We start from the raw sequence: 43,391 nt of genomic DNA on the forward strand, positions 1-43,391 counted from the left end.
GAGTTCGAGAAGTTAGCGGTCACTGAGCAGAATGGAGCGTTCAAGGCAGAGCTGTTAAAGCAAGCCTCGGCATACCGGCAGAGATGCGTGCGGCGAAATATGGTTTGCCGAAACCAAGCCCTCCAGAAATCAAGTGAGACTACCTACGCTGGAGCCCATTAAAAAGGCCGGAAACGACGAAGCCGCCGACCATGCTGCGCTCGCCATAAAGGCGCTTCGCAAGGCAGCGACCGGACAGCCTGCCGTGCAGCTTGCGCGCCAGCTTTTTCGCGGCCTGCCTCGTAACGCCGCAAGACTTCGCCAGCGCCTTCAGGACCCCGGCTCTTGCTCCCGAAGACCCGGGGCATATTCTCGATCAGTTTGGAGCGGTCCCGGCCGGCACCTCGCTGGGGCCGTTTCGCTTCGGGGAACAAGCAGCAGTCCAACGACGTTGAGTAGCCACGTGGGACTACTTGCCGGCCTCAGCAGTCTAAGCTGGGGCCTTTTTTGTCAGGGGACGGTTTTCGCGAGTTGTAAACAGCTTCGCCAAAATCTCAGCCTGCTCTTTTGTCAGCTTCTCGGCGAACGCGCCGTTCTTTTCTATCTGAGCCGGCCCTTTGAGTTCGCTATCGTAGACCATCCAGCCGTTGCCACCCTGCCGAACGAGGAAACGTCCCCGCATCGGGCGTCCAATAAATTCCATCTGCAACCACCATCTGCGAAATACGAGCTTCGTCGATTAGCTCGAAGGATGGAGCGTCGGCATTGAACTATGTGAATCGTGACGATCAACTTTAGACAAGCACCACCTGGCTTCCGCGGCGAACTGAAAACGGCCCCAACCAGGGGGCCGCCAACCCGAGCGATACGGGTTTTTCCTCTGGCAGTCGGGGGGCGCCTGAACAAGCTGGGCGGTGAGCCGACTCGGTGCCAAGCCCGTTCCTATCAACGAGGACCAGGATCATCGGAGATACGAGCATAAAATTGGACAGACGGCCAAAATCGAATCTGCAATCATCTTTGGCATCTGATGAGGAAATGATTCGGAGAAGCCATGCCGGTATGGTCGCACGAGGACGAGCTGAGGTTATTGCAGTTGGCGCGAGAAACCGATCTGACGCAGCGCGAGATTGGTCAGAAGCTCGGGCGTTCGGAGTCGGCCGTAAACCTACGTCTAGCCATGCTAAGGAAGCGTGCCGCCGGGAATAAATAGGGCAACGTGAAACGGGAACCAGGCGGCCAACTGTGGGTTTTGGCGTGCAGGTAATCATGGCAACTCGCATCGGCGCGCGCCTCACTGCGCTGCTGCAAATGATTCGATGACGGACGTCACGCATTTGACTCCAGGTGGCTTCTATTGGGTCCTTGTGCGCTCAAGCACGAAGCATCCCGAGTGGCAGCCGGCGCGTTGCGCTACTTGCCAAGGCGACGGCGTGAAGTGGGACTTCATCGGCTTCAATAGCGACGTCGGTCATCATTTCGTCGAGGTCGTCGACATCGGCCCAGAACTATCATCCTAAACGCTCGTGTTAAAATGCCCAGGAAGACTAGCGACAGCCCTGCTATCGATCCGCTGCGCGGATTCCCCATTTCTGTACAACCGCTGCGGCCCTGTCCCTTCTGCGGCGGTTCGGAAGTTTGGATCCACAGCGACATTGACCCAAAATTTGTAGTCTGCAAGGAATGTTCAGCTTTCGGTCCCAATGCGCCGACCGTTAGGCAGGCGGCCGAGCGTTGGAACAAACGAACCACCCCCTAAAGCCGAAGAACGGCGGAAGCGATTACTCGCTGGGACCGTTCGGGAACAAAGTTGCAACCGCGGCGTTTCGCGACCGCTTGGTTTGAGTGGTTTCCTTGGCCCCAGCTTGTATCCCTCGCTGGGGCCTCTTTGCGCGCATAAGACAGGCCGTCCGAAATAGGAGTGGCCCCGACAACCTTGGGGGCCTGCGGAGGCCGATGTCGGGGCCACTTGCCAGTCCCGCGTCGGGATTTGGCCTCAGAATGATTCTACAAGTTTCTAGACCTCGCAAGCAGGATCCCCGCTGTCTCTGCGAAGAGGTCTTTGCTTGGCTGCAGCATCGTCACGAAAGTTCAGCTTTCGCGGTACCCAAGGTGCTGGGGCCTTTTCTATACGGCGTAGGAACGAACGTGGCCGAGTCTTGTTTATCGGACGCTCAGATGCCGCCACTGCCCCCCGACTGCATCTGGGCATCAGTAGTGGCCCTAGCCAGTCCCCTCGCTGGGGCCGTCTCTTTAGAGGAGCAAGGTCGACAACTGAAGCGGCCTTACTCCCCATTTTCTCGATGTGCCTTGATTTCTGCGCGCGCGCTGGCGCTGTCCTGGATGGATTTCCGCAGATCTGCCAGCTGCGCGTCCCGCTGATCGGCGAGCGTTTTTCGTTGTATGCGCAACGCTTGACTTTCGGCGATAGCAAGCTGGGAGCGCGCGAACAGTGGATCGATCATCGGCAAGCTGTACTACAGCGCCTAAGTTCCGGCCCTGTCTTAGGATACGTCCGATTTTCTATCGTTGATCCCGTATCTGCTTTCCTCTTGGGGAAAGGGCTCATGGGATTTTCGGCCCGCAAACGTATCCGGCACTGGATCATTGAGGAGTTTGAGCGAGTGCTCGATTAGCTCGCGTGCCTGACCGGCGAGCTTTTCAAACCACCTTTGGTCAGGACGATAGTTGCGCTGTTCGGCCATAGCCGCGCTCCCTGTTGTGCAGGCGGGAGCGCTATCGGTCTCTCAGCCACCGACGCCTACGGGCAGAGCCTCGGCCGGTGATGAGGGTAAACTACCTCAGGACGTAACGGTTCAATATTGAACTTAATGCTTGGGTCGAAACGACAAATGCCGCGCGTTTGTAGGCGGCCTTACCTCAGTTGGTCCGCTTACTTAAGCGCACAGCGCGGCCAAGCGGTATAAGACTAGGTGTTCAGTCCCGAGGTCAAGTGGATGGGATCGATCCTGAAGCGGTTTGGTTCGTCGGCCCATGCTTTGCAGATAGCTTCATAGGGTGTGAGACCACGCAGGGTCTTAAGGCGTCTGGCGAAGTTGTAAGCATCAAGGAAGGCAGCGAGGTGATCTTCCAATTGCCGTGGGTCTCGTAGTGGTATCGCCGGACGGTTGCCTCCTTGAGCGTGCGGTTCATTCTCTCGACCTGACCGTTAGTCCAAGGATGATTGGGCTTGGTCAGGCGATGCTCGATGCGGTGTCCCAGGCAGGCCCGGTCGAAGGGATGGCCGCGCCAGCTTGCAGTGGCGCCATCACGATTCTTAGGCAGGTCGGCGAACTGGATACCGTTGTCGGTCAGTACAGTGTGGATCCGGAAAGGGACGGCCGCCACCAGTTCTTCGAGGAAGGCCCTGGCTGCTGCACCCGTGGCCTTCTTCACCAGCCGGGCGAAGGCGTATTTGGCGGTCCGGTCCACCGCCACGAAGAGATAGAGTTTGCCTTCCTCGGTGCGGACCTCAGCGATATCGATGTGGAAGTAGCCAATGGCGTAGCGCTTGAAGGGTTGCCTGGCGGGCTTGTCGCCGGCGATCTCGGGTAAGCGGCTGATCCCGTGACGTTGCAGGCAGCGGTGCAAGGACGAGCGCGTGAGATGCGGGATCGTCGCCTACAGCGCATAGAGACAGTCATCCAAAGGCAGGAGCGTGTGCTTGCGGAAGGCGAAGACCATCGCCTCTTCCTCGGCAGAAAGCACGGTCGAGCGCACGGTCTTTGGCCCCATCGGCGCATCGTGGACAAAGGTGCGCTTACGCCACTTGGCGACCGTCTTTTGGTTGAGCCCGTGCTGGGCGGCTAGCTCTTTGAGCGGAGCCTTCGATCGCTGTATTGCCGCTCGGATCGCGTGCGTGGTCGTGGCGCTGCCATGGAGTATCTGGCCCATAGGTCCTCCCGGAATGAAGGACCAGTTTGGCTGATTCCCCCACACTCCGGGACCAGACACCTAGGCCGCGCACGTACATTTGAGGCGCGGCCCTAGTGCGCAATGAGAGCGGTCAGCAACAGCACTGCAATAAGCAAGGAACCGCCGAAAATCGCGATAGCGAAACAGACACGCGCCGGGATCGAATAGGGATCGAAATGGGGCTGTTCAAGCATGGCGCTCCTTAAGCCTGCAGGCGGGAGCGCGATCGGTCTCTCAGCCACCGGCGCCTACGGGCAGAGCCTTGGCCGGTGATGTTTAGACAATGCTCCGGATAGCTAGAGGTTGCAAGGAACCTCTCAGCCTACTTGCGCAGCAGCACAACCGAACTCAGGCGAACAGGTCTTTGCCCGGCTGCAGCATCCTCACGAACGTCCCGCTCCTTGGCGTACTGCAAGCCGGCCCAGTACTCGGCCGGCGTCGCCTTTGTCCTGGTAGATCATCGGATAGTTGATCGTCTCAATGTAGATCCGGTCGTCCTGGATCGGTTCAAAGGCGCGGGCGTGCTCCATGATCCGGCGGGCAGCCTTTCTCCGGGTCCGCCCAGCGCCGGTCTTCCTTCATCTTCATCGTCGAATTCCATCCCGCCTTTGTGCAGCATAGATGTGAGGGGTGTGAATCTGGCTTTCGGCGGGACGGTGGCTATCAAACGTCGCGCCGCAGGGACAGCGCATCAGCGACGACGGCAGTTGAGAAGGCAGCTTTTCGCCGCGGTCCCACATGGCCTGCTTGCGCGCGATCCAATCGCGATGATCGCGCCAGGCCTGGAAATTCGCTTTGGTTATCTTCACAGCCACCGCTGTCGTTGCACAGCCCGTCACAGGCTCGCTGCTTGTGCTGCACGTCGGTTACTCCTTCTGGGAAGGATGGATCGTGGTCGATGGTGCTGTATCTCTCGTCTCACCGAATCTGCTGGCTGTGGTTTGCCTTCGGCATTCCAGTGTTCATGGCGGTGGCCGCTATACTCTGGCTGATGATAGCTAAACCTTAACTTGAGGTGTTTTGAAGCGTGATGGCAGTGCCGCCAGGATGCTCCGCTCGCGGTGGCATGCCAGCTTGCAGTAGTTGCCGGGGAGCGCGCAGGCCTCCGGGATGGTCGAGCGGATAGGAGGGGATACCTGTTAGGCCGCCAATCATCTTCAAAAGCGCCTGTTGCTCAGGCGCGCCTCCGTTATTGGCCAAGAACTCTGCGTGCGAGATGAATATACGCAATCGCTCTGGATGAATGTCCCGGTGGTCGAAGTTGCTAGCCTGTCGGGATCCGACCGGGCGGACGTGGTCGTGGTCGGTTCTGGCATTGCCGGGCTGCCGGTGGCGTAGAGCTTGTAAGCCGTGGGCGCTCCGTGATCGTGCTGGATCGACACCGGCATGACGGCGCGCACGACCGCGCATCTCGCCACAGCGCTGGACGACTATTCCAAGGTGCTCGTGGGCGCGCGCGGCGAGGAATGTGCGCCTTACTACCAAAGCGTCATGACCGCGATTGACCGCTGCCTGGAACTCGAAAACGTCGGCTGCGATTTCTGCCGGGTCGACGGAATCTGGGTGCATTGCCGAATCCCAGACCGGGCGGCCAACCGCCAGCGGCAGCAAAAGGGGAAAGGAGCCGCCTCGCAACGGCTCCGTCCTTCCGCTATTTCTTGCCCTCGCCGACCGTAGGCGCGGGCTTCTTGTCGAGATCCTGCGCCATCTCAAGATGATGCTTAAGCGCCGGCAGGGTTTTGCCGGCCCAATTCTTCAGATCCGCGTTATCGCCGCCCTTGGCATAGCGCTCGAACAGGTCGACGGCATCCTTATGAGCGCTGACCTGCATCGAATTGAACTCCGAGCTGAAGTCGTTACCGTTGGCACCCTTCAGCTTGTCGAGCTTGCTTTGGTGCGATGAATCGAGAGCGCTGGGCAATTCGGCTTTCACCTTGCCACTGGTGACAAGTCCCTTCAGCTCGGTGCTGGTTTTGGTGTGGTCCGTTACCATCTGGGAAGCGAAAGTCTTCTCCGCTGCATTTCCCTTCTGCTGTGCGAGCTTGTTAGACTCGATTTCAAACATGTCCGATATCGCGACCTGCTTGACAAAATCCACCGTCGAGGGGCTGACCCCGAGCACGGAATTGACCCCGGTCTTTTCGCTGACGGATTGCGCCATGACCGGTGTCGCCAGCAAAATGCACGCGATTGCTATTATAGTGCGTCTCATGTGTATCTCCATCAGTTTGCGGTCTTGCAATTGACGCCCTTGCGAGGCGTTAGTTGAGCTTAGTCGCCGTCTGCTCGTCGAATTTGGCGGCGAGGGATCGAACGATATCGTGTGGCTGAGCTTTCCATCCAGGCGATCAAGACGTCGTAGTGGCGACCGGCCGCAACAGGAGACCCGCCAGATAGCAGCGGCCTCAAGTAACCGGTCTTGCGGCATCTTCGACCGCTCGGGCGGTGGAACGATCCCGTGACCAAACGAGCCTGTTGCGGGTGTAGACCTCCTTGCGGTTGAGGTGGAACTGGACGCAGTAGCCGCCGCATTTGCGCTTTTCGCTGATTCCCGCCCCGTTCTTGGCCAAGCTATCGTCAAAGGCGAGGTGGTGGTTGGCCTACGCACTGCCCTGAAGTTTTAAGCCGAGTGCCGGTAAACGTGGCGGAGGTATACGCGTCACTACGCAGTGACCTGTACATCGGCTCCATTACTTCTTTTTCTTGGGGACTTTCTTGCCTTTTTTGCGGGCCTTGGAAAGTCCGATCGCGATCGCCTGCTTCTTGCTTTTTACCTTGCCGCCCTTTCCGCCACGGCCACTTTTGGCCGTCCCCTTCTTGTACCGTCGCATCTCGCTCTTGACGTCCGAGCCCGAGCTCTTCGAGTAGCGATGCTTCTTCTTGGCTTTTTTTGCCATGGGTTCTTCTCTTTCCACTAAAAGACACTGCTAGTTGAACTGCCAGAAGCATGACTTCCGCGCTGTCGGCTTTCCCATCCACCGCATCGACAATCTAGATGGCGCTGGCAAGTTCCGACGCACCAGTCCGAGCATCCGTTAGTGGATATACGGAATGCGGTGTCCTCATAGGAACGCTGCCAGATGTTTCACGCTTGATAGGTTGGAGAACCTCGATCGATGCGCCGCACCAGAATTCGGCTCAAGCACCAGCCATCCGACCAAGCCGGCCGACGCGGTTGGCGGCTTAGCACCGAGGAAGATGAAGAAGGTATCGAGGATTGGATGGTCGGCGGAGGCGACAGCCCGTCAGCTTGAACGGCAAATAGTCCCGGAAATTGTTGCTGCATCAACCAAGGGATCAGGGTAGCCACACGATGGTTCCTCCCAAGGGTTCACCTCCTATTTCGAGCCCGATTCAGCGGGCCAGCCGTTTGATGGTCTTGGCCGCACGGCTGGGACCATGCCAGCCGAGAAACTTCAGCTCCTTGTTCTCCAGCGCATTCGTTGCTCGAAAGAACTGTTCGAGGTCATCGCGTGCATGGGTGGGAAGATCGCGGATATCCTTGAGATCAGTTTCGAGCGGTGATCTATCAGGCACCGCAAACACCCGATCGTTGCGCTCCGTCTCGCCCTTTTTCTTCTGTTCGACTTCGAGAATGCCGATGGGACGGCAGCGCAGCACGACGCCCGGATAGGTCTGCGCGTCATGCAAGATCAGCACATCCAGCGGATCGCCATCCTCGGCCTTGGTCGAGGGAATGAACCCCCAGTCATAGGGATAGGTCAGGCCGGCCATCAGTGGCTTCGCCAAGGCAAAAACGCCAAGCTTCGGATCGAAATCGAGCTTGCATGAACTGCCGCGCGGCGTCTCGACCACGGCGAAGATGTTCTTATCGTCGGCCCAACTCGGCAGTTTTGTCAGATTGGTCATGGCGGACGACTCGGGCCTCGAAAGGAGCAGCGGGCCCGACGGAAATCGATCCGCCGAGCCCCGCCGGGAATCAGGCGGAGGTGGAGGCCTTCTTGTTGACACCCTTGCGCAACGCAACCGTATTGAGCTTGGCGTTCGCGGCCTTCTCTTCGTTTAGGTTCGTGGTAAGGAAGCGCACGATATCGTCGTGGCCGAGCTCCTCCGCCCAGGCGATCAAGGTGCCGTAGCGGCATATCTCGTAGTGCTCGACGGCCTGCGCGTTGGCGACGAGCGCCGCATCCAGCACCGTCTTGTCCTCGATCTCGCCGGCCGTCTCGTCGGCTTCCTTGATGATCCCGTCGATGGCTGGGCATTGCGTGCCGCTTGGCGATTGGCCGAGTTTCTCGAACACCTTTTCGAGACGCTCGATCTGCTTGTTGGTCTCCTCGAGATGGTTCTTGAGGCCCGTGGCCAGATCCCGGTTGGTGGCTTTGTCGATCATCTTCGGCAGGGCCTTGGTGATCTGCTCCTCGGCATAATAGATGTCCTGCAAGCCATGCAGCAGCAGATCATCCATCGTCTTGATGTCTTTGGTGAATAGTCCCATGACGCCGCTCCTCGCTCCTAAAGCGGGGGGAACGCATGCTCGCCGTGCTGGTTCCTGGGCGTGAACGCCACAGCCGGCCGGGAAGATTATGATGGTGGGGCGTCTCGTGCGTCCGCAGGAACTCGCGCAAACAGGCCGCGTTTTGCCTCTTTGGGTGGAGTTCAACATGGTCAGCACCTCGCTCTGGATGGAGACCGAAATCCTGCCGGAGGCGGGTGCCCTCAAAGGCGATGTGCAATGCGATGTCGCCGTGGTTGGTTCGGGCATCGCCGGACTGTCGACGGCGTACGAATTGATGAAGCGCGGCCGCTCGGTCATCGTCATCGACCGCAAGGGTATCGCAAGCGGCATGACGGCGCGCACCTCGGCGCATCTTGCGCCGCTTTGCGATGATTTGATGAGCGAATTCAGGAAGCTGCGCCGCGCCGAGGTCGCCAAGCTGTTCTACGAAAGTCAGGCCGCCGCCGTGGATCGCATCGAGGAAATCCAGACAAGCGAGAAAATTGCCTGCGACTTTCTCCGTCTTGACGGTTACCTTTTTCAAGGCAATGGCATGCCGGCCGACATATTCGATGAGGAGCTGGAAGCGGTGCGCGAGGTCGGCGCACCGGTGCACCGGTTGGTCGGCGTGCCGCTCAAGGGCTGCGAGAGCCGGCACGTCTTGCGCTATCCGCGCCAGGCAAAATTCCATCCCCTCAAATATCTCGCCGGACTTGCCGCCGCTTGCGCAAGCGGCAGCGTCCGTTTCTTTGCCAACAGCCCGGTCGAGGAAGTCGCCGAACATGACGGCGGCGTCACGCTGCGAACCTCACAGGGGCAGATCACGGCCGTGCATGCTGTCATCGCGACCAACGCATCAATCGCCGACCGCTTTCAACTGCATACCAAGGTTTCTCCTTACCGCACTTACGTGCTCGCCTTTGCCATCGCGCGGGGCGAACTGCCCGACGCGCTCTATTGGGACACCGAAGATCCCTACCATTATGTGCGGCTGCAAACGGGCCCCGAGGAGGATGATTTCGTGCTGGTCGGCGGCGAAGACCATAAAAGCGGTGAGGCCAACGATGCCGACCAGCGCTTTGCTCGGCTGGAGAACTGGGCGCGTGAATTGATCCCGGCTTTGGACCGCATAACCCATCGCTGGTCGGGTCAGGTTCTCGACACGATCGACTATGCCGGCTTCATCGGCCGCGAGCCCGGCAGCGAGCGCATTTACCTTGCGATGGGCGATTCAGGCCAGGGTCTGACCCATGGTGTGATGGGCGCGATGCTGAACACAGCCCTCATTCTGGGCGAAGATCATCCGTGGAAGTCCGTCTATGCGCCGGATCGCAAGCCGCTCGCTGCGGCGCGGAATTTCCTGCGCGAGAACATGACGATCCTGCAAAACCTCGCGGAATATGTGGCGCCGGGTGAAATCGCTTCGCTCGAAGAGCTTCAGCCCGGTGAGGGCGCCATTCTGCGGCGGGGACTCGAAAAGATCGCAGCCTACAAGGACAAGGCTGGCGAACTGCATCTTCATTCGGCCAGTTGCACGCATATTGGCTGTCATCTGCACTGGAACAGCTTCGAGAGCTGCTGGGATTGTCCGTGCCACGGTTCGATCTTTGCGCCCAACGGACGGCCGATCAATGCTCCGGCCGTGTCGGCTTTGCGCCCGGTAAAGGTCTAGCGAGATCCGGTCAAGGCTTAGGGAGCGTTCCATCTTCAAGGACGAGGACATCGAGCAGGGCGATCTGCGTAGCCCGCGCACACCGTGGGCCGTCCTACGGCCGCTGCCAATTGAGCCGATCGTTGACAGCTTTCGGTGCAAGGTGCTGATCGTCGGTGCCGGCATCACCGGTGCGCTGATGGCCGAGCGCCTGACACGGCAAGGCCGCCAGGTGGTCATCATCGATCGCGAGCTTCCCAGTCTCGGCAGCACGGTGGCCAGCACCGCCATGCTGCTCTGGGAAATCGACCGGCCGCTGTTCGAACTTGCGCAGCTCTATGGTTTCGAGAAGGCGGTGCGCTGCTATCGGGCCAGCCACCATGCCGCGCAGGGCCTGCCGTCCCTGGTTTGGCAGCATGGAATTGCCTGCCAGATGCGACGGCGTCTCTCGCTCTATCTCGTCGTCGATGACAGTCCGAACCTTGTTCAGGATGAATGTGCGCTGAGGGGCCGCGCCGATCTGCCGTCCCTCTATCTCGATCACGCCGCGCTGCTGAAGCGCTTCGGCATCGCGCGGGCGGGCGCCCTTTTGTCAAGGGACGCGGCCGATGCCGATCCTGTGCTGCTCACACATGGCCTGCTTGATATCTCCCTGCAACGCGGTGCCCGCCTTCTCAAGGCCAACGCGGTTGCCTATGACAGCACGGCCCAGAGCGTCACCGTCGGCCTTGAGAACGGACTTTCGATCGAGGCGCGCCAGGTTGTGCTCGCGACCGGCTATGTGATGCCGGATATTGTGCGGCCCACGGCGCAGCAGCCAGCTTCCAGCTGGGCCATCGCGAGCCGGCGGCAGCCAGGCCATCTGTGGCCCGAACAGGCGCTCATCTGGGAAGCGAGCCGGAACTATCACTATGCGCGGACCACCACTGATGGCCGCATCATCCTTGGTGGCGAAGATGACCGTGCGCTCATCGAGCCTCACGCTCGTGCCACGCCTGCCAAGGTGAGGGCGCTCAAAGATTATCTGAAGGCGCTTTGGCCGCATGCATCGGAAGATGTGGCGTTCGGCTGGTCGGGCGCCTTCGATACCACACATGACGGATTGCCGTTGATCGGCAGGGTGCCCGGCTCCAAGAATATCTTCGCCGCCTTTGGCTATGGCGGCAACGGCATTACCTTCAGCTTCCTCGCGGTGGAACTTATGGCGGCGATGTTTGCCGGAGGTTCTTCGCCCCTGTTCGATGATCTTGCGATTGATCGCGATATTCCCGGCTAAGACGCGCGATCAGGCTGCCCAGCATGAAGGCGACGAGCAGCGAGGGCAGCGGAGCCTCTCGCACCACATCACGCAGAAACGCGAGCGCCTGGCCCGGCGGCTGCCCTTCTTCCAGCTTTCGTGCTGTGATTGCGCTTCATCGCTCCGCGCCGCACCTGATCCGCCATTCCCTGCTCCTTCAATCTGGGCAATAGACCGGCGGCGGAACCGTTCCTACTGCGAACGCTGTGGCCGTACCCGGTGCTTTAGCAACGAAGGGGACCCGAGGCCATTCTGAAAGGACCGACAACGATCGATCAAGGATGGTCATGGCTCAAGATCCGCCGGAGCCTAAACGAGACGGCAAAGGGGCCACATCTCGGGCTCTCGCAAGCCTGCACGGGAAGTTCAGGAGCCCTTCACCATCCGCCCGCCGGAAACCGATCACGGCTCAATGCCCAATCTGAAATGGTCGTTCGCTGCTGAACCAATGGCTTCCACGCGCGCTTGTCGAAGCGCATTTGAAAGTCACGGGTGACGTCCTGGCGCGGCTCCTGACCACCAAAGCGGCGGTGATCGCACGATGGTATTCCCGCGACCAATCATCGAGCAGGAGGTCGAAATGCCGCCGCGTGGCGTCCGTATGGAGGCGATGGAGGCACGTTCTGTCGATGCCATTCCAGTCGGAAAGGAGTGGCAATATGAACCCAAATGGGACGGATTTCGTTGCCTGCTGGCGCGGGACCGGGACGCGGTGTCCATGCGCTCGAAGTCCGGCCAGAATCTTGCCCGATACTTCCCGGAGATCGTCGCCGCAGCCCGCGATTTGCGCGAACGGAGGTTTGTGCTTGACGGCGAGCTCGTCGTCGAGGTTGGCGGGCAATTTTCGTTCGATGACCTCCTGCAGCGCATCCATCCGGCCGCTAGCCGCGTTCAGAAGCTGTCCCGGGACACGCCGGCCCTGTTTCTCGCTTTCGATCTGCTGGAGCTGGGCGACAAAAAGTTGGCCGACCAACCGTTGTCCCGACGGCGACCTCAGTTGGAAAAGCTTGCTGGCCGCAATTTTTCGCGCGCGCCGCTATTTCGGCTATCGCCGGCCAGCACGAAGTTCGGGGATGCCGAGCGGTGGCTGCAATCGGCAGGCGGCGGAAGTGACGGCGTGGTCGCCAAGCGGCTCGATCTTCCGTACCAGACCGGGAAGCGCGAGGGCATGCAGAAGATCAAGCGATATCGCAGCGCTGATTGCGTCATTGGAGGCTTTCGCTACGGCGAGAAGCTGCAGGCCGGCCGCAAAGCTGTCGCCTCATTGCTGCTGGGGCTTTACGATGCAGACGGCCTCCTGCACCACGTCGGCTTTTCGTCAGCCATCAAGGCAAAGGACAAACCGGCGCTGACCGAAAGACTCGAGATGATTGCGGCGACCAAAAGCTTCACTGGCAACGCGCCAGGCGGACCAAGCCGATGGTCGACGAGACGATCGTCCGAATGGCAGGCGGTGAAGCCGAAATACGTTGTCGAAGTGTCCTACGATCACTTCACCGGTGGCCGCTTTCGGCACGGTACGACCATCCTTAGATGGAGGTCCGACAAGAAGGCGGACCAGTGCACCATGGAACAGATGAAGCAAAAGATCGCGCGGGACCTCATGAGGGCGATCGAGCCAGCCTGACGGATACTTGGGGTCTATCGCATGTCCCGGATCTCGCAGGCCAACACGCCCCGATCGCGTTCGCGCCAACGACAACCCAGTCTTGGCGCAGCAGGTCGTAGACGACCTACAACGTAGGCCCAAGGGTGAGGGCTGCGAGCATCCCAAGCGAGAGGTCGCCCGTCGATCCACGCGGCCAAGCCTTCCTCAACTGAGGGATGTAAGACAGCGATGCGAGAAAGGCCGCGATGCCGCCAATAGAGGATGCGAATTTACCTATCACACTCTATGGCCACTCCTCGCCTGCCGACGGTGCAGATCCTCGGAGCGAGCCGGTTGCTCGGACTGCCGGCCAGCATTCGCGTCGTATCCCCTGTCAATGAATGCCGCACGGCAAACGGTGAGGAATAAGAACCGTTCCTAACGTCCTGCGATCGTCACGCGAGCCACTGGCCATCAGCGTTTCCGTCGTCACTCGACCTGCTCGCCGAACCGGTTCAAGTAGACCGCCATCATGGCGTCGTGAGTCTCGTCCGCGGAACTGCAGAACGCGTCGGTCACCAGGACGACGCGAAAAGCCCAATCGATCGCGCCGAGCGCGGTAGCGAGCACGCAAACCTCCGTCTCGCCTCCCGTAACGACGATCGTACCGACCAGCTTCTCGCGCCGGCGAAGATGCAGGTCGGATCCGGTCCACGGAGAGTAAACGTGCTTGTCGTAAATCGTGGCCGGGGGAACGAAGTAGGCGAGCTCCGGAACGAGATCGACTATATCTGGGCCAAGACGATCGATTGTCATCGAGCTCCGTCGCTCGTAGTACCGTCGCCACATCCCCGCACCTTGGCCTGAGGACCGGGCTGGGATGAAGCGGGTAAAAGTCGCCCGCTCGGGATGCCTTGCCGTGATGGCGACGATACTAGGAATCACCCGATCGAACCACGGCGTCCTCCATTCGGTGTCCTCTGCGAACATCCGTTGCATGTCGACGCAGATGTGAATCGTGTTGGCGCCGGATGGCCCCAGCCGTAGCACATCTCTCTTGGCCATCCTTCGGTCGTCTCAAGGACTTTGCCGTATCGGACGCAACAAGGGTGTTCCTTCATGGTTCCTTCGTTAACGCGCCCCGGGCGACTCGACCGGATGCCCTCGGGAACCACGAGATGCAGCCGGGCTTTTACCTCTCGATGTTCGAGAAAGCCGATAGAAGTGAAGAACTGACTTCCGCGATGGCCGACGGTTTCGTCCGCGTCCGCGGAGCGCGGGAGCATAACCTCCGGAACGTTTCGCTCGACATCCCACGCAAATGAGCTCGTGGTCTTCACAGGCGTGTCCGGATCCGGCAAGTCCTCCTTAGCGTTTGGGACGTTATACGCGGAGGCTCAACGTCGTTATCTCGAATCCGTATCACCTTACGCACGTCGGCTATTCCATCAGATGCAGGTGCCCGACGTCGACGCAGTTGAAGGATTGCCGCCAGCCGTCGCCCTTCAGCAGCAGCACGGGTCGCCGACAACCAGGTCGTCGGTGGGAAGGCGTCACGACGCTCTCCAACCTCTTGCGCATACTGTATTCGCGGGCGGGCACATATCTGCGCGGGCAGGCCTTGCTTTACGCGGAGTCCTTCTCGCCTAACACGCCGGAAGGCGCCTGTCCGAACTGTCACGGCATCGGGCGAATTCATCAGGTCGTCGAACGAAGTCTGGTACCCGACGACACTTTGACGATCCGTGATCGCGCCATTGCGGCTTGGCCTTCGGCTTGGCAGGGCCAGAATCTCCGGGACATTCTCGTCACCTTGGGGTATGACGTCGATAGGCCGTGGCGCGAGCTTTCGAAGAAAGATCGTGACTGGATTCTCTTCACGGACGAGCAGCCAACCGTACCGGTGTATGCGGGATACACGCCAGCCGAGACGCGAAAAGCCCTGAAGCGCAAGGAGGAGCCCAGCTATATGGGCACCTTCACCGGCGCCCGCCGGTACGTGCTTCAGACATATGCCACCACGCAGAGCATCATGATGAAGCGGCGTGTAGCGCAGTTTCTGTCGAGCGATGATTGCCCGGTCTGCGATGGAAAGCGGCTAAAAGCGGAAGCGCTTTCGGTCAAATTCGCAGGAATGGACATTGCCGAGATGTCTCGCCTGCCGTTGGGCAAGCTCGACGAGCTTATCAAACCGTACATTGATGGAAGCAAGAAAGACGGTACCGACGATCATCCCGAAAAGGCGCTTGTCGTTCAGAGAATCGTCGAGGATCTCGTCGGGCGTCTCGAAGTTCTGCTTGAGCTAGGCCTCGGTTATCTCACCTTAGAGCGCAGCACGCCGACGTTATCGCCGGGCGAACTGCAGCGTCTCCGGCTCGCGACGCAGGTCCGATCGAACCTGTTCGGGGTCGTCTACGTACTGGACGAGCCCTCCGCTGGCCTGCACCCGGCAGACATTGAGGCGCTCTTGCGGGCACTCGGGCGCCTGAAGGCATCGGGAAATTCGCTCTTTGTCGTTGAACACGAGCTCGATGTGGTGCGCGAGGCCGACTGGATCGTCGACGTTGGGCCCGCTGCCGGGGACCAGGGCGGTCGGATACTCTACAGCGGGCGCCTTGCCGGTTTGGCCAAAGTCGAAGCGTCCCAAACACGAAGGTATCTGTTCGAAGATGCCGCGAGGGCACCACGCAAGATCCGTCGGCCGAGCAGCTGGCTGAAGCTGCGGAACGTGACGCGGAATAACCTGAGCCGTCTCGATGCCGACCTCCCTCTCGGCGTCCTTACATGTGTGACCGGCGTGTCCGGCTCGGGCAAATCCACTCTCATCAGCCAGTTTCTCGTCGAGGCGATCGCGGAGAAGCTAGGTCAGCGCCGCAAATCCGATCTGGACGAAGCTGAGCTGCAGGAGACCGTGCGTACGCTGAGTGGGAAGATTACGGAAGGGTTGGATCGCGTTAAACGTCTCGTTGTGGTCGATCAGAAGCCGATCGGGCGGACCCCGCGGTCCAATTTGGCGACTTACACCGGCTTGCTCGATCACGTGCGTAAACTTTTCGCCGGGACGAAGCAGGCGCGTGCCAGGCGCTACGACGCGGGCAGATTTTCGTTCAATGTGGCCAAGGGCCGTTGCGAAACCTGCGAGGGCGAAGGCTATGTATGCGTAGAGCTGCTATTCCTTCCGAGCGTCTATACTCCGTGTCCGACGTGCCGGGGCGCTCGCTATAACCCGAAAACTCGAGATCAAGATACGGGACAAGTCGATCGCCGATGTGCTGGCGATGACCGTCGACGCGGCTTTCGAGTTCTTTAAAGACGATGACGTTCTTTCGCGCTCTTTGGGCGTTCTGCGCGAGGTCGGGCTCGGTTACATTAGACTTGGCCAGTCGGCCACCGAACTTTCAGGAGGAGAGGCGCAACGCGTCAAACTCGCCACCGAGCTCCAGCGCGCCCATCGTGGCGGCACATTATACGTTCTCGACGAGCCGACGACGGGACTGCATCCGTCCGATGTCACAAAGCTCGGCAATCAGCTGCAAGGGCTCGTCGAGGCTGGCAACACCGTCGTTCTGGTCGAGCATGATATGTCTGTTGCAGCGGAGAGCGACTGGATCGTAGAAGTCGGCCCTGGCGCTGGAAACGAAGGAGGTCGCATCGTGGCGTCCGGACGACCGGATCAAGTTGCTGCCTCCGGGAGCCGGACAGCAGAATATTTGAAGCGAGCGCTCTAACGAGTTCATCGAAGGCCGCCAGCCCCCATAGGAACACCGGGGGACGCAGTTGGTTGTTTGCCATCGCCTGCCCGAAAGAGACACGCATGGAAAGCATCCTCGTCGCCGAATTCGATACTAGCCGCGCGGCAGAGCTCGCGGTCGAGCACGTTGTGCAGGAGTGCGGAGTCCAGAGAACCGACGTGGTGCAGCCGATGGGCGCCGACAATACATCCGGCGATCGACCCGCGCTCGCCGACGTGAAGGTAAAGCCGAAGCCGGGCGAGAAGCTTGGGGGCCCGATCGAAGTATCCGTCGACTTCCATGGCGACGATCCGAAGCGCGTCGCGGACGCGCTGAAATCCGTTGGTGCTAAGGCCGTCCGGATGAAGTAAAGGACAGAATCATGCCCGAATATCCCAAACCGCCGTTTCCCAGCCAGCGACAACCCATGCCAGGCTCGACGGGGAAGATGGACCCGCGCCCGGATCATGGCGAGACAAGCTATAAGGGCTCGGGACGGCTTCAAGGCAAGTGCGCCATTATTACTGGCGGCGACAGCGGCATCGGGCGCGCGGTCGCCATAGCCTTCGCCCGCGAGGGCGCCGACGTCCTGATCGCCTACCTTGACGAAAGCGACGATGCGAAAGAAGTCGCGGCGATGATCGAGAAGGAAGGGCGCAGGGCTGTCCTCGTCGAGGGCGACCTTCGCTCGGCCGACCATTGCCGCACCGTGGTCGACCGCGCCGTGCAGGAACTTGGCGGCGTCGACATTCTCGTCAATAATGCCGCGCATCAGGCGACCTTCGCCGACATCGGCGACATCAGCGACGAAGAATGGCGCATGACCTTCGAGGTGAACATCCATGCGATGTTTTACCTCGCCAAGGCCGCGGTCCCGCATATGAAGCCTGGAGGCGCCATCATTAACACGGCATCGGTAAATTCCGACATGCCGAACCCGATACTGCTCGCCTACGCGACGACGAAGGGAGCGATCCAGAACTTTACGGGCGGTCTGGCCCAGATGCTGGCGGAGAACGGCATCCGGGTGAATGCCGTTGCGCCGGGTCCAATTTGGACCCCGCTCATTCCCTCGACGATGCCAGAGGAAACCGTAAAGAACTTTGGCAAGCAAGTGCCGCTGAAGCGGGCTGGCCAGCCGGCTGAACTCGCCACAGCCTACGTGATGCTCGCCGACCCGCTATCCAGCTACACTTCGGGCACGACCGTCGCGGTGACCGGAGGCAAACCCTTCATCTGAGAGGTGGCCGGCATAAAGCATCCCGTGACGCCCGATGGCCGCTACTTCGTCGTAAATGGGAAGCTTGGGTCTCAGCAATGCGGACGTTGAGCAAGTCGGATCGTAGCCATGTCGTTCTGTGAGCCAAGGAGTTGCCAGACATATTTGTCTTCCTAAGACCGCTTGGCCTCCGACTTGTGAGCCAAGGAGTTGCCAGACATATTTGTCTTCCTAAGACCGCTTGGCCTCCGCCTTGCGGTGCCGATCACCGCGCGCGTGCCCTCTTTAGTGATGCGCTCGAGGAGCTCTTGCGCACGCGTCAATGTTCGTCTTCGGAAAGCTGACTGAGATAGGCCAATCCGAAACTTGCGAGGTCTTCGGCATCGCCTTCGCGGCGATCCCATCTCCCATAGAGGTGACGCTCAAGCAGGCAACGACGCCTATCTGATGTATCAATCCCGGAGTGAGTGGCGCAGAAAACGCTCCAAGCGATATCGATCGCCGTCCGCAATGTGATTGCATTTGCCATTTCAGCTCCGCGACACCGGCATCATTGCCGTGCAATCCCTTTCCACGGCGAAGGTTGCATCTTTTTCCCAACCTTAAAGCTGGCACCGGGCGTATCGTAGGAACCTTGCTCTCCCGAAGACATTTGCCGTTAAGATCTTAAACGGAGGATGTTATGGCACTCGAAGCGAAGGAATCCGGCAACTTGATCGGCAGCGACAAGGTTGAAGGCACGACAGTTTACGGTGCAGACAGTCAGAAGATCGGCAGTATCGAGCGGGTGATGATCGACAAAAAGAGCGGAAAGGTCTCCTACGCGGTCCTGAGCTTCGGCGGCCTTCTTGGCATCGGCGACGATCACTATCCGCTGCCTTGGCAATCGTTGAAGTACGACACCAATCTTGGCGGGTACGTCACAGGCGTGACAGAAAGCCAACTGCAGGGCGCGCCCAAATATCGTGATGAGACGGCATGGAATTGGAATGATCCGGCGGCCGGTCGATCGGTAAATGACTATTACCGAGTACCAATCTGATTGCCCTCGAAATGCGGCGTGCTCGTCATCAAAGTGCACTGCATTCGCGAAAAGCGTGTGGGAGCATCGTCGAATAGCCGGTCGGCCGCAAATTGGGTCTTGAAAGCGAGTTCTAGGAAGCGCTCGCGCGAGCAAGCCTAGCGCAGGTACTCGCCCGCGCCGCGGGAACCTTATCTCCTCAGACGAAGCGATATAGCGCGCCTCTACCACGAGGCCCTGCGAAAAATGTGGAGGCCCGGCACGCGCGCGGCTGAACGCTTAGTGCGCTCGGCCAGTCAGGGCCACTGGTCACGAGTTAGTTGGACTGCGATATGTCGGACATCTGAGTCCATGTATCTCAAGCGCGCGGGTTCACGGCCAAGGCCGGGATTAGGAACGCGGTGCGGGTCCGCGATCCGGGGCTGGGGAAGCGGATCTAATTGCTGTCCAGGAACTGTCGCATTAGCGGCAAGCACGCCGCACGGCCTTGCAAGCCAGCGCCGCGATTATCGCGACGCTTAGTAGCGTGATGCCGAAACGTTCCCATCCCGAACCGATTTGACGAATCGCTCAAACGTTCCGGCGCTGCGACATCCTGTCAAAACGCTTGATGAGCCATGCGCCTCACTCCTTGTCGCCCGATTAACTTGGTGGACGCCCGCGACGGGGCAGCTTCGGGCGAGTGATCCGGTCTGCCGCGACGCGAAGGGCGCCGGCATGTTTCATCGCTTCAACGCGAGCCGGCTCAGGCGGCAAAGCGCGCGCATCATACAGCGCCTGTATCGCTTCCGCATCGAGGTCAGGTGCCGACTGCCGATCGACCGTTCTCTTCATGCGACGCGCACGACCTTATGCCTGCCGAACTAGGGCGCAAAATAGCTTGTTTCGGCGCTAGGAAAGAAGCGGCAATTGGAAGTTACGATTCACGCATGTTATTTTTGAAGTCGAACCACGAAAGTGTGTCGCGCTCGCAACGTCGCAATAGTTCCGCCGAACATCGGACCCGTTTGGACTTCACGGCGATACGGATCCACTGTTTAATAGTCATGGACCATTGAAGACGATTTTATTTGCAAGATGTTCATTTCAGATCGGGTCCAGGAGGTCGTTGTCCAGCGCCAGCGGCCTCCTCGTTTTGCTTTCTCGAACTGCAAGGGAATCGTGTAATGCCAGTGCAGGTATGGGCCGTTGCCGCTTCGATTGGGTGGACAGCTGTTGTCGGAACGATGCTGCTGTATATGATTTTCGGCCCTAACTGATCGTATCCCTGTTCTCCCAACCATCGGGTCCCGGCGGGTTCAAGGCGGAGAGTCCTTGTAGTTCGCGCCAGGCGATCGCCCTCAATCGATTGTTGAATAAAACGCCGGCTATATCGCTGCAGCCGGCGCATCCCAGCCCTGTCAAATGATTTAAATGCACTGTCTGGTTAAGGCGGCTCTTCGCAACTGGAAGTGCGTTTAGGAACGCCGATCTCCCCGGTGTGTTGCTCGCACTGACAAACGGAAAGGAAGCGTTCAAATGAAAGTTGCAAGGATCGCGCTGGCAGCGGCGTTCATTCTCGGTTCGATAGCTGCCGCGAGCGCTCAAGGTGGCGGCGGAGGCGGTGCGGGTGGAGGCGGTGCAGGCGGAGGCGGTGCGGGCGGTGGAGCGGGTGCGGGTGCCGGTGCAGGCGGCGCAGGCGGTTCCGGAAGTGGTGCGGGTGCCGGCGGTGGCGGTGGTGACTCTCCGGCCGCGGCTAGCGGTCAAGGTGCCTCAAGTAGCCCCAGACACGGGAACCCGGGGGCGACCATGAACGATACGAAGGAACGCCGAGATCGCTAACTAGGCCATGTACCCATAAACCTGGCGGCGTGATACGGCTAAAGCAATTTTTGCCCCTATAGCGACCGACTTCGTGCGTCAGCGCAGTATGTCGCGATAGGCCAAAGCGGAAACGCCGGTCTGGAGACAAGTGTCGCGGTGTGCTAGTGCTGGCGACATTGCACAACCTGACCGGTTACTGACATTGACAGAGCACGACCAGATCATCAGGGAACTCGCGTTGCCGTACGAGGCGCCTAACGCCTATCGGGCACTGCTCGATCTCGGGATACGAGGGCTTCCTGCAGTGCGCGCCGGGCTGCGGCACGACAATCCTGATGTCCGCTTGCATTGTTGCCGGTTTCTCGACCGGTATCTGTCAGCCGATACTCTTACCGATTTGATGGGAATGCTGAACGATGGCGATGGGCGCGTCAGATGCTCCTCGTTGCACACGTTGGCGTGTGACCGGTGCAAGGAAGGGACCTGCAGGCCCCGGGGAAGCTGTAGTACTTCCGAAGGCGATGAGCCTGCTTCAGTGCGATCCCGACGCGCATGTTCGAGCAATGGCGATTGAAGTGGTCGGACAGTTCGTCCACAGCACTGCTCTTGCTGCTGCGGCGATCTCTGCCGCCCAGCAAAGTGATGAAAATCCAACGGTGCGAAAAAAAGCCGGATGGTACGTGCCGGGAGGCCCAATCCACAGGCGGACCAAGCCGAGGCTTTGATGTCGCCGGTGGGATGGGAAGCACTCGGACAGTGGGGTGAGGACGTAGCTCGCATCGAACCACTCGCTGGCGGGGTTGCCAACGACGTGTGGAGCGTGCGTGTCCAGGGGCAACTCGCGGTTGGGCGTCTCGGCACCAGGGGCGACGCTGATCTCGCGTGGGAAACCGAGCTTCTCCAACACCTTGACTGCGAAGGTCTCACAGTGCCGGTGCCAATCCCGACGACAGATGGCAGACTGTTCGCGGACGGTCTGGTGCTGATGACATACGTGGAGGGCGGGCCGCCAGAGACGGAGGCCGACTGGCGTCGCGTGGCCGATACGCTCCGGCGGCTGCATCAGTTGACGCGGGGCTGGCCGCAACGTCCGGGCTGGCGATCGTCGATCGATCTCCTGCACGCCGAGACCGGGACACGGATCGACCTCCGCAAGATGCCGCCTGAGGGCGTTGCTCGATGCCGAGCCGCATGGGCTCGGCTTGCTGGAAATCAGACTTCGGTCGTCCACGGCGACCTTAACCCGCGCAACATTCGCATGACCGCAGGTCGCGTCGCGCTGATCGACTGGGACGAGGCGCATGTTGACGTTCCCGACCTCGACCTAGCACTGCCCCATAACGCCGCTGGTCTCGACAGCTTCACGCATGACATAGCGGCGCAAGCGTCGGCCGCGTGGCAAGCTGCTGTTTGCTGGGATGATGAGTACTCGATCAAGCGGCTTGCCGAAGTTCGACCAGTCTGAGCAAGCGAGCGGGGCTCGGCGACCGCTTTCGGTCATTTTCGCCGCATTTGGCAGAGATTGAGGGCTGGTTGATGTCCGCTCCTGTCCCTAAGCGCCGTACCAGGAGCGTTGCGTTTGGCCGGACTGCCGTGATTCAAACTCCCGAACTGGGGGCTCGAATCATGCGCTACGAACTCGCCGACCATGAATGGACCGCCATCAAGCCGATGCTGCCGAACAAACCGCGTGGCGTTCCTCGGGTGAACGACAGACGGGTCCTGAATGGCATCTTCTGGGTCCTTCGATCAGGAGCACCCTGGCGTGATCTGCCGACGGCCTTTGGCCGATACACCATTTGCTACAATCGCTTCGTCAGGTGGCGGCGGGCCGATGTTTAGGGCCGCATCATAGAAGCGCTTTCCACTGCCCACGATGCCGCTGTCCAGATGATCGACACCCCATTGTCCGCGTGCATCAGCATGGAGCCTGCATCACAAGGAACCAGCGCCAATCGATGGGAAGGTCCCGCGGCGGCTTGACGAGCAAAATCCATGCGCTGGTCGATGGCAATGGTTTGCCGGTACGGCTGGCGCTGAGCCCCGGTGAGGCCCATGACGTTAGGCTTGCCGGAAAACTACTGTCTCGTCTGAAATCTGGGTCAATGCTGCTTGCCGACAGTGGCTATGACGCGGACTGGATCAGGGAGCTTGCGCAGCGATCCGATCTGCTTCAGCCCCTATCTCTATCGTGCTCGCAACCAGGTCGGGCGGTTCTTCAACAGGATCAAACAGTGTCGTCGGGTGGCGACGCGCTGCGATAGGCTCGCCACCAACTACCTCGCATTCGTTCAACTCGCGTCAATCAGGCTATGGCTGCGCCTCAATGAGTCCGCGTCCTAGATTCGGCCATCCCGGATGGGCTCATAAGGCGGGGGCGGCCTCCAAGAGCCTTTGCAGGCCGCCGTCTCGGAGGCTGAGTAGGTGACTTCGCCGCCTCGATCTCCAGCATGTCGCTCATGGCAGCTTCCTTGACGAAGTCTTCGGTCTTTGGCGCGACGCCAAGCATGGAGTTGACGCCGCTCTTCTCGCCGCCCACCGCCCGACTGGGCCAGCGCACTGGAACTCAACGTGGCAGTAATCACAATTGCCATAATGGTTCGTTTCATTGCAGGTCCCTTAGGCAGCTTCGGCGTTGATGGCGCTGCTGGCGAGCTTGGTGAGCGCTTCATCCGTCTTCTTCTCCTCGGCCAAGGTCTGGTCGATGAGTTTGACGGCGTCCTTCATGCTCAGCTTGGATGCCAAGGCTTTCAGCGTGCCGTAACGGGAAATTTCGTAGTGCTCGACAGCCTGAGCCGCGGCGAGCAGTCCAGGATCGAGAGCGGGCGAGTCACCGTACTCTTCAATTATCTCCTTTCCTTCATCGATGATACCCTCGATAGCATCGCACTTTTTGCCGCGCGCCGGCTTACCTCAGCTCGAAGATCTGCTCGAGCCGCTCGATTTGGCTTTCGGTCTCGTCGTAGTGCTTTTCGAACGCGGCGCGCAATTGATCTGAGGAGGCCGCCTTGGCCACCTTCGGCAGTGCCTTGTAGATCTGCTTTTCGGCTAGTAGATGTCCTTCAGAGTATCAAGGAAGAGGGCACTGAGATCTTTCTCGGCCATGCGTCGCACCAGGATTGCAGGTTGCTTTGCAGCCCACAACGAGAGCATCACAACCAGGCTCCTATTTTCCGACCCTCATCTCTAGCGGTCCTTGCGGCGCACGTTTCGACTGGTGCCGGGTTTTTGACGGATGGTCGAGGAGCGACGCCCTCGTTCGGTCATGTGTGCGGTTGAGCTCGTCGGAACAAGGTTCAATCCGCCAGGGAGGCCTAGCCGCTAATTGCATCCGGATGGCTGAAGACCTCGAATGCGCTTCCACGCGCAACAGCAATTAACGTAATTCCGCACGCCTGGGCCGCACGGACCGCGAGCGCCGTCGGAGCCGACATCGCGACGAGCATGGGACAGCTGATCGCGGCAGCCTTTTGTACAAGCTCGATCGAGACGCGACTTGTCAGGACGATCGCGCCTTCGGTGGCGGAGACGTTGTTGGCGGCGAGCGCGCCAGCGAGCTTATCCAAGGCATTGTGGCGACCGACATCCTCGCGAATCGCGACCAGTTCTTGATCGGGATGGAAGAAGCCGGCCGCATGCGTGGCGCGCGTCGCGCGGTTGAGCGTCTGGGCGTCCGACAATGCGAGCAGGGCGCTCTCGACTTGCCGAGCCCGGATAATGATAGACCTCGTCAAGTGCGACGCCGGACGCGCGGCGTCAGCGAGGCTTTCTATGCCACAAAGGCCGCAGCCGGTCGGACCGACCAAGCGCCGCTGGCGCCGCTTGAAACGCTGTTCGCTAGTGCCGGCAAGCCACATGCGCAGCTCAATGCCTGACGGCCCTGGAATGATGTCAAGGGACTTCAGGTCAGCGACATTTTCGATGGTCCCTTCGGTCAGGCTGAAACCCAGCGCAAGATCCTGGAAGTCAGCGGGAGTCGCCATAACAACGGCGGCCGTGGTGCCATTGTATACCAAAGCGACGGGACACTCCTCTGCGAGAGTTCGCTGCGCTTCCAAGCCATCTTGATCTCTCCGCAGCGTCTCGGCGGTGGGGTCTGGCAGGAGATGAAGGCTGTCGTTGGAGATCGGCGATCTCTGCATGAGCGCTCCTTGCCAGCACGACGCTCGGGACACGCCAAGGTTCCTCTCGCGCGAGGAACCTCCGCTTCAACGGTCGGTTCTGTCGGTACTTGTCGAGCGAGATCAGTGATCAGCCATGAAGCCAAAAGTGACAGTGAAGCCATACGCCGGACCGGCCGGCGGTTGGGGGTCTGTGAAGGCCGTCGCGGGTATTCTGACCCAAGAGGAGGTAGCGATCCTCGGCAGCGAAATCCTGCTGAAACAGAACAAGTCCGACGGATACATGTGCGTCAGCTGCTCCTGGGCGAAGCCGGCAAAGCCTCGTCCGTTTGAGTTCTGCGAAAACGGCGCCAAGGCCACCGCTTGGGAGGTGACGAACAAGACGGTCGAGGCCGAATTCTTTGCAAAGCACGCGCTTACAGAGTTGCGGGGCTGGTCCGATCACGCACTCGAGGAGCAGGGGCGCCTGACCGCGCCGATGCGCTATGATGTGGCGCTGGACAAATATGTTCCGGTGAGCTGGTCGGAGGCGTTCCAGGAGATCGGCCGAGAGCTGAAGGGGCTCGATCCGCGTTCGGTGGTGCTGTACACCTCCGGCCGCGCCTCACTCGAGGCAAGCTACATGTATCAGCTATTTGGCCGGATGTATGGCACCAACAATTTTCCTGGTAGCTCGAACATGTGCCACGAGAGCACGTCGGTGGCATTACCCCCAGTGATCGGCGTACCGGTCGGGACTGTACGGCTGCCGGATTTCGAGCAGACAGACTGCATCCTGTTCTTTGGTCACAATACGACGACCAATGCTCCACGGATGCTGCATCCCTTGCAAGAAGCGGCGCAACGGGGCGTCCCGATCATCACCTTCAATCCGTTGCGGGAGCGTGGTCTGGAGCGCTTCACCAACCCGCAGGACCCGATCCAGATGGTGGCGGGCGGCACCCGGATCAGTTCGCAATACCATCAAGTGAGGTTTGGTGGTGACGCCGGAGCCATCATAGGGATCTGCAAGGCCGTGATCGAGGCGGACGACGAGGCGCGGTCGAAGGGGCATGAACGTATCGTCGACGCCGCGTTTATCGAACAGCATACATGCGGGTTCGACGCTTTCGCGGATTTCTGCCGCGCGCAGTCGTGGAGTGATCTTGAGCGGAAGTCCGGATTGCGCCAGGCGGCGATGTTCCAGGTGGCCAGCACCTACATGGCCGCGAACGCCGTCATCGCGAACTACGGCATGGGCGTGACGCAGCACCAGCACGGCGTCGAAACGGTGAAGATGATCGTCAACCTGCTGCTGTTGCGCGGCAATATCGGCAAGCCCGGCGCCGGGATCTCTCCGATCCGCGGCCATTCCAACGTCCAGGGCCAGCGCACCGTCGGCATTTCCGAGAAGACCAAGTTGGTCCCGCTCGACAAGCTGAAGGAGCTTTACGCATTTGAGCCGCCACGATGGGACGGCCTGACGACGGTGGACGCCTGCAAAGCAATCCTCAAGGGAGAGGTGCGCGCCTTCCTCAGCCTCGGTGGCAATTTTATCCGCTCCATTCCGGAACGATCGCTGATGGAGCCGGCGTGGACCCGGCTTCGGCTATCGGTCCAGATCGCCACCAAGCTGAACCGTACGCATCTCGTCCCTGGAGAAGTGACTTTTCTGCTGCCGTGTCTCGGCCGGATCGAGATAGACCAGCAGGCGAACGGCCCGCAAGCCGTTGCCATGGAGGATTCCACGGCCTGCATTCATGGCTCGAGAGGACAACGCAAGCCGGTAGCGGAGCGGCTGTTGTCCGAACCGCGGATCATTGCCGAGATGGCGAAGGCGACGTTGCCGCCGAATCCCAAGCTCGACTGGGACGCCTGGGTCGACGACTATGCGTTGGTCCGCGACGCGATCGAGCGGACGTATCCGGATCAATTCGAGGATTTCAACAAGCGCATGTTTGAGCCAGGTGGCTTTCCGCGGCCACTCGGCGCTCGCGAGCGGAAATGGAAGACGCCGAATGGCAAAGCCAATTTCACGGTTCCGGAAGCCGCTTTCGCCTCGCCGCCAGCCGGGGACGGCGTCTTCGAACTCATGACTACCCGCGCAGATGGTCAGTTCAACACGACGATCTATAACGAGAACGACCGCTTCCGCGGAATCTACGGCAGCCGCGAGGTCGTGCTGATGAACGGGGACGATATGGCCGAATGGGGTCTTGCCCAGGGCGATCTGGTCACGCTGGAAACGGCGGCCGATGACGGTGTCGAACGTCGTCTCCGTGGACTTCAGGTCGTTCCCTACGACGTCCCCCGCGGTGGCATCGTTGGATATTATCCGGAGTGCAACGTCCTCGTTCCGCTCTGGCATTTCGCCAAGGGCAGTAAGGTCCCGGCGGCGAAGTCGGTCCCGGTGCGCATCAGCCGCGATCCGGTGCCCGAATTGACGGACACCCATGAAATCCCGATCACCAAGGTCGAGTGAGAGGGGGCGACATGCCCAAGGAAAACGATCTCGAAGGACAGCAGGATCAGGGCGGCAAGAACGGTGGCCAGAAGCGAATGCCAAAACCGGAGCCCAAGCCGAAGGGTGATCAGCCCGATCTGCTGAAGCGGCCGGGCTCGACGCCTCCGCCGACACAGGAGTGAGATCGGCAGGATCGCGGCTGGCTGCATCACGCCGGTGCGCGCGTCATGAAATCCATCAGGCCCAGCCACAGCAAGATGCCGAGCCAGAACAGCCCGGCGCCGGCGAAGATCAGGAGGCGTGCGCCGCGATCCCGCAGCTCCATGAAGAATGCCGCGACGATGGTGGCCTTGATAGCGGCAATCACAATCGCCACCGCGGAATTGAAGGAACCGAGCGGCAGATAGGCCAGGGTGACCGTCAGCGCGAGCAGTGCCAGCAGGGCAAGCCAGGAGCCAACGAGCGTAAGCGGTGGCCACCAGTTCGTCATGTGCCGCTCCGTCCGGGCAGATAGATCAGGGCAAACAGGACGATCCAGACCACGTCGACAAAATGCCAATAGAGTGCGGCGGAGTGCAAGGCAGCGCGCAGGCGCGTGCTAGCGGAGCGGCGCAGCAGGACGGCAAGCGTCGCGAGAACAGCGATGCCGATCACCATGTGGACGGCGTGGATCGACGTCGCGACGAAGTAGAAAATGAAGAACAGCTCGACTCCATCGGCGAGCGGCGCAGCGTAGCTGAAGTCAATGCCGGGAACGAGGTGCTCGTGATATTCGCCGGCATATTCGGTTGCCTTCAGGCCAAGGAACAGCAAGCCAAGCAGCATGGCGCTGGCCAGCATCGCGATACAGATCCGGCGTGCGTCAGCTTGCAGCGCATTGACAGCGCACGCGACGAAGAAGCTGGAGGTCAGCAGGATCGCCGTATTCGCCGAACCGATGACGATCCTGGTGTGGCGGCCGGCCTCCGCGAACGCGTTCGGATTAGCGTGCCGGTAAACGAAATAGGCAAACAGCAGCCCGCCGAACAGCAGCACTTCGGTTGCGAGAAACACCCACATGCCGATCTCGGCGGTTTCATCGCGATGTTGAACGGAGGCGTATTGCGGAGCGAAGGCGCGGCGCTCAGGCATTCTGCGGCTCCGCAGCAAAGTCCGGCCCGTATTGGTAGGGCGCACGGGTCACGACGGGCTGTGACTGGAAATTAAACTCGGGCGGCGGGGATGGGGTCTGCCATTCCAGCCCCGGCGCATCCCAAGGGTTCGCCGGCGCGCGCGCGCCGAAAAACAGGGAATAGCCGAGATAGAACATCGGCAGCAGATAGGCTGCCGCCAGGATCGTCGCGCCGCCGGAGGACAGCACGTTCCACAACTGAAATTCCGGCGGATAAACGTGATAGCGGCGCGGCATACCTTCGGCGCCGAGCACGAATTGCGGGAAGAAGGTCAGATTGAAGCCGAAGAATATCAGTACCGCCGCGGTCCGCGCCCAGTACTCGGAGTAGAGCCGTCCGGTGATCTTGGGCCACCAGTAGTGCAGACCGCCGAAGTAGGCCGTTACCATGCCGCCGACCATGATGTAGTGGAAGTGAGCCACCACGAAATAGGTGTCGGTGGCATGCACGTCGAAGGCGAGGCAGGCCAGGAACAGGCCCGTAAGTCCGCCGATCGTGAACAGGCCGAGGAAGGCCAGAGCGTAAAGCATCGGAGCGTCGAAGCGCAGCGATCCCTTGTGCAGGGTGGCGGTCCAGTTGAACACCTTGATCGCCGAAGGCACCGCCACGATGAAGCTCATGAACGAAAACACGAGACTTGCGAGCAGCGACTGGCCGCTGACGAACATGTGGTGGCCCCAGACCAGAAAGCCGACGGCCGCGATGGCGAGGCTGGCCCAGGCGACAAATTTGTAGCCGAACACCGGCTTGCGCGAGAAGCAGGAGATCAGTTCGTTGACCACCCCCATGCCGGGCAGGATCATGATGTAGACGGCCGGGTGCGAGTAGAACCAGAACAGATGCTGGAATAGCAGGGGATCGCCGCCGATTCTGGGATCGAAAATGCCGACACCGAGGAAACGTTCGGTCGCGAGCAGGACCAGTGTGATGGCGAGCACCGGCGTCGCCAAAACCAGGATCACCGACGTCGCATAGATCGACCAGATGAACAGCGGCAGCCGGTACCACGTCAGGCCCGGCGCGCGCAGCCGGTGGATGGTGACGATGAAATTCAGGCCGGTGAGGATCGAGGAGAAGCCGGCGATGAAGATACCGGTCACGGCGACGATGACGTAGCTGTTGGAATAGAGCGTCGAAAACGGGGTGTAGAACGTCCAGCCCGTGTCGATGCCGCCGGCGACGATCGCGAACAGCGTCACGGTTCCGCCGGCGATGAACAGGTACCAGTTCATCAGGTTGAGGCGCGGGAAGGCGAGATCGCGGGCGCCGATCATCAGCGGCACAATGAAGTTGCCGAGCGTGTTTGGGATCGAGGGGATCAGGAAAAACCACACCATGATGACGCCGTGCATGGTGAAGAGCCGATTGTAGGTATCGGACGAGACGAGATCGGCCTGCGGCGTAGCGAGCTCGATGCGGATCGCGGTGGCGGCCGCGCCGCCGACGCAGAAGAAGCAAATCAGGGTGGCGAAATACAGGATCGCGATGCGCTTGTGGTCGGTGGTGAAGAACCAGGAGCGCAGCGTGTAGGCGTTGTTGAGATAGTCGGGCTCGGTCATGGCGCGCGATCCGCAAGCGATTTGATGTAGGTGACGAGCCGCAGCAGCTGGTCTTCGTTGATCTTGCCCTCAAAGGACGGCATCACCGGCGAATATCCGGCTGCGACCTGGCTGCGCGGAAGCAGGATCGAATCCCGGATGTACCTGTCGTCGGCGGTTACCGTGGAACCATCCGAGAGCGGCACCGGCTTGCCGTAAAGTCCCTCCAGCAGCGGCGCATGCACGCTGCTGTTGGCGGCGTGGCAGCCGCTGCAGCCGAGCTCGCGAAACAGTGCGCCGCCTTCACGAGCCAGCGAGTTGGCGGGTCCCTGGTCGTTCAGCCATTTGTTATAGTCCGCCGGCTCCATCGCCACGATCTCGCCGATCATGCCGGAATGGTCGGTGCCGCAATATTCGGCGCAAAACAGGTGATAGTGCCCCGCCGTGATCGCTTCGATCTCGAGGCTCTGGTAGCGCCCGGGCACCACGTCGTGCTTGAGACGCAGCGCCGGGATGAAGAAGCTGTGAATGACGTCCTGGGATGCCATCACCAGCCGCACCGGGCGATTGACCGGTATATGCAGGCTGTTGATCTCGGATTGCCCGCCGGTGTGCTGGACTTTCCACATCCATTGTTTGGCGACGACAAAGACCGACAGCTCGCCCTGCGGTTTCTGGTAAATCTCGAGGTACACGCTGGCGCCCCAGACAAACAGCAGGAGGAAGATCACCAACGACGCCGACGTCCAACCGACCTCCCAGTGCCAGCTTTTCTCGACCCGATGTCCGCGATCGGTCGGGTTGCCAGCCCGGTAACGCACGCAGAACACGATGAGCAGGAAGAACAGCAGGCCGAGCACCAAGGCGCTCGCCAGGAGCAATCCCGCAAATAACAGATCGACGTCGCCGCCATAGGGTGAGACCCCCGGCCGCCAGAACGGGATCCATTCGCGCCACATCGTGCTCAGCCGCCTGCGCGGATCATCGGGACGGCCAGCCGGGCAGGCCGGTCTCCAGCAGCCGCTCCATCGCACGCCTAACGGGGATCCGGACCAGGCCGCGGCCGCGATCGATCCAGCCATAGCTGTCCGCAAATTGGCGATCAGCTTCTCGATGCCGGCGCAGTTCGGCCGCCGGATCGAGTGCAAGCGGCGGCGCCTCGGCACTGAGCGCAGGGCGCCCCGCGGGGATTCCACGATCGATCGACCGCGAGAAGGCGAAAGGCATGACAAGGGGCGTCGCTACGATGAACAGTCCGAGGCCGAGCGCCAGCCAACCCAGGAGGACGGGATCGACATCGGACCGCTCGTAATTGGTATCGGGGCTGTCAGTCATGGGGGGACCCGAAAGGCACGGAGACCAATGCCAACCATGGGCGCATGTTCCAATCCAGGAACGATCCTGTTCGGCCTGCATTGCAATCTGACGTGCTCAAGACGCTGATCCGGCGACCGGATGACCCAGATATTCTCTCCTGCCGCGGATACGTGGCTGCGCCTGTTCATGGTGAGTGGCTTGGCTGTTCTGGGCGGTGGTCTGATCGGCGTGATCGGATTTGCGCACTCGGCCTTTGAGACGTCGACCGATGTCCGCCCGCACCAGCCGGTTCCGTTCAGTCACAAGCACCATGCGGCCGAACTCGGGATCGACTGCCGCTATTGCCATACGGGCGTCGAGACGAGCTCGCGGGCAGGGCTGCCGCCGACGGCGACTTGCATGACCTGTCATTCGCAGATCTGGACCAATGCCGCGATGCTGGAACCGGTCAGAGAAAGCCTCGCCGACAACAAGCCGATCGCCTGGACCCGCGTGGCGAAGCTGCCCGACTACGTCTTCTTCCGCCACGACATTCACATCGCAAAAGGCGTGGGTTGCGAGAGCTGTCACGGGCGCATCGACTCCATGCCGCTGACCTATCGGGCCAAGGCGTTCACTATGGAGTTCTGTCTCGACTGCCACCGCGACCCCGCGCCGCATCTGCGTCCAAGGGATCATATTACCGACATGACGTGGCAGGCCGGCCGCGATGCACGCAAGCAAGGCGAGGCGATCGCTGCGCATGAAGGCATCCGCTTCGGGCAGCTCGCCCATTGCTATGTGTGTCATCGATGAGGCGCCGCGCGACAAAACCGGACCATCCACGTGGCCCCGTCCTCTGGTCGAGCCTCGAGGAGTTGTTGGGTGATCCCGCGTTTGAGGCGTGGGTTGATGCAGAGTATCCGGTCGCCGCAACCTTTGGCCCAACGGCGCGGCGGACGTTTCTGAAGCTGATGGGCGCATCCTTTGCGCTTGCCGGACTAACGGGATGCGAGAAGAGCCCGTTCGTCGCGGCGTTGCCCTATGTCGAACAACCGCAGGGTACGGACGTCGGCATTCCAAAATACTATGCGACGGCGGTGACGCTGGATGGCTATGCCCAGCCGGTCATTGCGACGACCTATTCCGGCCGGCCAACCAAGCTGGACGGCAATCCGGACCATCCGGCGACACAGGGCCGCAGCGACGTATTCATGCAGGCCGCCGTGCTCGATCTCTACGATCCCGATCGCGCGCGAGCACCTAGCCGTCGCGGCGAGCCGGTGACGTGGAACGACGTGCAGCATCAAATCGGCCTGTTGCGTCAGCAGTGGACGCAAAGCCAGGGCGAGGGGCTCGCATTGTTGCTGGGTCATTCGACTTCGCCGACGCTCATTCGCCAGATTGAAGCTCTGGTTCTAGAGTTTCCCAAGACCCGGATCTATGAGCATGCCGCCGTTGGCGGCGGACGATGGCTCGAGTCCACGAGAGCTGCCTATGGTCAGGCGCTGCAACTTCGTCCACAATTCGAGAACTGCGAGGTCGTCGTCAGTCTCGATGATGATTTCTTGGGAGCGGGACCTCACCAGGTCGCCAACGCGCGCGCCTGGTCGGCGGCGCGACATCGCACCGCCGACAAGCCTGGACTTGCGCTGTACATGGCGGAGGCCGTGCCGTCCGCGACAGGAGCGATGGCGGAGGCGAGGGTGGCGGTCGATGCCTCGCGCATCTGGCTCATCGCTCAAGGACTTGCCAATTCATATGACGTCGCCGGCGCGGCAAAGCCTGATCTTTCGGCGAAGGAGCAACGATGGCTCGATCGCGCAGTCCATGCGTGCCGGTCGGCGTGTGGCCGAGCGCTCGTGACCGGCAGTCGCTTCGGCGACGACGCGACAGCGTCCTGGGTGGCGCGAACTAACGAGGCGCTCGGCGCGAATGCGCTGCTCGGCGCTGCGGCGCCTGCCCCCAATGTTGCGAACGCCAAGAGGTTAAGCGATTTGGTGAGCGACATTGGCCGCGGCGCTGTAAAAACGCTTATCATCATTGACGCTAACCCGGCCTATACTGCGCCGGCGTGGCTGGCTTTCGGAGACGCAGTTGCGAAGGTCAGGTACTCGGTCCATCTCGGCATCCATCGGGACGAGACGGGAGCGCTTTGCGAATGGCATCTGCCATTGACGCATACGCTGGAGAGTTGGAGCGATGCGCGCTCGGTGGATGGAACAGCCACCATCATCCAGCCCACGATTGCACCCTTCTACGACGTCCGCACCGTTCATCAGGTCATGGCGTTGCTGCTGGGGCAAATGGACCCGTTGCCGGAAGCGCCGGTGCGGGACACGTGGCGCGCGACACTTGGCGACGATTTCGAGACGAAGTGGACGCGTTGCCTGCACGACGGCTATGTCCCCGAGCAGAGGGCGGCCCCACCAAACATCCACGCGGCGGTAACCGCCGTTGTTCCGCCGCTGCCGGATGATGGACTGGATATTGTCTTCCGGCCCGATCCGACGATCTGGGACGGCAGTTTTGCCAACAATGCCTGGCTGCAGGAGTTGCCGAAGCCGTTGACCACGCTGACCTGGGGCAATGTGATTTCGATCGGTCCGGCGCTGGCCAGGCGAGAGGATCTGACCAACGGCGACCACGTCAGGATTAGGGTCCGGGATCGATCGATCACCGGACCTGTGTGGGTCCAGCCAGGCCAGGCCCCGAACACGGTCGCGCTCACGCTCGGCTACGGCCGCAGCAAAGCCGGTCGGGTTGGCGATGGTCTCGGCTACAATGCCTATGACGTCCAACCGATCGACCAGCTTTGGCAGACCAAGGGCAGCCTGCACAAGCTGGGAACGCGCGAGACGCTGGCCGTCACGCAACTGCATCACCGCATGGAGGGGTTTGACTTCATCCGTGAAGTCAATGCAGCCGACACCGACCATCCCAACCACGAGACGACGCAACCGAGCCTCTATCCGCCAAAGCCTTCGGCGCAAAACGCCTGGGGCATGGTGATCGACCTCGATGCCTGCATCGGATGCAATGCGTGCGTGGCCGCCTGTACGGCCGAGAACAATGTGCCGGTCGTCGGCAGCGATCAGGTCAAGGTCGGTCGCGAAATGCACTGGCTGCGGATTGCGCGCTACTACGCCGGCGACGTCGAGGAGCCGCGCAGTTTCTTCCAGCCGGTGCCCTGCATGCATTGCGAGCAGGCCCCCTGCGAGATGGGCTGTCCGGTCCACGCCACGACGCACAGTCCGGAGGGCGTCAACCAGATGGTCTACAACCGCTGCATTGGCACCCGGACCTGCTCGAGCTACTGCCCCTACAAGGTGCGCCGCTTCAACTTCTTCGACTATCGTCTTGCGTCCGATGCGCCGGAACATGCGGCACACAATCCGGACGTCACGGTGCGCTCGCGCGGCGTGATGGAGAAGTGCACCTATTGCACGCAGCGGATCGAGGCCGCGCATGTCGCGGCCGACAAGGAGAACCGGCCGATCCGCGACGGCGAGGTGGTGACCGCCTGCCAGAGCGCGTGTCCGACCAAGGCGATCGTGTTCGGCGACATAAGCAATCCCGACTCCGAGGTGTCGCGTCTGCGCGGTGACGAACGGCATTACGTGCTGCTGGAAGAGCAGGGGACGCGACCGCGCACGACCTATCTGGCACGCTGGAAACCCCCGGAAGGCCAGGAATGATCGATCGCACCGCCGATATCCTGCCGCAAGACCAGAGCCTCGGGCGGGTCAGCGATCAGCTCACCGGCATTCCCCTGCATTTTCCGGCGCGCCGGCGTTGGTGGATTGCGATGATCATCGCATCGGCGCTTCTGCTCCTCCTTGTGGTCTCCACAACTGCGCTGTTCACCCGCGGTGTCGGCATCTGGGGCATCAATATTCCGGTCAACTGGGCATTCGCGATTCACAATTACGTCTGGTGGCTCGGTATCGGTCACGCCGGAACGTTGATCTCGGCGTTGCTGCTCCTGACTGGCAGCGAATGGCGCAATTCGCTCAATCGTTTTGCCGAGACCATGACGCTGTTCGCGGTGATCTGCGCCGGCATCTATCCGGTGCTGCATCTCGGCCGTCCCTGGTATCTGTACTGGATGTTTCCCTACCCCGCGACGATGGGGATATGGCCGCAGTTTCGCAGCCCGCTGGAATGGGACATCTGGGCGGTCTTGACCTATCTGACCGTATCGCTGGCGTTCTGGTACACTGGTCTCATTCCAGACCTCGCCGCCGCGCGCGACCGGTCGAGGAAGCGCGGCTGGCAGATTTTCTTTGGCATCACGTCGCTCGGTTGGCGCGGCTCGGCCGCGCATTGGCAGCGCTGGTCGCAGGCCTATCGCCTCACAGCGGGGCTTGCGGTGCCGCTCGTCGTGTCCGTGCACAGCGAGGTCTCGCTGCTGTTCGCGGCCGGCCAGATCCCCGGCTGGCACTCGACGATCTTTCCGCCGTATTTCGTGCTCGGCGCGGCCTTCTCGGGCTTTGCGGTGGTCGCAATCATCGCGATCGCGCTGCGGTCCCTGTTCGGTCTCGGCAATCTGGTCACCGATGACCATCTCGACGTGCTCGGCAAGGTGCTGCTCGCGTGCGGCCTGATGACAGGCTACGGTTACCTCTTCGAAGTCTTCGACGCGCTCTACTCCGGTGGAGCGCACGAGATGCAGACGCTGTCGGACCGGCTCACCGGTGCCTATGCCTGGACCTATTGGGGCGCGATCGTCTTCAATTTCATTCCGCTGCAGGGGTTGTGGTGGCGTTCGGTGCGGCGCAGAGGCTGGATGCTGCTGTCGATCTCCATCTCGGTCGTGATCGGAATGTGGCTGGAGCGTTACATGATCCTCGTCACCAGCCTCTACCGCGACTTCCTTGTGTCGTCGTGGGGCGCGTTCACCCCGACCTTCTGGGACTGGTCGACTTATCTCGGCACGATCGGTCTGTTTCTGGTGCCGTTCCTGCTTGCGATCCGCTTCATTCCCATGATTTCGATTTTTGAGACCGAGGAGCTGTTGCATAAGGAGCAGGAGGAGCCTCATGGCTGAGCACTCCTTCGGCCTGCTCGGCGAGTTCGAGAGCCCCCGGGCGTTGCTCGCGGCGGCGTGCAAGGCCCGCGAGGCGGGCTATCGCAAGCTCGATGCGTTCACGCCGTTTCCGGTCGACGGGCTGGCGAAAGTCCTGCGGCTGCCGACGCCCCGGATTTCCATCGTTGGTTTCGTTGGCGGTCTGGCGGGCGCTGCCATCGCGATGCTGATGCAACTCTATGTGAATTACGACTATCCGCTCGATGTCGGAGGGCGGCCACTCTACGCACTCTCGGCTTTCGCCGTAGTGGCGTTCGAACTGACGATCCTGGTGTCGGCACTCGTGATGATCATCGCCATGCTCTGGCAAAACGGCCTGCCGCGGCTCAATCATCCGATCTTCAACGCCCGTCATATCGCCCGCGCCAGCAAGGACCGGTTCTTTCTGTGCGTGCTGGCCGAGGACGCAGTGTTCGATTCCGGTAAGACGGCGGCTTTCCTGCAGAGCGCTGGGGCGCTGTCAGTGGAGCTCGTATCGTCATGAAGGGCGCATGGCTTCTTGCGTCGGCCTTTCTGCTCGCCGGGTGCGACCAGAACATGGACGCACAGCCTCGTTACAGTGAGTACAGCCGCGCGCCGCTGTTTCGCGGTAGCGCATTGCGCAAACCGCCAGCGGGCGCGGTCGACCGCGACGCGCTGGCGGAACAGGCCGCTATGCGGACCAAGCCGCTATTGACAGCGGCGCTGCTGGAGCGGGGCCGTCAGCGCTTCGACATCTTCTGCTCGCCGTGCCACGGCGCCAATGGGGACGGCAACGGCATCATCGTCGAGCGCGGCATGCCGCGGCCGACCAGTTACCATGCCGAGCGGTTGCGGAACGCCGAAGACCAGCATCTCTTCGACGTTATCAGCAACGGCTACGGTGCGATGTATTCCTATGGCGCACGCGTGCCGCCGCGCGATCGCTGGGCGATCGTCGCCTATATTCGCACGCTGCAGCTCAGCCGTCATGCGTCGATCGACGATGTGCCGGCGGGCCAGCGTGGCAAGCTTGTGGAACAACCATGATCGGACGCGACCTGCGCGATCGCCGTTTGATGATCGCCGTCGTCGGCCCGGCCGGCATGCTGGTTGCAGGTGCGTTCGCGGACCATCGTTCGACCGCCGCGGCCTATCTCGTGGCCTGGATCGCGGTCAGTGCGGTTCCGATCGGGACGCTCGGCGTGCTCATGACGAGCTATCTGGTGCGGCGGGCGTGGACGGAGGAATTGCAGCCGGCAATGACGGCGATCTGCGCCACCCTTCCTATTTTCGGCGTGCTCTTCCTGCCGGTCCTGCTCGACCTCGCTGCGCTCTATCCTGCGGCCGGACCTCACGCGGCGCTACCGGCCTTCAAGGCGGTCTATCTCGCTCCGTGGTTCGTGGCGGCACGAACGGTGATCTATTTCATCGTCTGGACCTGCCTTGCCCTGAAGTTGCAGGCGGCTTGGCCGGACCCGGATCGCATGGCGAGGACGGCGTCCGGTGGACTGATCGTCTACGCGATCTCCGTGTCGTTCGCCGGTGTGGATTGGATCGAAGCGCTGGAGCCGCAGTTCCATTCATCGATTTATGGCCTGCTGTATCTCGGTATGGTGCTACTGGACGGCGTCGCCGGCGCTATCGGCCTTGGACTTCTCCTGTGCCGCATAAGGCGAGCCGGCGGCTACAGCGCGCTGCTGTTGTCGACGATCCTGCTATGGGCCTATCTCCATGCCATGCAGTACATCGTCATCTGGTCGGCCAACATTCCGGACGAGGTGACCTGGTACATCGATCGCTCGTCGGAGGGCTGGCAGTTCGTCCTGTCGCTCTTGGCCGTCGGCCAGCTCGTGTTTCCGTTCTTTGCACTCGTCCGCGCCGATCGCCGTTGGCTACTCGGACTATGCGCCCTCACGCTCGCGATGCGGATTTGCGAGGCGTCGGTCCTGGCATTCCCGGCCATTGATGGTCTCCCCGGCTGGCTCACCGGCATCATGCTGGTGGCCGGTCTGGCCTTGCTTATGGGGCTGTTGGCCTGGGGCGTAGCGTTCCGCCTACGCCATGGCAGATGGCTCAACTTCGCGCCGCCTCGCGTTCGTGCCGAAGCAGAGCGACGATGAGCAGACCGAGCAAGACCAAGGTCGCAAGACCGGTCGCCTTGAGCAGGCGACCGACCGCGAGCGTGTAGAGACCGCTTGCGGGATCAAATCCGTAGCACATCAGCCTGACATGATCGGTCCATCCGCCGATGCGGCCTTGACCGGCTTCGACCAACGCGAGGCGCAGATTGGCGGGATCTAGCCCGAGACCGGGCAGGGCGCGCGCAATGCGACCGTCGGCCGTCACGACAAAGGCGGCCGCGGGATGCGCGTAGCGGAGTTGGTCGCGATCGTAGACCGCTTCAAATCCGAATGCTTTTGTTAGTCCGACGACGTCGCTGGCATCGCCGCGCAGGACGTGGGTGGCATCGCCCAACGCTTGGAGGCCGACTTGCGCCTGCTTCATCTCCTTCGCGTTCTCCGCGGTATCCTGCGGGTCGAAGCTCACGACGTTCAGATCGAAGTCCTGACCGGGACGCAGGCCGGACCGCCGGAGCGCGTCGGAGACGGTGCTGACCACCGACCCGCACAGTGTGTCGCAGGTGAAATCTGCGAGGACCCACACGCTTGGCCCGCCGGTGAGCCATTGCCGGATCGGCCGTGCGACGCCGTTTTCGTCCCGCAGGCGGACGCTCAGCGGTAGCACGGCGCCGGGCCGGGGCGATGCCTCGACCCCGGCGACATCGGATCTGGTCAACTCGGCGCGCGCCGGCGCCAGCGCTGCGCAGACCAAACAGACGGCAAGCATCATCTGATGATGCATCGCTCCTGGCCTTCACTTCTCCTTGCCGGGCAACACGGTCTCGAGCAGCTGACGCGCTGCGCCGCGGATGACGCCGACTTCGTTCGGGTCGCCCTTGGCGAGCGCGATCGAGAAGTTCTTGGCTTGCTCGAGCGTGATATGCGGCGGTAGCGGGGGCACTTCCGGATCGGTCTTGACTTCCAGCACCACCGGAATGTCGCTCGCGAGCGCCTGCTCCCAGGCCGAGCCGAGCTGTGCGGGGTCGTCGACATAAATCCCCCGCAGCCCGATCAGGTCGGCGAAACGCGAATAAGACACGTTGGGAATGCGTTGCGATGCCTCGAACTTGGGATCGGCATTGATGATGCGCTGTTCCCATGTCACTTGGTTGAGATCTTCATTGTTGAAGACGCAGACAATCCAGCGGTGGTCGCTCCAGTCGCGCCAGTATTTGGCGACCGTGATAAGCTCGGCCATGTTGTTCATCTGCATGGCGCCGTCGCCAACCAGCGCAATGACGGGACGATCGGGCGCTGCATATTTGGCGGCGATTGCGTAGGGAACGGCCGCGCCCATCGATGCCAGGCCGCCCGACAGCGAGGCGTTGAAGCCGGGACGCATCTTCAGATCACGGGCAAACCAGTTGGCGCAGGAGCCGGAATCGCTGGTGATGATCGCGCGATCGGGAATGCGCGGCGATAGCTCCCATGTCACGCGCTGAGGATTGACCGGCTTGGCCGGCTGGTGTGCACGATCCTGCAATGTCTTCCACCAGGCCCGGACATTGTGCTCGATCGTCTTTCGCCAGCTGCCGTCGCTCTTCTGCTTCAGGCGCGGAAGCAGCGCGCGCAGCGTCTCCGCGGCGTCGCCCACGAGGCCAATCTCCATCGGAAAGCGGATCGAGAGCATGCCGGCGTCGATGTCGACCTGGACGCCGCGGGCCTGGCCCTCCTTGGGCAGGAACTCGGAATATGGAAACGCCGAGCCGATCATCAAGAGCGTGTCGCACTCCATCATCAGATCGTAGCTCGGCTCGGTGCCGAGCAAGCCGATCGAGCCCGTCACCCATGGCAGGTCGTCGGGCACCACGGCCTTGCCGAGCAACGCCTTGGCGCATCCGGCCGACAGCCGGTCGGCGACGGAGGCGACCTCGTTGGTCGCGCCAAGCGCGCCGGCGCCGACGAGCATGGCGACCTTCTTGCCGGCGTTGAGAATGTCGGCGGCGCGATCGAGCTCGGCCTCTGCCGGAACGATCCTCGGCGGAGTGTATCCGACGCCCGACCGCAGCGTGCCGTGTGCGCGCGGCGGATCCTCGTAATCCTCTTCCTGCAGATCATTCGGCAGGATCAGCGCGGTCACGGTGCGCCGGGCGAGCGCAATGCGCGCGGCGCGGTCGATCAGATGGCGGACCTGAGCGGGCGAGGAAGCCTGCGCGACATACGCGCTGGCGACGTCCTTGAACATCGAGACCAGGTCGAGCTCCTGCTGATACTGCCCGCCCAGCGCGTTCCGCGCCTGCTGGCCCACGATGGCGAGCACCGGCTGATGGTCGAGCAGGGCATCATACAGACCGGTGATCAGGTGTGAGGCACCGGGGCCCGACGTCGCGATGCAGACGCCAAGGCGGCCGGAAAATTTGGCATAGGCACACGCCATGAACGCCGCCATCTCCTCGTGGCGCGCCTGGATGAAATCGATCTTGCCTTCGGCGCGATTTAGCGCACCGAACACGCCATTGATGCCATCGCCGGGATAACCGAAGAGATGCCGCACGTCCCAGTCCTGGAGGCGCTGCACTACGAAATCGCCAACGGTCCTGGACATCGTGCATATCCCGAAAGTTGAATGTGAGCGGTGAACGGCGGGGATTGTCAGCCGTTCCAAAGCGACCGTCCCCTCAAGTAGGAGGTGGCATCGGAGAAGAAATAGGCAGGTGCAATGGTCACCGAACGTGTGAGGATCCGCCGCGACATGCGGTTGCCCATTAGATTGGTTCGATAATAGCCAGAGTTGGCCCTCATCGACAGGAAGGCCGGAATGGCAAAGAAAGCAAAGAAGCAGACCGCGCGCGGTCGCAAGCAGGACCGGGCGCGCGTCGCCGGCGGGCAGGACTACGAGGTGAGTTACGAGTCGAGGAGGACGGGCAAGTCGGAGGCATCGGTGAAGAAGGCGGTCTAAATGGTCGGCACCAGCCGGAAGCGGGGTTGAGCGTCGGCTCAGGGTAGCAAAGAAGAAGTCGCTAGGAACAACGTCCTCGCGGTGAACGTTGACCCGCGCCGCTCGCGGCAGAGCGGCATGGACGAGTGGAGCGTGCCCCGGCTCTCCCCCGAAGACCCGGGGCACATTCGCGGTCAGTTTGGAGCGGCCCAGACTGGCACCTCGCTGGGCACCGAATCGGCCTCAGCACGTCCTCTCGCTGGGGCCGTTTCGCTTCGGGAACAAGCAGCGGTCCACGACGTTGCCGGCAGCTTCAGCAGCTCGGCCGAGCTCGCGAATGAACGCACTCTGTTTGGAGATTCTTGGGCGCTCGACCCTTACTCTTCCTCAGCCCAACTCAGCTTCTCGCAGCTTACGCAGCGGCGAAGGCGATAGCTCTTACCTTGGCGACTGTCGAGGATAGACATTGCCGAAGCGACACCGCCGCAGCGGAAGCAGGCATAGGAATCGGGCCGCAGCGGCTTTTGCTCGCCATCAGCGGCGAACGCGCCGTTCTTTTCTATCTGGGCTGGTCCTTTGAGTTCGCTATCGTAGACCATCCATCCGTTGCCACCCTGCCGAACGAGGAAACGTCCCCGCATCGGGCGTCCAATAAATTCCATTTGCATCCACCATCTGCAAAATACGAGCGCGTCGATTAGCTCGAAGGATGGAGCGCCCGGCATTGAACTATGTGAATCGTGACGATCAACTTTGGATAAGCGCCACCTGGCTTTCGCGGCGAACTGAAAGCGGCCCCAACCGGGGGGCCGCCAACCCGAACGATACGGGTTTTCCTCTGGCAGTCGGGGGGCACCTTGGCTGACCAGAAGCGCCAATTAGACGCTGATCTCCTCTCTATGGTTCCTCGCCTGACGTGGCAATTGGACAGGAGCGTATTAAAACTAGCTTCGTCGGATCGCGCGGGAAGAACTAGCAACTTCTGACAGCCGTGTTAGCTTCAAAGCCTCGGGTCACGTCCCGATTCATCAAAGGACGACTGGCCTCAGCACCGGCCTCTAGGCCCCCAGAGGTGCTGGGGCCGTTTCTTTGGGTTACCCTCGCTGACATGCATATCTAAATGCGAGAATGGTGCTGCCGGGCGATCCTGCGGGGATGTTCAGTTTCGGTCGCATGGATGGTGTTGAATACGGCTTTCTCAGCTTTGCTGGAATGTCGTTTGTGGCGCTCATCGTCAGCGTAAGTTGGCTGCTGATCGGCTGAGCGTCCTACCTCTCGTGATGACATGACGACTTGGCCTCAGCGTGTAACCCCTTCGCTGGCCGTTTCTTTAGTGCCCTTCGTGTCTACATTTTGAGGACCAGGGCGGATATCGGACTTCATCATCTCCAGTTTGATTGGCTTCAGTTTAGCACTCAATCGCCGCAACCTGGCTCGCGCCCGCTTGGCTGGGGTATCAAGTCGCTCGCCCACGGTCCGTTTCTTCGCCATACCTGCTTTCCTCTTGCGGGAAAGGCTCGTGCGTCTTTGCGGCCGATGAACGTATCCGGCGGCGGATTGTCTTTGAGCAGCCGGGCAGCTTCGGCCGAGACCCGGAGGGCCGCATCAACGATGTGCCCGTCCTGCCGTTGATCGCTGCAATGCGATTGATGACGCGCTGATCGGCCATAGCCGCGCTCCCTCGCTCAATGCAGGCGGAAGCACTTGGTCTCTCAGCCACCGACGCCCACGGGCAGAGGCTTGGCCGGTGATGACGATATAATGTGCCAACTAACATAGGTTGCCAGGCGGCCGATCGATCCTCCTTGTCGAGAGGACGCATTCCGTTCTCAGCCTGGAACAAAAAGCTTGTGTGCTGTTCTGGACAGAATTTCTGGAACAAAATGCCCATTTGCACGTCATGAATCCGTTGCGATAGGAGCAACGGGGAACGACGTGCCGTCCGCAGAATATCACCTACGCCAAGCCGAACTTGCAGCCCGGCTTGCGCTCGCTGAAGCAGAACCATCCAAAGCCGCAGCTCTCCACGTTCTCGCACTAGTACCCACTTTTCTTGGAACGTGAGTCGTGATTCAAGGTCGGGATGATACCCGAAGCAAGAGAAGTCCACCTT

General features: G+C 61.1%; 39 protein-coding genes and 7 pseudogenes. 22 read left to right on the forward strand and 24 right to left on the reverse strand.

Translation table 11 applies throughout. From position 1 onward, the window contains the following. Positions 1-469: 469 nt before the first annotated feature. Entirely contained in the window at positions 470-682 is a 213-nt protein-coding gene (locus QJT82_RS38840) for a hypothetical protein (RefSeq protein WP_018270266.1), read from the reverse strand. A 351-nt stretch (positions 683-1,033) separates the two neighbouring features. Between QJT82_RS38840 and QJT82_RS38845 the strand changes: the two genes are divergently transcribed. Further along, positions 1,034-1,192: a sigma factor-like helix-turn-helix DNA-binding protein gene (locus tag QJT82_RS38845; protein ID WP_018270267.1), complete on the forward strand. Its 159-nt coding sequence runs from the start codon at positions 1,034-1,036 to the stop codon at positions 1,190-1,192. Between the two features lie 1,072 nt (positions 1,193-2,264). Here the strand turns inward: QJT82_RS38845 and QJT82_RS38850 are convergent. The 5 genes and pseudogenes from QJT82_RS38850 to QJT82_RS38870 all read right to left on the reverse strand — a co-directional run bounded on the left by QJT82_RS38850 (position 2,265) and on the right by QJT82_RS38870 (position 4,703). Further along, entirely contained in the window at positions 2,265-2,444 is a 180-nt protein-coding gene (locus QJT82_RS38850) for a hypothetical protein (RefSeq protein ID WP_080650328.1), read from the reverse strand. 39 nt (positions 2,445-2,483) lie between these two features. Beyond that, positions 2,484-2,684: a hypothetical protein gene (locus QJT82_RS38855; protein ID WP_155258693.1), complete on the reverse strand. Its 201-nt coding sequence runs from the start codon at positions 2,682-2,684 to the stop codon at positions 2,484-2,486. A gap of 224 nt (positions 2,685-2,908) precedes the next feature. Next, positions 2,909-3,873: pseudogene (locus tag QJT82_RS38860) on the reverse strand (IS481 family transposase). 92 nt (positions 3,874-3,965) lie between these two features. Next, a complete protein-coding gene (locus tag QJT82_RS38865) occupies positions 3,966-4,088 on the reverse strand; it encodes a hypothetical protein (protein ID WP_259244559.1) in 123 nt (40 codons plus the stop codon). Positions 4,089-4,478: 390 nt separating this feature from the next. Then, positions 4,479-4,703 (reverse strand): hypothetical protein, encoded by a 225-nt coding sequence (locus QJT82_RS38870; protein ID WP_196238216.1) that lies wholly within the window; start codon positions 4,701-4,703, stop codon positions 4,479-4,481. On the opposite strand from QJT82_RS38870, the pseudogene QJT82_RS38875 reads away from it, so the two are divergent. After that, a pseudogene (locus tag QJT82_RS38875) lies at positions 4,696-4,903 on the forward strand (DUF2269 family protein); the annotation flags it as partial. The gene QJT82_RS38870 and the pseudogene QJT82_RS38875 sit on opposite strands and share 8 nt — an antisense overlap. A gap of 377 nt (positions 4,904-5,280) precedes the next feature. Then, positions 5,281-5,571: a hypothetical protein gene (locus tag QJT82_RS38880; protein ID WP_080686891.1), complete on the forward strand. Its 291-nt coding sequence runs from the start codon at positions 5,281-5,283 to the stop codon at positions 5,569-5,571. On the opposite strand, the gene QJT82_RS38885 is transcribed toward QJT82_RS38880, so the two are convergent. The 4 genes and pseudogenes from QJT82_RS38885 to QJT82_RS38900 all read right to left on the reverse strand — a co-directional run bounded on the left by QJT82_RS38885 (position 5,546) and on the right by QJT82_RS38900 (position 8,350). Continuing rightward, entirely contained in the window at positions 5,546-6,106 is a 561-nt protein-coding gene (locus QJT82_RS38885; protein WP_028343205.1) for a DUF4142 domain-containing protein, read from the reverse strand. The genes QJT82_RS38880 and QJT82_RS38885 overlap by 26 nt on opposite strands. A gap of 487 nt (positions 6,107-6,593) precedes the next feature. Then, positions 6,594-6,791: pseudogene (locus QJT82_RS38890) on the reverse strand (DUF6496 domain-containing protein); the annotation flags it as partial. A gap of 457 nt (positions 6,792-7,248) precedes the next feature. Then, the gene (locus tag QJT82_RS38895; RefSeq protein WP_229158072.1) at positions 7,249-7,710 is read right to left on the reverse strand and encodes an inorganic diphosphatase; all 462 of its coding nucleotides are present in this window, start codon (positions 7,708-7,710) and stop codon (positions 7,249-7,251) included. A 124-nt stretch (positions 7,711-7,834) separates the two neighbouring features. Further along, complete coding sequence (locus QJT82_RS38900; protein ID WP_016841005.1) at positions 7,835-8,350, reverse strand: ferritin-like domain-containing protein; 516 nt, start codon at positions 8,348-8,350, stop codon at positions 7,835-7,837. Between the two features lie 166 nt (positions 8,351-8,516). On the opposite strand from QJT82_RS38900, the gene QJT82_RS38905 reads away from it, so the two are divergent. The 3 genes from QJT82_RS38905 to QJT82_RS38915 all read left to right on the forward strand — a co-directional run bounded on the left by QJT82_RS38905 (position 8,517) and on the right by QJT82_RS38915 (position 12,925). After that, positions 8,517-10,022: an FAD-dependent oxidoreductase gene (locus tag QJT82_RS38905; protein ID WP_028343207.1), complete on the forward strand. Its 1,506-nt coding sequence runs from the start codon at positions 8,517-8,519 to the stop codon at positions 10,020-10,022. 142 nt (positions 10,023-10,164) lie between these two features. Beyond that, positions 10,165-11,277, forward strand: a complete 1,113-nt coding sequence (locus QJT82_RS38910; protein WP_080686892.1) for an FAD-dependent oxidoreductase — start codon at positions 10,165-10,167, stop codon at positions 11,275-11,277. Between the two features lie 631 nt (positions 11,278-11,908). Beyond that, the gene (locus tag QJT82_RS38915) at positions 11,909-12,925 is read left to right on the forward strand and encodes an ATP-dependent DNA ligase (protein ID WP_028343209.1); all 1,017 of its coding nucleotides are present in this window, start codon (positions 11,909-11,911) and stop codon (positions 12,923-12,925) included. Between the two features lie 106 nt (positions 12,926-13,031). Here QJT82_RS38915 and QJT82_RS38920 read toward each other — a convergent pair whose 3' ends face one another. Together QJT82_RS38920 and QJT82_RS38925 are read right to left on the reverse strand one after the other, a co-directional pair. Then, a complete protein-coding gene (locus QJT82_RS38920) occupies positions 13,032-13,187 on the reverse strand; it encodes a PQ-loop domain-containing transporter (RefSeq protein WP_240536852.1) in 156 nt (51 codons plus the stop codon). A gap of 188 nt (positions 13,188-13,375) precedes the next feature. After that, positions 13,376-13,951 carry an isochorismatase family cysteine hydrolase gene (locus QJT82_RS38925; RefSeq protein WP_035632636.1) on the reverse strand — a complete coding sequence of 192 codons (576 nt, stop codon included), beginning with the start codon at positions 13,949-13,951 and terminating at the stop codon, positions 13,376-13,378. Between the two features lie 137 nt (positions 13,952-14,088). Here QJT82_RS38925 and QJT82_RS38930 point away from each other — a divergent pair. The 3 genes and pseudogenes from QJT82_RS38930 to QJT82_RS38940 all read left to right on the forward strand — a co-directional run bounded on the left by QJT82_RS38930 (position 14,089) and on the right by QJT82_RS38940 (position 17,857). Beyond that, positions 14,089-16,614 (forward strand): annotated as a pseudogene (locus QJT82_RS38930) (excinuclease ABC subunit UvrA). 53 nt (positions 16,615-16,667) lie between these two features. Then, on the forward strand, positions 16,668-16,988 hold the full coding sequence (locus QJT82_RS38935) for a hypothetical protein (protein ID WP_240536853.1): 321 nt from the start codon (positions 16,668-16,670) through the stop codon (positions 16,986-16,988). Positions 16,989-16,999: 11 nt separating this feature from the next. Next, entirely contained in the window at positions 17,000-17,857 is an 858-nt protein-coding gene (locus QJT82_RS38940; RefSeq protein ID WP_028343210.1) for a glucose 1-dehydrogenase, read from the forward strand. A 298-nt stretch (positions 17,858-18,155) separates the two neighbouring features. Here QJT82_RS38940 and QJT82_RS38945 read toward each other — a convergent pair whose 3' ends face one another. Beyond that, complete coding sequence (locus QJT82_RS38945; RefSeq protein WP_155258695.1) at positions 18,156-18,365, reverse strand: hypothetical protein; 210 nt, start codon at positions 18,363-18,365, stop codon at positions 18,156-18,158. 153 nt (positions 18,366-18,518) lie between these two features. On the opposite strand from QJT82_RS38945, the gene QJT82_RS38950 reads away from it, so the two are divergent. From QJT82_RS38950 to QJT82_RS38960, 3 genes and pseudogenes are all read left to right on the forward strand, one after another. Then, on the forward strand, positions 18,519-18,878 hold the full coding sequence (locus tag QJT82_RS38950; protein WP_018273495.1) for a PRC-barrel domain-containing protein: 360 nt from the start codon (positions 18,519-18,521) through the stop codon (positions 18,876-18,878). 2,515 nt (positions 18,879-21,393) lie between these two features. Then, entirely contained in the window at positions 21,394-22,125 is a 732-nt protein-coding gene (locus QJT82_RS38955) for a phosphotransferase (protein ID WP_028343212.1), read from the forward strand. A gap of 161 nt (positions 22,126-22,286) precedes the next feature. Then, positions 22,287-23,003, forward strand: a pseudogene (locus QJT82_RS38960) (IS5 family transposase). A gap of 85 nt (positions 23,004-23,088) precedes the next feature. Here the strand turns inward: QJT82_RS38960 and QJT82_RS38965 are convergent. From QJT82_RS38965 to fdhD, 3 genes and pseudogenes are all read right to left on the reverse strand, one after another. Next, positions 23,089-23,269, reverse strand: a pseudogene (locus QJT82_RS38965) (DUF305 domain-containing protein); the annotation flags it as partial. A gap of 10 nt (positions 23,270-23,279) precedes the next feature. Further along, a pseudogene (locus QJT82_RS38970) lies at positions 23,280-23,765 on the reverse strand (ferritin-like domain-containing protein). Positions 23,766-23,974: 209 nt separating this feature from the next. Then, positions 23,975-24,802 (reverse strand): formate dehydrogenase accessory sulfurtransferase FdhD, encoded by an 828-nt coding sequence (gene fdhD, locus QJT82_RS38975; RefSeq protein ID WP_080686893.1) that lies wholly within the window; start codon positions 24,800-24,802, stop codon positions 23,975-23,977. Between the two features lie 115 nt (positions 24,803-24,917). On the opposite strand from fdhD, the gene QJT82_RS38980 reads away from it, so the two are divergent. Together QJT82_RS38980 and QJT82_RS38985 are read left to right on the forward strand one after the other, a co-directional pair. Next, entirely contained in the window at positions 24,918-27,242 is a 2,325-nt protein-coding gene (locus QJT82_RS38980; protein WP_028343214.1) for an FdhF/YdeP family oxidoreductase, read from the forward strand. Between the two features lie 11 nt (positions 27,243-27,253). Then, on the forward strand, positions 27,254-27,406 hold the full coding sequence (locus tag QJT82_RS38985) for a hypothetical protein (RefSeq protein ID WP_155258696.1): 153 nt from the start codon (positions 27,254-27,256) through the stop codon (positions 27,404-27,406). Positions 27,407-27,432: 26 nt separating this feature from the next. Here the strand turns inward: QJT82_RS38985 and QJT82_RS38990 are convergent, their stop codons facing one another. The 5 genes from QJT82_RS38990 to QJT82_RS39010 are packed head-to-tail and all read right to left on the reverse strand — an operon-like array spanning position 27,433 to position 31,269. Further along, positions 27,433-27,714: a cytochrome C oxidase subunit IV family protein gene (locus tag QJT82_RS38990; RefSeq protein ID WP_028343215.1), complete on the reverse strand. Its 282-nt coding sequence runs from the start codon at positions 27,712-27,714 to the stop codon at positions 27,433-27,435. After that, positions 27,711-28,355, reverse strand: coding sequence for a cytochrome c oxidase subunit 3 (locus tag QJT82_RS38995; protein ID WP_028343216.1), 645 nt, complete (start codon positions 28,353-28,355; stop codon positions 27,711-27,713). Before QJT82_RS38995 ends, QJT82_RS38990 begins: the two co-directional genes overlap by 4 nt. Beyond that, the gene (gene ctaD, locus QJT82_RS39000) at positions 28,348-29,955 is read right to left on the reverse strand and encodes a cytochrome c oxidase subunit I (RefSeq protein WP_035632621.1); all 1,608 of its coding nucleotides are present in this window, start codon (positions 29,953-29,955) and stop codon (positions 28,348-28,350) included. Before ctaD ends, QJT82_RS38995 begins: the two co-directional genes overlap by 8 nt. Next, on the reverse strand, positions 29,952-30,893 hold the full coding sequence (gene coxB, locus QJT82_RS39005; RefSeq protein ID WP_035632622.1) for a cytochrome c oxidase subunit II: 942 nt from the start codon (positions 30,891-30,893) through the stop codon (positions 29,952-29,954). The genes ctaD and coxB overlap by 4 nt, the downstream gene beginning before the upstream one ends. 22 nt (positions 30,894-30,915) lie before the next feature. Next, positions 30,916-31,269 (reverse strand): hypothetical protein, encoded by a 354-nt coding sequence (locus tag QJT82_RS39010; RefSeq protein ID WP_035632624.1) that lies wholly within the window; start codon positions 31,267-31,269, stop codon positions 30,916-30,918. 120 nt (positions 31,270-31,389) lie between these two features. On the opposite strand from QJT82_RS39010, the gene QJT82_RS39015 reads away from it, so the two are divergent. Genes QJT82_RS39015 through QJT82_RS39040 form a run of 6 tightly spaced genes read left to right on the forward strand, consistent with a single transcriptional unit; the run spans position 31,390 to position 38,400 of the window. Next, positions 31,390-32,046 (forward strand): cytochrome c3 family protein, encoded by a 657-nt coding sequence (locus tag QJT82_RS39015; RefSeq protein WP_028343218.1) that lies wholly within the window; start codon positions 31,390-31,392, stop codon positions 32,044-32,046. Continuing rightward, positions 32,043-34,928 carry a TAT-variant-translocated molybdopterin oxidoreductase gene (locus QJT82_RS39020; RefSeq protein ID WP_051448057.1) on the forward strand — a complete coding sequence of 962 codons (2,886 nt, stop codon included), beginning with the start codon at positions 32,043-32,045 and terminating at the stop codon, positions 34,926-34,928. Before QJT82_RS39015 ends, QJT82_RS39020 begins: the two co-directional genes overlap by 4 nt. Further along, a complete protein-coding gene (nrfD, locus tag QJT82_RS39025) occupies positions 34,925-36,280 on the forward strand; it encodes an NrfD/PsrC family molybdoenzyme membrane anchor subunit (protein WP_028343220.1) in 1,356 nt (451 codons plus the stop codon). Before QJT82_RS39020 ends, nrfD begins: the two co-directional genes overlap by 4 nt. After that, entirely contained in the window at positions 36,273-36,803 is a 531-nt protein-coding gene (locus tag QJT82_RS39030; protein ID WP_028343221.1) for a DUF3341 domain-containing protein, read from the forward strand. The genes nrfD and QJT82_RS39030 overlap by 8 nt, the downstream gene beginning before the upstream one ends. Continuing rightward, positions 36,800-37,327 (forward strand): cytochrome c, encoded by a 528-nt coding sequence (locus QJT82_RS39035; protein WP_028343222.1) that lies wholly within the window; start codon positions 36,800-36,802, stop codon positions 37,325-37,327. The genes QJT82_RS39030 and QJT82_RS39035 overlap by 4 nt, the downstream gene beginning before the upstream one ends. Further along, positions 37,324-38,400, forward strand: coding sequence for a hypothetical protein (locus tag QJT82_RS39040; protein ID WP_028343223.1), 1,077 nt, complete (start codon positions 37,324-37,326; stop codon positions 38,398-38,400). Before QJT82_RS39035 ends, QJT82_RS39040 begins: the two co-directional genes overlap by 4 nt. Here the strand turns inward: QJT82_RS39040 and QJT82_RS39045 are convergent. Then, positions 38,354-39,130 (reverse strand): SCO family protein, encoded by a 777-nt coding sequence (locus QJT82_RS39045; RefSeq protein ID WP_063607115.1) that lies wholly within the window; start codon positions 39,128-39,130, stop codon positions 38,354-38,356. The genes QJT82_RS39040 and QJT82_RS39045 overlap by 47 nt on opposite strands. Positions 39,131-39,154: 24 nt before the next feature. After that, positions 39,155-40,945, reverse strand: a complete 1,791-nt coding sequence (locus QJT82_RS39050) for a thiamine pyrophosphate-requiring protein (RefSeq protein WP_028343224.1) — start codon at positions 40,943-40,945, stop codon at positions 39,155-39,157. A 213-nt stretch (positions 40,946-41,158) separates the two neighbouring features. On the opposite strand from QJT82_RS39050, the gene QJT82_RS39055 reads away from it, so the two are divergent. Then, the gene (locus QJT82_RS39055) at positions 41,159-41,299 is read left to right on the forward strand and encodes a DUF3606 domain-containing protein (protein ID WP_069277187.1); all 141 of its coding nucleotides are present in this window, start codon (positions 41,159-41,161) and stop codon (positions 41,297-41,299) included. Positions 41,300-41,655: 356 nt separating this feature from the next. On the opposite strand, the gene QJT82_RS39060 is transcribed toward QJT82_RS39055, so the two are convergent. Next, a complete protein-coding gene (locus QJT82_RS39060) occupies positions 41,656-41,940 on the reverse strand; it encodes a hypothetical protein (RefSeq protein WP_259244551.1) in 285 nt (94 codons plus the stop codon). Positions 41,941-42,406: 466 nt separating this feature from the next. Here QJT82_RS39060 and QJT82_RS39065 point away from each other — a divergent pair, with 466 nt between their 5' ends. Continuing rightward, on the forward strand, positions 42,407-42,541 hold the full coding sequence (locus QJT82_RS39065) for a hypothetical protein (RefSeq protein ID WP_018273493.1): 135 nt from the start codon (positions 42,407-42,409) through the stop codon (positions 42,539-42,541). Positions 42,542-43,391: the final 850 nt, after the last annotated feature.

Origin of the sequence: Bradyrhizobium sp. Mp19 (assembly GCF_029952935.1) — a bacterium.
GTDB classification, from domain to species: Bacteria; Pseudomonadota; Alphaproteobacteria; order Rhizobiales; family Xanthobacteraceae; genus Bradyrhizobium; species Bradyrhizobium elkanii.

Bases quoted from the DNA above. Each gene is read 5' to 3' on its own strand.
- coxB (WP_035632622.1), bottom strand. From the start codon at position 30,893: ATGTGGCGCGAATGGATCCCGTTCTGGCGGCCGGGGGTCTCACCCTAT.
- fdhD (WP_080686893.1), bottom strand. From the start codon at position 24,802: ATGCAGAGATCGCCGATCTCCAACGACAGCCTTCATCTCCTGCCAGAC.
- QJT82_RS38985 (WP_155258696.1), top strand. From the start codon at position 27,254: ATGCCCAAGGAAAACGATCTCGAAGGACAGCAGGATCAGGGCGGCAAG.
- QJT82_RS39035 (WP_028343222.1), top strand. From the start codon at position 36,800: ATGAAGGGCGCATGGCTTCTTGCGTCGGCCTTTCTGCTCGCCGGGTGC.
- QJT82_RS38950 (WP_018273495.1), top strand. From the start codon at position 18,519: ATGGCACTCGAAGCGAAGGAATCCGGCAACTTGATCGGCAGCGACAAG.
- QJT82_RS38865 (WP_259244559.1), bottom strand. From the start codon at position 4,088: ATGCTTGAACAGCCCCATTTCGATCCCTATTCGATCCCGGCGCGTGTC.
- QJT82_RS38880 (WP_080686891.1), top strand. From the start codon at position 5,281: ATGACGGCGCGCACGACCGCGCATCTCGCCACAGCGCTGGACGACTAT.
- QJT82_RS39055 (WP_069277187.1), top strand. From the start codon at position 41,159: ATGGCAAAGAAAGCAAAGAAGCAGACCGCGCGCGGTCGCAAGCAGGAC.
- ctaD (WP_035632621.1), bottom strand. From the start codon at position 29,955: ATGACCGAGCCCGACTATCTCAACAACGCCTACACGCTGCGCTCCTGG.
- QJT82_RS38980 (WP_028343214.1), top strand. From the start codon at position 24,918: ATGAAGCCAAAAGTGACAGTGAAGCCATACGCCGGACCGGCCGGCGGT.
- QJT82_RS39020 (WP_051448057.1), top strand. From the start codon at position 32,043: ATGAGGCGCCGCGCGACAAAACCGGACCATCCACGTGGCCCCGTCCTC.
- QJT82_RS39010 (WP_035632624.1), bottom strand. From the start codon at position 31,269: ATGACTGACAGCCCCGATACCAATTACGAGCGGTCCGATGTCGATCCC.
- nrfD (WP_028343220.1), top strand. From the start codon at position 34,925: ATGATCGATCGCACCGCCGATATCCTGCCGCAAGACCAGAGCCTCGGG.
- QJT82_RS38885 (WP_028343205.1), bottom strand. From the start codon at position 6,106: ATGAGACGCACTATAATAGCAATCGCGTGCATTTTGCTGGCGACACCG.
- QJT82_RS39065 (WP_018273493.1), top strand. From the start codon at position 42,407: ATGGTGCTGCCGGGCGATCCTGCGGGGATGTTCAGTTTCGGTCGCATG.
- QJT82_RS38925 (WP_035632636.1), bottom strand. From the start codon at position 13,951: ATGGCCAAGAGAGATGTGCTACGGCTGGGGCCATCCGGCGCCAACACG.
- QJT82_RS38990 (WP_028343215.1), bottom strand. From the start codon at position 27,714: ATGACGAACTGGTGGCCACCGCTTACGCTCGTTGGCTCCTGGCTTGCC.
- QJT82_RS39050 (WP_028343224.1), bottom strand. From the start codon at position 40,945: ATGTCCAGGACCGTTGGCGATTTCGTAGTGCAGCGCCTCCAGGACTGG.
- QJT82_RS38915 (WP_028343209.1), top strand. From the start codon at position 11,909: ATGGAGGCACGTTCTGTCGATGCCATTCCAGTCGGAAAGGAGTGGCAA.
- QJT82_RS38845 (WP_018270267.1), top strand. From the start codon at position 1,034: ATGCCGGTATGGTCGCACGAGGACGAGCTGAGGTTATTGCAGTTGGCG.
- QJT82_RS39015 (WP_028343218.1), top strand. From the start codon at position 31,390: ATGACCCAGATATTCTCTCCTGCCGCGGATACGTGGCTGCGCCTGTTC.
- QJT82_RS39030 (WP_028343221.1), top strand. From the start codon at position 36,273: ATGGCTGAGCACTCCTTCGGCCTGCTCGGCGAGTTCGAGAGCCCCCGG.
- QJT82_RS38900 (WP_016841005.1), bottom strand. From the start codon at position 8,350: ATGGGACTATTCACCAAAGACATCAAGACGATGGATGATCTGCTGCTG.
- QJT82_RS38840 (WP_018270266.1), bottom strand. From the start codon at position 682: ATGGAATTTATTGGACGCCCGATGCGGGGACGTTTCCTCGTTCGGCAG.
- QJT82_RS38850 (WP_080650328.1), bottom strand. From the start codon at position 2,444: ATGATCGATCCACTGTTCGCGCGCTCCCAGCTTGCTATCGCCGAAAGT.
- QJT82_RS39040 (WP_028343223.1), top strand. From the start codon at position 37,324: ATGATCGGACGCGACCTGCGCGATCGCCGTTTGATGATCGCCGTCGTC.
- QJT82_RS38995 (WP_028343216.1), bottom strand. From the start codon at position 28,355: ATGCCTGAGCGCCGCGCCTTCGCTCCGCAATACGCCTCCGTTCAACAT.
- QJT82_RS38940 (WP_028343210.1), top strand. From the start codon at position 17,000: ATGCCCGAATATCCCAAACCGCCGTTTCCCAGCCAGCGACAACCCATG.
- QJT82_RS39045 (WP_063607115.1), bottom strand. From the start codon at position 39,130: ATGATGCTTGCCGTCTGTTTGGTCTGCGCAGCGCTGGCGCCGGCGCGC.
- QJT82_RS38855 (WP_155258693.1), bottom strand. From the start codon at position 2,684: ATGGCCGAACAGCGCAACTATCGTCCTGACCAAAGGTGGTTTGAAAAG.
- QJT82_RS38945 (WP_155258695.1), bottom strand. From the start codon at position 18,365: ATGGCAAATGCAATCACATTGCGGACGGCGATCGATATCGCTTGGAGC.
- QJT82_RS38905 (WP_028343207.1), top strand. From the start codon at position 8,517: ATGGTCAGCACCTCGCTCTGGATGGAGACCGAAATCCTGCCGGAGGCG.
- QJT82_RS39060 (WP_259244551.1), bottom strand. From the start codon at position 41,940: ATGGAATTTATTGGACGCCCGATGCGGGGACGTTTCCTCGTTCGGCAG.